Below are 47043 nucleotides of genomic sequence, written 5' to 3' on the forward strand. Positions count from 1 at the left end.
GATTTGGCACGGGCGGCGGCGGTTGCCGAACGTTTCGCGCTCGGCGCCCTGATCGCCTTTCCGGCCGCCCTTTTCTTCGCCCGACCGGCCGCGCGCGGCGGCGGCCGGTTTCGGCGCTTCTTGATTTTCCTCCTGCTGCTCGGTTTCGCAACGCTTGGAGCAACGGGGCTCGTCTTCGCGCTTCAGTCCGTGCTGGATGCCGCCTCCTGGCACGGGCATTCCGTCCACCTAGTGGGAATCTGGCTGTTCTACACGGTCCTGGTGGGGCTCTATGAGTTCGCCGTGATCGGTGTGCGGCTCTATTTTCCCTATGGCCTGGCCGCCCTTTTGGCCTTCAGCCTGTGGTTTGCCCTCCGCCCGCGTTGACTTGGGCGACCCGTCTGCTACCACCGCCAACGACTTTTCTTACAGGACAGGCAGACGATGATCCCGCGCTATTCGCGGCCCGAGATGGCCGCCATCTGGTCGCCCGAAACGAAGTTCCGCATCTGGTTCGAGATCGAGGCACACGCCGCCGATGCAATGGCCGAGCTCGGCATCGTGCCCAAGGAAGCGGCGCGGACGATCTGGGAGAAAGGCGGCAAGGCCGACTTCGACATCGACCGCATCGACGAGATCGAGCGCGAGACCAAGCACGACGTCATCGCCTTTCTGACGCATCTGGCCGAAATTGTCGGCCCCGAGGCGCGCTTCGTGCACCAGGGCATGACCTCCTCCGACGTGCTCGACACCTGCTTCAACGTCCAACTCGTGCGCGCGGCCGACATCCTTCTGGCCGACATGGACGCTCTCCTCGCCGCGCTCGAGAAACGCGCCCATGAGCACAAGGACACCATCACCATCGGCCGCAGCCACGGCATCCATGCCGAGCCGACCACCTTCGGGCTGAAGCTGGCGCAGGCTTATGCGGAGTTCGACCGCTGCCGCGCGCGGCTCGTCAACGCGCGCGAGGAGGTCGCCACCTGCGCCATTTCCGGGGCCATCGGCACCTTCGCCAATATCGACCCGCGGGTCGAGGCGCATGTTGCCGAGAAGATGGGCCTGAAGCCGGAACCCGTCTCCACCCAGGTCATCCCGCGTGACCGGCACGCCATGTTCTTCGCCACGCTGGCCGTCATCGCTTCTTCGATCGAGCGGCTGGCCGTCGAGGTTCGCCACCTGCAGCGCACAGAGGTGCTGGAGGCGGAGGAATATTTCTCGCCGGGCCAGAAAGGCTCTTCCGCCATGCCGCACAAGCGCAATCCGGTGCTTTCGGAAAACCTTACCGGGCTTGCCCGCATGGTGCGCGCCTACGCCGTGCCGGCGCTGGAAAACGTGGCGCTGTGGCACGAGCGCGACATCTCCCATTCCTCCGTCGAGCGCATGATCGGACCGGATGCCACGGTGACCCTCGATTTCGCGCTCGCCCGCCTCACCGGCATGATGGAAAAGCTCCTCGTCTATCCGGACGCCATGGAGAAGAACCTCCACCGTTTTCGCGGACTCGTGCACTCGCAGCGCGTGCTTTTGGCGCTCACCCAGGCGGGGGTCAGCCGTGAGGACGCCTACCGGCTGGTGCAGCGCAACGCCATGAAGGTCTGGGAACAGGGCGCCGATTTCCTGGAAGAACTGCTCGCCGACAAGGACGTGCGCGCCGCACTTTCCGAGGACGAAATCCGCGAGAAGTTCGATCTCGGCTACCACACCAAGCACGTGGACACGATCTTCGCGCGGGTGTTCGGGGAGAGATAGCGGCGGCAGGTGCCGCCGCGTTTAATCAGCCATACGGAAAGGCTGGAGACTTGCGCGCGCCCTCATTCCCCGCGCGTCAGCGTGCGGCGCACGGCATCGCGCCAGCCCTTCAGCTTGCGTTCGCGCACCGCCTCGTCCATCCCAGGCGTGAATTGGCGGTCGAGCGCCCAGCGCTCCGCGAAAGCATCCATTCCCGGCCAAACACCCGCACGCGAGCCGGCGAGCCAGGCTGCCCCGAGCGCGGTGGTTTCCAGCACCGTCGGCCGGTCGACCGGCGCGTCGAGGATGTCGGCCAGGCACTGCATGGTCCAGTCGCTCGCGACCATGCCGCCGTCGACGCGCAGGACCTTGGTCTCCGCCCCGTCCGGCCAGTCCTTGCGCATGGCCTCGAGCAGATCGCGCGTCTGGAAGACCACCGATTCCAGCGCGGCGCGGGCGAATTCGGCGGGACCGGTGTTGCGGGTGAGGCCAAAGATCGCCCCGCGCGCCTCGGCGTCCCAGTGCGGCGCACCGAGACCGACGAAGGCCGGTACGAGATAGACGTCCTGGGTGGGATCGGCCGCGTCGGCCAGCGTGCCGGAATCGGCGGCCGTCTCGATGACCTTCAAGCCGTCGCGCAGCCATTGAACGGCCGCGCCGGCGACGAAGATCGAACCCTCCAGCGCGTAGGTCGTCTTGCCGTCGAGGCGATAGGCGATGGTCGTCAGCAGACGGTTTTTCGAGTGCACGAGCGTGTCGCCCGTGTTCAGCACGGCAAAGCAGCCGGTGCCGTAAGTTGATTTCAGCATGCCCGGCTCAAAGCAGGCCTGGCCGATGGTCGCCGCCTGCTGGTCGCCGGCAACGCCCAGAATGGGAATTTCGGCGCCGAAGAGCGCCCTGTCGGTCACGCCGAAATCGTCGGCCGTGTCCTTGACCTCGGGCAGGAGCGCGCGCGGCACGCCGAGGATCGAAAGCAGTTCATCGTCCCATGCGTTCTTGCCGATATCGTAAAGCAGCGTACGCGAGGCGTTCGTCGCATCGGTCACATGTGCGCGCCCGCCGGTCAGCCGCCAGATGAGAAAGGTGTCGATCGTCCCGGCCAGGAGTTCGCCACGCTCCGCGCGCTGGCGCGCGCCGTCCACGTTTTCCAGAAGCCAGGCGAATTTCGTCCCGGAGAAATAGGGGTCGAGCAGAAGGCCGGTTCTGGCCGTGAAGGTCTCTTCCAGCCCCTCTCCCTTCAGCTTCTCGCACAGCGCGGCGGTTCGCCGGTCCTGCCAGACGATGGCGTTGTGCACGGGCTTGCCGGTTTCGCGGTCCCAGATCACCACCGTCTCGCGCTGGTTGGTGATGCCGATGGCGGCGATATCGCTTGCCTCGAGCCCCGTGTCGGCCAGTGCGGCTTTCACCGTCGCCACGACGCTCGTCCAGATGTCCTCCGGGTCGTGCTCGACCCAACCCGAGGCCGGATAGTGCTGCGGGAACTCCTGCTGGCCCGTACCCACGGCTTGCATCTTGTCATCGAAGACAATGGCCCGGCTCGACGTCGTTCCCTGGTCGATGGCCAAGACGAACCCGCTCATGCCTTCCTCCAAACTCTTCATCGCGAAGTGAAGGCGGCCGTCGCCGCCTTCACGGATCGTTGCATGGTATCAAGGCAGCAATGGCTACTGCCAGCGCTTGACGATCTCCTCATAGGCGATGGTTTCGCCCTGAGGCTTTTCGTTTTCGAGCTTCGGCTTCGGCGCGCCGGGCTGGGAAAGCCAGTGTTCGGCGTCCTGCGGCTCGTTGAGGCGCGGGCCACAGCCGCCATAGATGTCGGCCTGCTCGTCGGCCTGCTGCATGCGCGCCATGGTCTGGTCCATCTCCAAGGCTAGGCGATCCATCGCCTCCTGCGGTGTGAAGGCACCGGAATTCACATCGCCGATCTGCTGCCACCAGATCTGCGCCAGCTTCGGATAATCCGGCACGTTGACGCCGGTCGGCGTCCACATCACACGGTCGGGCGAGCGGTAGAACTCGACCAGGCCGCCGAGCTTCGGCGCGCGCTCGGTGAAGGATTCGTGGTTGATGGTCGAATCCCGGATGATGGTGAGACCGACATGGCTCTTCTTGGTGTCCACCGTCTTGGAGGTGACGAACTGGGCATAGAGCCAGGCCGCCTTGCGCCGGTCGACGGGCGTGGAGTTGAAGAGCGTCCAGGAGCCTGCATCCTGATAGCCGATCTTCATGCCCTCTTCCCAATAGGGCCCGTGCGGGGACGGCGCCATGCGCCAGAGCGGATTGCCCTCCTCATCAACCGTGTTGTTGCCCTCGCTCTGCGGCTTCACCATGTCGGCGGTGAAGGCGGTGTACCAGAAGATCTGCTGGGCCACGTTGCCCTGGCTGAGCGCGGGCAGCGACTGATAGAAGTCGAGGCTGGCGGCACCCGGAGGTGCGTATTCGCGCAGCCATTCGTCCCACTTGGCAATCGCGTAGACCGCCGCCGGACCGTTCGCCGCACCGCCGCGTTCGACGGAAGCGCCGGCGGGGTTGCAGGAGCCTTCCTCCATGCGTATGCCCCACTCGTCGACCGGCCGGCCGTTCGGCAGGCCCTTGTCGCCGGTGCCGGCCATGGAGAGCCAAGCGTCGGTCATGCGCCAGCCGAGATCGGGCGCACGCTTGCCGTAGTCCATGTGGCCGTAGACACGCACACCGTCGATCTCCTTCACGTGCTCAGTGAAGAACTCGGCGATGTCCTCATAGGCCGACCAGTTGACCGGAACACCGAGATCGTAGCCGTAGATCTCCTTGAACTGCTCCTGCAGCTCCGGCCGGTCGAACCAGTCCTTGCGGTACCAGTAGAGGTTGGCGAACTGCTGGTCTGGCAGCTGCCAGACCTTGCCGTCCGGGCCGGTGGTGAACGAGATGCCGATGAAGTCCTCGATATCGAGGCCCGGATTGGTGACGTCGGCGCCCTCGCCTTCCATCCAGTCGGTCAGGTTGACCGCGCTCTGCAAACGCGAATGCGTGCCGATCAGGTCCGAATCGTTGACATAGGCATCATAGAGGTTGCGGTTGGTCTGCATCTGCGTCTGCACCGCCTGCACGACCTCGCCTTCGCCGAGGAGCTGGTGGTTGACCGTGATGCCGGTGATCTCCTCGAAAGCCTTCGTAAGGACCTCCGATTCATAGCTGTGCGTCGGGATCGTCTCCGACAGCACGTTGATCTCCATTCCCTGGAAGGGCTCCGCCGCCTGGATGAACCACTCCATCTCGGCGAGTTGCTCCTCCCGGCTCAAGACAGAAGGCTGGAACTCCTCGTCGATCCACCTCTCCGCGGCGGCCATGTCCGCCCAGGCCTGGCCCGAAAAGCCAAGCAGGGCAAAGGCTGCCACCGATACCTTCAAATGCGATCTCATTCTCATTCCTCCCAACAAAAAGTTCTCCTACGGACGTCGTATGTGGCAAGCGCCCCGCCCTCGCGCGGGAGGCGCGCGGTGCTCGCCGGTAGCGCCAGCGGCCACGGTCCGGATCGGTACCGGTTCTCCATATGCCGCAAGCGATTCATGGCCGTCCTCCTCACACCCAGCGGAAGACGGCGACTGCGAAGGCAATCGAAACGATCGTGGCGCCCCAGAGCGAAACGTCGGTAAGGGCCAGCCAGCCCAGATGGATGTAGGCGGTGGCGAGAAGCGAGATAAAAAGCCGATCGCCGCGCGTCGTCTCGAAGCGCAAGACCCCGACGCGCGGGGCCCCTCCAGGCGAGACATACTCCCAGACCATCATGCCGAGGAGCATGAGGGCGATCATGGCGAAGAAGATCGCCGTCTGCCAGGTCCAGGCCATCCATGTGAGATCCATTACCTTCCTCCCTGCCAGAGCAGATCGCTCCCGACTGTGTTCGGCCGAATGGAAAGACCGATGCGAAGGAGCACCATCATCTCAGTTTTCCAGCTCCACCAATCCAACTCCCTTCAGACACGCCCGAGGGCGAAGCCCTTGGCGATGTAGTTGCGCACGAAGTAGATCACGACCGCGCCCGGGATGATCGTGAGAACGCCGGCGGCCGCCAACAGTCCGAGTTCATATCCGGACGTGCTTGCCGTGCGCGTCATGACCGCTGCGATGGGCTTGGCGGCGACCGACGTCAGCGTCTTGGCCAGTAGCAGCTCAACCCAGGAGAACATGAAGCAGAAGAAAGCGGTGACACCGATCCCGGAGGCGATGAGCGGCATGAAGATCTTCACGAAGAAGCGCGGCCAGGAGTAACCGTCGATATAAGCCGTCTCGTCGATCTCCTTCGGCACGCCGGACATGAAGCCCTCCAGGATCCACACTGCCAGCGGGATGTTGAACAGGCAGTGCGCCAGCGCCACGGCCCAGGGCGTGTCGAACAGGCCGATCGCCGAATAGAGCTGATAGAATGGCAGCGCAAAGATCGCCGGCGGTGCCATGCGATTGGTGAGCAGCCAGAAGAACAGGTGCTTGTCGCCCAGGAAGCGGTAGCGCGAGAAGGCGTAAGCGGCCGGGAGCGCTGCCGTGACGGAGATGACCGTGTTTATGAGCACATAGCTGATGGAGCTTATGTAGCCATTGTACCAGACGGGATTGGTGAGGATCTCCTGATAGCTCGCCAGCGTGAAGTTCCGGGGCCACAGGCTGAAGCCGCCGAGGATCTCATTGGTCGTCTTGAACGACATGTTGAGAAGCCAGTAGATCGGCAGCATCAGGAAGATGATGTAGAGCGTGGGCACAACCCACCAGAACGCGCGCCGTCTCCCAGAACGGCGCCGGGCACTTGCCGCTGGCGCGTGGGTTTCAGCGCGATCGACGGACTTGTCTCCGGGGCGGGTTCGCAGAAGCATGGTGCGGTCGCGTGCCGTATCCTGCTTTGCCTGGGACATCTCAGCGCTCCGCGTCATAGTTGGTCATGGCGGTGTAGAAGACCCAGCAGACGAGCAGTGTCATCAGGAAGTAGATGATGCTCATGGCCGCGGCGATGCCCAGGTTGAACTCGCCAAGGGCCGCCTTCACCAGGTCGATGGACAAGAAGGTGGTCGCGTTGCCCGGTCCGCCGCCGGTCAGAACGAAGGGCTCGGTGTAGATCATGAAGGAGTCGATGAAGCGCAGCAGAACGGCGATGGTGAGCACCCGGTTCATCTTCGGAAGCTGTATATAGCGGAAGACGGCGAGCCGCGAGGCGCCGTCGATCTTGGCAGCCTGGTAGTAGGCGTCGGGGATTGAGCGCAGCCCGGCATAGGCGAGCAACACGACCAGCGACGTCCAATGCCAGACATCCATCAGAACGACGGTGATCCAGGCCGAGAGCGGCTGCTGGGTGAAATTATAGTCGATGCCAAGCGCATTGACGGAGTAACCGAGCAGCCCGATCTCAGGCAACGCGAAGATATTCCACATGGCGCCGACGACGTTCCACGGGATCAGGAGCGGCAGCGCCATGAACACAAGGCAGACCGACACCCAAGGGCCGGAACGCGGCATGGCGAGCGCGACGGCGACGCCCAGCGGAATCTCGATGGCGAGAATCAGGAACGTGAACAGGAACTGTCTGGAAAGGGCGGCGTGAAAGCGGGGAGAGGCCAGCACCTCCTCGTACCAGCGCACGCCCTCGAAGAAGAAGACGTTGTTGCCGAAGGTCTCCTGCACCGAGTAGTTGACGACCGTCATCAGCGGGATGACGGCGTTGAACGCCACCAGCGCCAGGACCGGCAGCACCATGAACCAGGCCCTGTTGTTCCAGGTCTTCATGGACGGCCCTCCAGTTCCACGCGCCAGGAATCGGCATAGAGATTAAGATGCGCCGGATCGAAGACGACATGCGGCTCGGCCGGGATCTCCATATCCTCCTTGACGATGGCGGCGATCGTCTCGCCCTCGAGGCTGGCATGAACGATCTTCCGGCGGCCGATGTCCTCCACCTTGGTGATGGATACCGGCATACCCTCGCGACCGAGCCGGACGAACTCGGGCCGGATGCCGAGTTCGATGCGTTCGCCCGACGGCCGCTGCGGGGTGCCGGGCAGCGCCACCGGCCGGCCGCCCACCCGGACCGTGGCGCCATCAAATTCGGCCGGAAGCAGGTTCATTCCCGGCGAGCCTATGAAATAGCCGACAAAGGTGTGGCGCGGATGTTCGAACAGTTCCTCCGGCGTGCCGATCTGGACGATTTCGCCCTCATACATGACCACGACCGTATCGGCGAAGGTAAGCGCCTCCGTCTGGTCATGCGTGACGTAGACCATGGTGCGCCCGAAGCGGCGATGCAGTTCCTTGAGCTGCGTGCGCAGCGTCCACTTCATGTGCGGATCGATGACGGTCAGAGGCTCGTCGAACAGGATGGCGTTGACATCAGGGCGCGCCAGGCCGCGACCCAGCGAGATCTTCTGCTTGTCGTCCGCCGTCAGCCCCTTGGCGCGGCGCTTTGCCCGCTCCTCCAGGCCGGTCATGGCCAGGATCTCGCGCACGCGGCGGTCCACCACGTCCTCCGGAACGCGCCTGTTGCGCAGCGGAAAGGCGAGATTGTCGTAGACGGTCATCGTGTCGTAGACGACCGGGAACTGGAAGACCTGGGCGATGTTGCGCTCTTCCGTCGGCAGATCGGTCACATCCAAGGTATCGAAGTGGATTTCGCCCTCGCTCGGCCTGAGAATGCCGGAAATGATGTTGAGCAGCGTGGTCTTGCCGCAGCCGGACGGGCCGAGCAGCGCATAGGCGCCGCCATCCTCGAAGACGTGGTCCACCCTTTTCAGCGCGTAGTCGGCATCGCTCGCCGGGTTGGGCGTGTAGGAATGACGGATGTCCTTCAGTGTCAGCCGTGCCATCCGATCCTCCTCATGCGGCCCTCGCGCGATGGGTCGCGGCGCTGCGCCCGGAGGCGTCGAAGACGAGCAGATGCCGCGTATCGAGATAGACCGTAAGTTTTTCACCACCGCTCACGCGGTGCACGCCTTCCTCCAGCATCACCCATGGATTGCCGGTGTAATCGAGGTGGACGAAGCTCTCCGAGCCGGTGATCTCCGTCACCGTCACGCGCGCATCGAGCGCTATGGCGCCCTGTCCGCGCGGTTCCAGCGAAAGGTGGTGTGGGCGAAAGCCCAGCGTGTAGACCGCGTCACGCAGGTCCGACAGCGCCGGCGGGACCGGCAGTCCACCGACGCCGTCGAGCAGGAACCGGCTCTGCTTCTTTTCCACCTCGATCGTGTTGAGCGGCGGATCCGAAAAGGTCCGCGCCGTCAGCAGATCGGCCGGGTTGCGGAACACCTCGATCGTGGGCCCGAACTGGGTTACGCGGCCCTCGCTCAAGGTCGCCGTCTTGCCGCCGAGCAGCAGGGCCTCGCTCGGCTCGGTGGTCGCGTAAACGAAGATGGCGCCGGACTCTGCGAAGATGCGCGGCAACTCGGCACGCAACTCCTCGCGCAGCTTGTAGTCGAGATTGGCGAGCGGCTCGTCGAGAAGCACGAGACGGGCGTTCTTGACGATGGCGCGGGCAAGTGCGGTGCGCTGCTGCTGGCCGCCGGAAAGCTCGAGCGGCTGCCGGTCGAGATAGGGCGTGAGCCGCAACATCTCCGCGGCTTCGCGGACCTTGCGGTCGAGCGTCGCGCGATCGGTGCCGGCGACGCGCAGCGGCGAGGCAATGTTCTCGTAGACCGTCATGGACGGGTAGTTGATGAACTGCTGGTAGACCATGGCCACGCTGCGCCTCTGCACCGGCACGCCGGTGACATCGGCGCCGTCCATGTGCACCGTTCCCGCTGTTGGCTGGTCGAGCCCCGCCATCAGCCGCATCAGGCTCGTCTTGCCGGCAAGCGTGGGACCGAGAAGCACGTTCAGCGAGCCCGCCTCCAGCGCGAGCGAGACATCGCTGATGTGCCGCTCGCCCGAGACGGTCTTGGAGACGTCACGAAGCTCCAGCACGACGTTTTCCTCCCCTGCTTGCGCGCCTTCGCGGGGCCGCCGCGCGCGTTTCCTCTGTTCGCACGGCACCGAGATCGCGCATGAAAGCGTCCACCGCCTTGGCCTCCTCGCGTGTTAGCCGCAGCCCGCGCTTGGTGCGCCGCCACAGCACATCTTCGCCGGTGCACGCCCATTCGCGCGCTGCGAGATAGCGCAATTCCGCCTCGAAGACATCCGCGCCGAAATGACGGCCGAGATCACCCGGCCCCGCCGCTTGCTCCAGAATATCACGCGCCAGCGTTCCGTACAGCCGGGCGAGACGGCGGGCGTGGCGACCCTCGAGGAAGGGATATGCACGCAGCAACTCCGCGACATGATCGTCGAACGCCGTCACGGCGAAACCGCCGCCGGGCAGCGGCGCATCGGCCGTCCACGGGCTGCCCCGCGCACCCAGAACCTCTGCGATCTCGTCAAGCGCCGACTCGGCGAGCCGCCGGAAGGTGGTGATCTTGCCGCCGAAGACATGCAGCACGGGGGCGCCCGCCGCGCTGTCGGTCTTCAGCACATAATCGCGCGTGGCCTCCTGAGCCTTGCTGGCGCCGTCATCGAACAGCGGCCGCACGCCGGCGAAGCTCCAGACGATGTCGGCGGGCGACACCTGCTCGGCGAAATATTCGCTGGCGGCCGCGCAGAGATAGTCGATCTCCGCCTTGCTTATTTCGGCGTCTGCGGGGTCGCCCTCGAAATCCTGGTCGGTGGTGCCGATCAGCGTGAACTCTTCCTCATAGGGAATGGCGAAGAAGATGCGCCCGTCGGCGTTCTGGAAGAAGAAGGCACGCGGGTCGTCGAACTTGCGGGGGATGACGACATGGCTGCCTTTCACCAGGCGCACATTGTGCGCCGTGTTGCGTCCGAGGGCGCCGGAAATCACCTCGTCGACCCAGGGGCCGGCCGCGTTGATCACCATCCTGGCGCGTACTTCCCCCTGCGCCCCATTCTCCAGGTCGCGCAAGGTGAGGCGCCATATCCCTTCTTCGGCACGCGCTCCGACAACCTTCGTGCGCGTGCGGATCTCCGCACCCTTCTCCTTTGCGTCCATGGCGTTCAGGACGACCAACCGCGCGTCGTTGACCCAGCAGTCGGAATATTCGAAGGCGCGCCGATAGTTCGCCCTGAGCGCCTTGCCGGCGGGGTCGCTGCGCAGGTCGAGCGTGCGTGTGGGCGGCAGGAGCTTTCGCCCGCCGATATGGTCATACAGGAAAAGGCCGAGGCGGATGAGCCAGCCGGGGCGCAGGCCCTTGTGCAGGGGCAGGATGAAGCGCATCGGCCAGATGATGTGCGGTGCGTTGCGCCACAGAACCTCGCGCTCCATTAGCGCCTCGCGCACAAGGCGGAACTCGTAATATTCCAGATAGCGCAGGCCGCCATGGATGAGCTTGGTGGAGGCGGACGAGGTGCCGCTGCCCAGATCCTTCATCTCGGCGAGCGCGACCGAATAGCCGCGTCCTGCGGCATCCCTGGCGATGCCACAGCCGTTTATGCCCCCGCCGATGACGAACAGGTCGTGGACCGGACTGTCGCCCAATGAATCCTCCCGAAACGAGCGTCATGCCTCCCGTAAAAGCGAAACTAAAACGAAAATATTGCGAATGTCAAAGGAATACAGCGGCCGTCAGGGGAAGGCCTCGAGGAGGCGCACGCCGGCATCGCGGCAGATCTCTCCGAAGGCCGTGCTTGGACAGCGGTCGGTGATGAAGGTGTGGACCTGCGAAACATGGCCGATGCGCACCGGCGCACTGCGTTCGAACTTGGTGGAATCGGAGACCAGGATGACATGGCGCGCGTTGGCGATGATGGCCTGGGCGACCTTCACCTCGCGGAAATCGAAATCGAAGAGCGCTCCATCCTCATCGATCGCCGAAACGCCGATCACCGCGTAGTCCACCTTGAACTGGCGAATGAAATCGACCGCCGCCTCGCCCACGATGCCACCGTCGGAACCGCGCACGACACCGCTGGCGATGATCACCTCAAAGGCGGGATAGACCCGCATCCTGTTGGCAACATTGATGTTATTGGTGATCACCATCAGGTCGCTGTGGTCGAGGAGCGCATCGCTGACAGCCTCGGTGGTGGTCCCGATATTGATGAAGAGGGATGCCTTGTCGGGGATGAGGCCGGCGGCGGCGCGGCCGATTGCACGCTTTTCTTCGGCCGCAAGCTCGCGCCGCGCCTCGTATTCCATGTTCTCGACGCCCGAGGGCAGGAGCGCCCCGCCGTGGATGCGCGTCAACAGCCTCTGTTCGCACAGGTCGTTGAGATCCTTGCGGATCGTCTGCGGCGTGACCCGGAAACGCTCGGCCAGATCGTCGACCACGACGCGCCCGTACTCCTTGGCGAGCTGAAGGATTTCCTCATGGCGTGGGGCGAGAAACATGTCTTCCCGGCTTTCGTTTTTCTTTTTTATAGCAGAAACGAAAATCGGGGAAAGGGGCGTGCAGCAGTGCTTCAGGTTTTACAAAGCCGGCAAATCGCCGCGCGCCCATTCATCCTGGATTTCTGCGGCGCGCTCGGACAGCCGCCCCGCTTCGATCGCCGCCCGTATATCGGCCATGAGGCTTTGATAATAGGCGAGATTGTTCCAGGTGAGCAGCATGGCACCGAGCGCCTCGCCGGACTTCACCAGGTGGTGAAGATAGGCACGGGAATAGTCGCGCGCTGCCGCGCAGTCGCTTTCCTCGTCCAGCGGGCGCGGGTCGTCGGCGTGGCGCGCATTCTTCAGATTGACCTTGCCGCGCCGCGTATAGGCGAGCCCATGGCGCCCTGCCCTGGTCGGCATCACGCAGTCGAACATGTCGATGCCGCGTGCCACCGATTTCAGGATATCGTCGGGCGTGCCCACGCCCATCAGATAGCGCGGCTTGTTCGCCGGCAGCGCCGGGCATGTCGCATCGAGAATCTCGAGCATCGTTTCCTGCGGCTCGCCGACCGCTAGTCCGCCCACCGCATAGCCTTTGATATCCATGGTGGAGAGTGCGGACGCCGAGCGTGCCCTGAGGCGCAGGTCGACGCCGCCCTGCACGATGCCGAACATCGCCTTGCCCGGCTGATCGCCGAAGGCCGCCTTGCAGCGCTCCGCCCAGCGCAGCGAAAGCTCCATGGCGCGCTCGACCTCGTCGCGCGCCGCGGGCAGGCGCACGCACTCGTCGAGCTGCATCTGGATGTCCGAATCGAGCAGACCCTGGATCTCGATGGAGCGTTCCGGCGACATTTCGAAGACCTGCCCGTCCACATGCGAGCGGAAGGTCACACCTTTCTCCCGCACCTTTCTGAGCGCGGCGAGCGACATGACCTGGAAGCCGCCGGAATCGGTCAGGATCGGATAGGGCCAGCGGGCGAAGTCGTGCAGCCCGCCGAGCCGGGCGACCCGCTCCGCGCCGGGCCTCAGCATCAGGTGATAGGTGTTGCCCAGGATGATGTCGCTGCCAAGCGCCCGCACCTGGTCCATATACATGGCCTTGACCGTGCCGCCGGTGCCCACCGGCATGAAGGCCGGGGTGCGCACCGTGCCGCGCGGCATGGAAATCTCGCCACGCCGGGCCGCGCCGTCCTCGGCCAGCACGCGGAATGTGAATGTCTCGCTCACCTGTCGTCCCTGAAAAGCAGGCTGGCATCGCCGTAGGAATAGAAGCGGTAGCCCTCATCGATGGCATGCCGGTAGGCCGCCTTCATCGTCTCCAGGCCGCTGAAGGCCGAAACCAGCATGAAAAGTGTCGAGCGGGGCAGATGGAAGTTCGTCATCAGGATATCGACCGCGCGGAATCGGTAGCCCGGCGTGATGAAGATGTCCGTCTCGCCGGACCAGCCGGCAAGCTCGCCCGTCTCCATGGCGGCGCTCTCAAGGAGGCGCAGCGATGTCGTGCCTACGGCGACGACGCGCGCGCCCCTCGCCCGCACGGCATTGAGCGCGGTTGCGGTCTCGCTGTCCACCTCTCCCCATTCCGCGTGCATCCTGTGCGCCTCGGTGTCTTCCGCCTTCACCGGCAGGAAGGTGCCGGCCCCCACATGAAGCGTCACGAAGTGGCGCTCGATGCCTGCGGCGTCCAGGGCGCCAAACAGTTCCCGCGTGAAGTGCAGCCCGGCGGTGGGTGCGGCGACAGCGCCCTCCTCGCGGGCATAAACGGTCTGATAGTCGGCGCGGTCCCGCTCGTCGTCAGAACGTTTCGAGGCGATATAGGGCGGCAGCGGCATATGGCCGGCCGCGGCGATCGCCTCGTCCAGCACGGGGCCGGAAAAATCGAAGACGAGCAGCGCCTCTCCGCCCTCGCCCTTTTCCGCGACCGTCGCCTCAAGCGTGCCAAGGAAACAGCTCTCTCCGTCATGGCCGAACTGGATGCGCTCACCGACCGCGACGCGCTTAGCCGGCTTCAGGAAAGCCTTCCAGCGATCCGGTCCGACGCGCATATGCAGCGTCGCCTCGATATGGGCGACCGCCTCGCCGCGCCGGCGGATGCCGGAAAGGCGAGCCGGAATGACCTTGGTATCGTTGAAGACCAGCGCATCGCCGGGCTGAAGCAGCCCAGGCAGGTCGCGCACGGTCGCGTCTTCCAGGGTTTCGCCGGGGCGCACCACCAGAAGCCGTGCAGAATCGCGCGGGCTGGCGGGCCTCAGCGCAATCCGCTCTTCGGGCAGATCGAAATCGAAAAGCTCGACACGCACGATACTCTCGCCCTATGGCCCGGTGCAGGTGAGCGCCCAGGCGCCCTCGCCTGTAATACGCAGCGTGCCGGCCATCGCCATGTCCCGTTCTTCTGCGGCCGAGAAGAGCCTGAGCTCGGCAACCACCCGCTCGACATTGGGATCGGTGAAGTCGACCCGCAACGCGCCCGCTTCGCGAAAAGCCTGGCCGACGGCGATTGCGGTTTCGCCGCCTCCATCGAGTGCCCACCGCGCGCCGTTCGCCTCGATTTCCGCACCGACCACCGCCAGCACCGGCAGGCTGCCGATTGTCAGTTTCACCGACACATCAGCATCCGGCGCCGTGCATTCAAGGCTGCCGGTCGCCGAAGCCGACCCTACCGCGGCGATGGAGATCGCAAGTGCGGCGGCAAGCCGTCTCATCGATCAAAGGTCCGCCGCCACGCGCATGGAGACGATGGTGTCGGGCTCGCGCACCGGCTCGCCGCGCTTGATCTTGTCGACATTGTCCATGCCCTCGATCACCTGGCCCCAGGCCGAGTACTGCCGGTCGAGCCACGGTGCCCGGTCGAAGCAGATGAAGAACTGCGAATTGGCAGAGTTCGGGTTCTGGGAGCGCGCCATCGAGCAGGTACCCCGCTCATGCGCGGTGTTGGAGAACTCGGCCTTGAGGTCCGGCTTGTCCGAGCCGCCCGTACCCGTGCCCGTCGGGTCGCCGGTCTGCGCCATGAAGCCGTCGATGACGCGGTGGAAGACCACCCCGTCGTAAAAGCCCTCGCGCGAAAGCGCCTTGATGCGCTCCACATGGGCTGGAGCCACGTCCGGGAGAAGCTGGATGACCACCTTTCCCTTTGTGGTTTCCATGACGATGGTGTTTTCGGGATCCTTGATATCGGCCATGAGACGCTTCTTTCCTCTTATTCGTCTGCCGCGATGTAGACGCGTTCCATCCGGTCGGGGTCTTCGACCGAACCGTTGCGGGCGGGATCGCCCTTCTTGAGTTGGTCGACATGCTCCATGCCGGTTTCCACCTGGCCCACCACGGTGTAGCTGCCGTTCAGGTGTTGCGCCGGCGCGAACATGATGAAGAACTGGGAATTGGCCGAGTTCGGGTCCTGAGCCCGTGCCATGCCGACCGTGCCGCGCTCGAAGGGCGCGTCGGAGAACTCCGCCGGCAGGTCGGGATGCGCCGAGCCGCCGGTGCCCGCCCTTTGCGGGTCGAAACCGTTCTCCATGTCGCCGAATTCCACGTCGCCGGTCTGGGCCATGAAACCGTCGATCACCCGGTGGAAGGCGACGTTGTCATATTCGCCGGCGCGCGCGAGCTGCTTGATGCGCTCCACATGCTGGGGCGCCAGGTCGGGGCGCAGCGCGATTTCCACCTCGCCGCTCTCCAATTCGATCACCAGCGTGTTCTCCGGCTCGGCGGCTTGCGCGGCCGACAGGGTCATGAAAAGGCCGGCGGCAAGGCAGAACGGGGCGGCGAAATTCAACGGGCGCATCGCGGTCTCTCCGGAAATATGGTCTTCAACGGGTGAATTTGGCCTTCAGCGCACCGGCGACAACCGCCGGAACGAAAGGCGTGATGTCCCCGCCCATGGATGCGATCTGCCGCACGAGCGTGGCGGTGATGGTGCGCACCGAGGGGCTTGCCGGCAGGAACACCGTCTGCAGGTCGGGCGACATGGTCTCGTTCATGCCGGCCATCTGCATTTCGTAGTCGAGGTCGGTTCCGTCGCGCAGGCCCCTTATGATGATGGAGGCACCGTTATTGCGGGCGGCATCGACGACGAGATTGTCGAAGGCCACCACCTTGATGCGGTCGGCATCGCCCCCGAGATCGCTCGCCGCCCACCGCTCGATGAGGTCGACGCGCTCCTCATAGGAAAAGAGCGGCTTTTTTCCGTGGTGGACGCCGATCCCGACGACGATCGTGTCCGCCACCGTAAGAGCCGCCTTCAGGACATCCAGGTGGCCATTGGTGAGCGGGTCGAAGGAGCCGGCATAGAAGGCTGTGCGCTTTGTCATGGCCGGAGCTTTAGCCCGCTTCGCCGGTCAAGGCAATTCACCGGCCCTTCAACGCCGCGACAGCGCCAGCCAGAGACCACCGCCGATCAGACAGCTTCCGGCGATGCGCTCGGCCAGTTTCACGCGCGCCCGGGTGAGGCGCGCCCCGGCCCCGCCGGCGGCGAAGGCATAGAGCGAATCGCACACGGTCGCCACGCCCATGAAGATCGCGCCCAAAAGCACCGTCTGCCAGACGGCCCCGCCCGCCGGATCGATGAACTGCGGAATGAAGGCGCCGAAGAAAAGGAGCGCCTTGGGGTTCGACCAGATGACAACGAACCCCTGCAGGACGAAGGACCGGCCGGCCGGCTGGGCCGCCGCCGGCTGGAGGGACGAACCCCCCGAGCGCCACATTCGGATGCCGAGCCATATGAGGTAGGCCGCTCCGACCAGCCGCAGGATCTCGAAAACACTGCCCATTGCGCCGACGATCGCCGCAAGGCCGAACGCCAGCACCGCGATCATCAGTGCAAGGCCGATCTGCGTGCCCAGAACATTGAGCAGGCCTGCGCGCGCGCCGTGGCGTATCGAATTCGCCACGATCACCGTGACCGACGGCCCCGGCACGACGACGATCGCCACGCAGGCGGCGATATAGGAGAGCATGGCGGCATATTCGGGCATCAGCGCGTTCCTCACGTCCATGCAGGGACAAAGCCACAGCCGCGGAGCGAAGACAAGATGGAGCGTATAAGCATGCGGTGATCCCGCATGAACACAGGATATATGGCCTGTTCAGTCGATGTTAGCACCGGCCTGTCATTATCGCGGTCGTGGGGGCGTGGCCATGAAACCAAAACGAGTCCTCGCCCGTTACTGCGCAAAAGGAGCCAGACCGATGCTGATCTTTACCCTCGCAGCCACGATGACCCTCACAATGCTGATCGCCACCGCCTTCGGCCTCCGCCATGAAGCGCAGCGCGACCCGTCAAAAGGCCGGATCGTCAGCGTCCCCGCCGATGACGGTCGAACCGAAACATACGGGCCCACCTGCTCAAGTCCGAGCCCTTTCACGCCCTAACACCCCCTAGGTGTTGCCCTCTTGTCCCTGCGGCGGACCGGCTTCCGGCGCGGGGGAAACGGCCTCGCCCGTCTCGTCCTCTCCGTTCTGCGGCTCGGAGATCCGCTCGACGGAGACGACACGCTCGCCCTGGGCCGTGTTGAAGATGGTCACGCCCTTGGTCGCGCGGCTGGCGATGCGGATCCCGGTGACCGGTACGCGAATCACCTGCCCCGCGTTCGAGACCAGCATGATCTGATCCTCCGGTGCCACCGGGAAGGCGGCGATCAGCGCACCGATTTCCTCACGCTTCGACACGTCGGTTGCCCGGATGCCCTTGCCGCCACGGCCGATGACACGGAAATCATAGGAAGACGAACGCTTGCCATAGCCCAGTTCGCTGACGGTGAGCACCAGTTGCTCGCGCGCCCTCAGTTCCTCGTAGCGCTCGGGCGACAGAACGGTCTCTTCGCCCACATCCTCGTTGGTGAGCGCAATTTCATCCTCCTCGCCGCCATTGGCGAGCCGGCGCTCGGCCGCGGCCTGCTTGAGATAGGCTGCACGTTCGGCCGGTGTCGCCTCGACATGGCCGAGGATCGCCATCGAAATGATCCGGTCGCCGTCGGGCAGGTTGATGCCGCGCACGCCGATGGAGTTGCGCCCGGCAAAGACGCGCACGTCGGTGACGGCAAACCGGATGCACTGGCCGGAAGCGGCAGTCAGCAGCACGTCGTCGTCTTCTGTGCAGGTATAGACGCCGAGGATTTCGTCGCTCTCCTCCTCCAGCTTCATGGCGATCTTGCCGTTGCGGTTCACCTGCGTGAAGTCGGACAGCTTGTTGCGCCGGACCGTTCCGCGCGTGGTGGCGAACATCACGTCCAGCGCGCCCCAGCTCTCTTCGTCCTCGGGGAGCGGCATGATGGAGGTGATGCGCTCGCCCTCCTGCAGCGGCAGCATGTTGCGCAGGAACTTGCCGACCGATTGCGGCGTGCCCACCGGCAGGCGCCAGACCTTCTCTTTGTAGACGATGCCGCGCGAGGAGAAGAAGAGGATCGGTGTGTGCGTGCTGGCGACGAACAGGCGGGTGACGAAATCCTCGTCCTTGGTCGACATGCCCGAGCGGCCCTTGCCGCCACGCGCCTGCGCCCGATAGATCGAGAGCGGCACGCGCTTGATGTAGCCCTTGTGGGTGACGGTAACGACCATGTCCTCGCGCTGGATCAGGTCCTCGTCTTCCATGTCGGCGCCGCCGTCGGTGATCTCGGTGCGCCGGGGCGTGCCGAACTCGTCGCGCACGGCGGTGAGTTCGTCCTTGACCATCTGCTGGATGCGCGCTCGCGAGGACAGGATTTCGAGGTAATCCTTGATCTGGGCGCCGATCTTGTTCAATTCGTCGGCGATTTCGTCGCGGCCGAGTGCTGTGAGGCGCTGCAGGCGCAGGTCCAGGATGGCGCGGGCCTGCTCCTCGGAAAGGTTGTAGGTCCCGTCCTCGTTCACCTTGTGGCGCGGATCGGCGATGAGCGTGATCAGCGCCTCCACCTCATGTGCCGGCCAGCGCCGCTCCATGAGCTGGTCGCGCGCCGTCTGCGGATCCGGTGCGCGGCGGATCAGATTGATGACCTCGTCGATATTGGCCACGGCGATGGCGAGGCCCACCAGCACATGCGCCCGATCGCGGACCTTGCGGAGGAGATATTTCGTGCGCCGGCTGACCACGTCTTCGCGGAAGGCGACGAAGGCACGCAGGACGTCGAGCAGCGTCATCTGCTCCGGCTTGCCGCCGTTGAGCGCCACCATGTTGGTGCCGAAGGAGGTCTGCAGCGGCGTGAACCGATAGAGCTGGTTGAGCACCACATCGGCGTTGGCGTCGCGCTTCAGTTCCACGACCACGCGATAGCCCTGCCGGTCGCTTTCGTCGCGGATATCGGAGATGCCCTCGATGCGCTTGTCGCGCACGAGCTCGGCCATCTTCTCGATCATCTGCGCCTTGTTGACCTGGTAAGGCACCTCGCTGACGATAATCGCTTCGCGCTCGCCGCGGATCTGCTCGATCTCGGCCTTGCCGCGCATGATGACGGAGCCGCGCCCGGTCGAATAGGCGCTGTGAATGCCCGAACGGCCGAGAATGATGCCGCCGGTCGGAAAGTCCGGCCCCGGGATGATTTCCATGAGGCGCGAAAGCTCGATCGCCGGATCGTCGATCAGCGCCACGCAGCCATCGATCACTTCTGCCAGATTGTGCGGCGGAATATTCGTCGCCATGCCGACGGCGATGCCGCCGGAGCCGTTCACCAGAAGATTGGGAAAGCGCGCCGGAAGCACATCCGGCTCCTGCGCCGCACCGTCATAGGTGTCGCGCCAGTCGACCGTTTCCTTGTCGATGTCTTCCAGAAGCTCGTGCGCGCCCTTGGTCAGCCGCGCCTCGGTGTAGCGCATGGCCGCCGGCGGATCGCCGTCGATCGAGCCGAAATTGCCCTGCCCGTCGATCAGCTGCAGGCGCATGGACCAGGGCTGCGCCATGCGCACCAGGGCGTCGTAGATCGCCGCGTCGCCGTGGGGATGGTACTTACCCATCACGTCGGCAACGGGGCGCGCCGACTTCACGTATTTGCGGTTCCAGTGATAGCCGCTCTCGTGGGAGGCGTAGAGAATGCGCCGGTGCACGGGCTTAAGCCCGTCACGCACATCCGGCAGTGCCCGGCTCACGATCACGCTCATGGCGTAATCGAGATAGGAGCGCTGCATTTCCTCGATGATCGAGATAGGTTCGATGTCGTCGGGCTCGTCCGGCCCGCGCGGCGTCGTCTGGTCAGTCAAAACGGATCACATCAGCTCTGAGAATCATGCATTCCTTATATAGGAAGTGAGGCGCAGACTCCAAACGCACGCAATCAATATTCACCGCAGAAATGATACGAAAATTCAACGAGATATGAGCTTCATTCGCACACGCAGCATCAGTTTCGCCGAAGCCGGTGCCGCACTGCGGCAAAATCACGCCGCAAAAAGGGGAAAAAGCCGCCGATGCCGCCTTTCGACGCCTTCCTGAACGCCTTCGTGACGCTCCTGGTCACGGTGGATCCGGCGGGGCTGGCGCCGCTCTTCCTTGCCGTCACGGCCGGCATGAACCGCGTTGAGCGCAATCAGGTGGCGGTGCGGGCGAGCGTCATCGGCCTCGGCGTGCTTCTCCTCTTCGCGCTTGCCGGCAGCGCGATCCTCTCTGTCCTGGGAATCACGCTTCCCGCCTTCCGCATCGCCGGTGGCCTGCTTCTCTTCTACATCGCCTTCGAAATGATCTTCGAGCGCCGCCAGGAACGGCATGAACGAAGCGCCGAACGGGCGATTACGCAAGACATGATCCGCAACGTCGCGGTCTTTCCCCTCGCCATCCCCCTGATCGCCGGGCCGGGCGCGATCTCGGCGGCGGTGCTGCTTTCGGGCGGCTTCAGCGGCCCCCTCGCCCAGGCCGCGCTTTCGCTCATCATCGCCGTGGTGATCGCCGTCACCTATCTCGTCTTCGTGCTGGCCGACCGCATCGATGCGGTTCTCGGCGAGACCGGCCGCTCCATCCTCACCCGCCTGCTCGGGCTCGTCCTGGCCGCGCTTGCCGTGCAGTTCGTCGCCGATGGGATCGAGGCGTTCGTTGCAGGTGCGGCCTGAGGCACCTAGCCGGGTTCTCCCGCCTCCGGCATGGCCACTTCATCCAGCGAAAAGCCGAAGCCGGAAATGAGCCGGCGCAGGGGTGGCAGCGCTTGCCCGGAGGTGAAGACAGCGATGTCCCGAACCGGCATTTTGCGCGGCGGCGGCAGGGTGACGGCGAGCGACAGGGCGCGGCGGGCGATCGCCTCGGATGTATCGATCCAGTCCACCGGCCACGGCGCGGTCTTGCGCATGCGGTTGACCAGGAAGGGATAGTGCGTGCAGGCCAGCACCACGATATCGGTGCGCCGCCCCTCATGTTCCACGAAACAGGGCGCGATCTCCGCACGCACCGCGTCCTCGTCGACGAACCCCTCGCGCATATATTGCTCGGCAAGCCGGGCGAGATTTTCGCTGCCCACCAGGCGCACGTGGCACTTCGCGGCATAGGCGCTGATGAGGTCGCGCGTATATTGCCGCCGCACCGTTCCCGGCGTGGCAAGCACCGAGACCAGCCCGGAGCGGGTGCGCTCGGCCGCCGGCTTGATCGCCGGCACCGTGCCGACGAAAGGTTGGTCGGGAAAGGCCGCGCGCAGGTCCGCAATCGCCAGCGTGGAGGCAGTGTTGCAGGCAATCACAACGAGCGCCGGGGAGAAGCGAGCAATCAGTTCCCCGAACAAGGCGACGAGCCGCGCCCTGAGCGCATCTTCCTCCCACGCGCCATACGGGAAGGCGGCGTCATCCGCCACATAGACATACGCGTGCTCGGGCAGGAGCACCCGCGCTTCCTTCACCACCGACAGGCCGCCGATGCCCGAATCGAAGAAAAGGATCGGGCCGTTCCTCGCCTGCTCCGGCATCATGACGCGCGAAACGGACGCAAAGACCGCACTCTACGTCGCGTGTCTGCCTCGCGTGTTTCGTCATCCCGGCCAAGGGAGCGCAAGCGCCCGCGAGCCGGGATCCATTCCGTGACGCGTCCAAGTTCCGGAATGGATCCCGGACAGCCTCCGCATCCGCTCCGGCTTCCGGGATGACGAGGCGAGACGGGGAAAGTGTCCGGCCATTCGACACGCTCAGAAATCATTCCCTCACCCCGCCCTTCGGCTTCCTTGGCGAGAACTTCTCCAGAGACGTCAGCACGCCGCGCAGCACGGCGAGTTCCTCCACCGTGAAGCCCGGCCGCGTGAAGAGCGCGCGCAGATTGTCCATCATCTTCGGCTTCTTGTCCTCGGTGCGGAAATAACCGCGCTCGGAAAGCACGTGGTCGAGATAGCCCATCAGGCTCTCCAGATGCTCTTTCGTCGCCGGCGTCTGTTCGGGCGGCTTCGGCAGCACCGCGCCCTGAGGGGCCGATTGCATCCATTCATACGACATGAGCAGCACGGCCTGGGCGATATTCAGCGAAGCAAAGGCCGGATTGACCGGGAAGGTGACGATCTCGTCGGCCATCGCCACCTCCTCGTTGGTCAGCCCCCAGCGCTCGCGGCCGAACAGGATCCCGGTCTTCTGGCCGCCTTCATGGCGCGCGCGCAGATCGGTCGCCGCCTCCACCGGCCCGCGCACCGGCTTGAAATTGTCGCGCGGCCGGGCGGTGGTCGCGTGCACGAAATTGAGGTCGGCGACCGCCTCGGCGAGATCGCCATAAACTTTCACGGCATCGATCACATGGTCGGCGCGGCTGGCAGCCGCGCGCGCCTTCTCGTTGGGCCAGCCGTCGCGCGGATTGACGAGGCGCAATTCCGCCAGGCCGAAATTGGCCATGGCGCGCGCCACCATGCCGATATTCTCGCCCAGTTGCGGCTCGACCAGGATGATCGCCGGGCCGTCCGCGAGCATTTCGCGCTGTTTGTCTGTCCCTGCCATGACGCTGCTGTTAGCCGCTTCCGCGCATCTGGTAAAGCGGCGTATCCGGCGCCTTTGCCAAGCAGCGCGGCGATGCTATAGGGGCGCCACTTCCTGAAATCAGGTCAGTCGGCGGCCATGCCCGCCCTTGTCGAGAGAGAGGTTTGAGAATGGCAAAGATCAAGGTGGACAATCCCGTCGTCGAGCTGGACGGCGACGAGATGACCCGCATCATCTGGCAGTTCATCAAGGAAAAGCTGATCCACCCCTATCTCGACATCGACCTGAAATATTACGACCTCGGCGTCGAATCGCGTGATGCCACGGACGACCAGATCACCGTCGACGCGGCCAACGCCATCAAGAAGTACGGTGTGGGCGTCAAGTGCGCCACCATCACCCCGGACGAGGGGCGCGTCGAGGAATTCGGGCTCAAGAAGATGTGGCGTTCCCCCAACGGCACGATCCGCAACATCCTGGGTGGCGTGATCTTCCGCGAGCCGATCATCGCCCGCAACGTGCCGCGCCTGGTGCCGGGCTGGACGCAGCCGATCATCGTCGGCCGCCATGCCTTCGGCGACCAGTACCGGGCGACCGACTTCAAATTCCCCGGCAAGGGCAAGCTGACCATCAAGTTCGTCGGCGAGGACGGCGAGACAATCGAGCACGAGGTCTTCGACGCGCCCGGCTCGGGCGTCGCCATGGCCATGTACAATCTCGACGAGTCGATCCGCGACTTCGCCCGCGCCTCCTTCAATTACGGCCTGCAGCGCGGCTATCCGGTCTATCTTTCCACCAAGAACACCATCCTGAAAGTCTATGACGGCCGCTTCAAGGACCTCTTCCAGGAGGTCTACGAGGCCGAGTTCGAGGAAAAGTTCAAGGAAAAGAAAATCTGGTACGAGCACCGCCTGATCGACGACATGGTTGCCTCGAGCCTGAAGTGGTCGGGAGGCTATGTCTGGGCATGCAAGAATTATGACGGCGACGTGCAGTCCGACACGGTGGCCCAGGGCTTCGGCTCGCTCGGCCTGATGACCTCGGTGCTCATGACGCCGGACGGCAAGACCGTGGAGGCCGAGGCCGCCCACGGCACCGTGACCCGCCACTACCGCCAGCACCAGCGCGGCGAGGAGACCTCCACCAACTCCATCGCCTCCATCTTCGCCTGGACGCGCGGCCTCGCCCACCGGGCCAAGCTGGACGACAACGACGCGCTGAGGAAATTCGCCGCCACGCTCGAGAAGGTCTGCGTGGATACGGTCGAGGCCGGCTTCATGACCAAGGACCTAGCCCTGCTCATCGGCCCGGACCAGCCGTGGCTGTCGACCACCGGATTCCTCGACAAGGTGGACGAGAACCTGCAGAAGGCGATGGCGAAGGCCTGACGAAGAAGGCGCGAATCCTGCAGCAAAAAGGCGGCCCTCGGCCGCCTTTTTCATGTCAACGATATCTGTCTGTCGCAATCGACATTATGCGCCTTGTATATTGGCCAAGCGCGGGGGCCGGTAAAGGAGAATGGAAATGCCTGACAAAGCGCTGCGCTACGCGATACCTGTACTCTGCCTCACATTCATTGCCGGCACTGCCTGGGCGCAGCAGCCATGGACGGAGATCGACGAACGTGTGGAGGTGCCGCCGCTCGGCGCCGCGGCCGACGACGTCGACGACTGGGATGTCTACACGGCCGATGGCATCAGGATCGGCGAGGTCGAGGAGGTCATAGGACCGGATGCCGCCACTCCGACGGCCCTCGTGGTGGATTTCGAGGATCGGGCCGGTTACGGCGACCGTGACGAGGTGATCGTTCCGCTCGATCATTTCAGCCTTGATGGCGAGCGCCTGTTGATCGACGCGGATCCGCAAGCCGTGGCGGATATGGAAATCTAAGACGATTAGCGGTCGGCGGGCGCTCAGCCCGCCATCGCCGCCTTCACCGCTTCGAGCGCGGCCGCCGCATTCTCCCCTTCCGGACCGCCGGCCTGCGCCATATCCGGGCGCCCGCCGCCGCCCTTGCCGCCAATGGCCGCGGAGGCGGCGCGCACCAGATCTACGGCGCTGAAGCGGCTCGTCAGGTCGTCGGTGACGCCGACGACGACGCTGGCCTTGCCCTCCTCGGATGTCCCGACGAAGACGACGACACCGGAGCCCAGCGAGCGCTTGCCCTCGTCGGCGAGCGGCCTCAGATCCTTCGGAGAAATCCCTTCGACGACACGCCCCATAAAGGCAACGCCGTTCACGTCCTGCTTCTCGTCGGCACCGTCCCCCTTTTGCGCACCGCCGCCGAGCGCCAGCTTGCGGCGGGCTTCAGAGAGTTCCCGCTCCAGCTTGCGGCGCTCTTCCACGAGCGTTTCGAGGCGGGGAAGCACGTCGGCCGGCGAGACCTTGAGGAGGGCCGCCGCGTCCTTCAGGCGGCGCTCCTGGTCGTCCAGGTGATGATGGGCGGCCGCACCCGTCAGCGCCTCGAGGCGACGCACGCCGGAAGCCACCGCCCCTTCGGAGACGATGTGCACCAGGCCGATATCGCCTGTGGCGGCCACATGGGTGCCGCCGCAAAGCTCCATCGAATAGGTCTTGCCCGCCTTTTCGCCGTCGGTCGCCGTGCCCATGGAGACCACGCGCACCTCCTCGCCGTATTTCTCGCCGAACAGGGCCATCGCGCCCTCGGCAATGGCGTCCTCGACGGTCATCAGCCGCGTGACGACCGGTGCGTTCTGCAGCACGATCTCGTTGGCAAGCTCCTCGATGCGGCCAAGCTCGTCCTCCGAAATCGGCTTCGGATGAGAGAAGTCGAAGCGCAGCCGATCGGGCGCCACCAGCGAGCCCTTCTGGGCGACGTGGGTGCCCAGCACCTCGCGCAGCGCCTCGTGGACGAGATGCGTGGCCGAGTGATTGGCCCGGATGCGGCTGCGGCGGTCATGATCGACGCGCAGCGCCACTTCCTCTCCGCTCTGCACCTTGCCCTTAATGACCTTGCCGAAATGGACCAGAAGACCCTCGCCCTTCTTCTGCGTGTCATCGACGGCGATCGTGAAGCCGTCGCCTTCGATCAGACCGGCATCACCCACCTGGCCGCCCGACTCGCCATAGAACGGCGTCTGGTTGGTGACGACCGCCACCACCTCGCCTTCCTCGGCGGTCTCGACGATCGCACCGTCCTTGACCAGCGCGGTGATCACGCCCTCGGCCTTCTCGGTTTCGTAGCCGAGGAAATCCGTGGCACCCACCTCGTCCTTGACCCTGAACCACACCGTCTCCGCAGCGGCCTCACCGGAACCCGCCCAGCTTGCGCGTGCCTCGGCCTTCTGGCGCTCCATGGCGGCGTTGAAACCGTCGAGATCGACGGAGATACCGCGCTGGCGCAGCGCGTCCTGGGTGAGATCGAGCGGAAAGCCGTAGGTGTCGTAGAGCTTGAAGGCGGTTTCGCCGTCGAGCCGGTCGCCCTCGCCCATTTTGTCGGTGGCATCGGAGAGCAGGTTGAGGCCGCGCGCCAGCGTCTTGCGGAAGCGCGTTTCCTCCAGTTTCAGCGTTTCCGTAATCAGCGCCTCGCCGCGCACGAGCTCCGGATAGGCCTGCCCCATCTCGCGCACCAGCGCCGGCACCAGCCGCCACATCAGCGGCTCCTCCGCTCCCAGAAGCTGCGCATGGCGCATGGCGCGGCGCATGATGCGGCGCAGCACGTAACCGCGCCCCTCATTGGACGGCAGGACACCGTCGGCGATGAGGAAGCTTGTCGCGCGCAGATGGTCGGCGATCACCTTGTGGCTCGCCTGGCGCGCGCCTTCTGCCCTGACACCGATCGCCTCCTCCGAAGCATGGATGAGCGCGCGGAAAAGATCGGTTTCGTAATTGTCGTGCACGCCCTGGAGCACGGCGGCGATGCGTTCCAGCCCCATGCCGGTGTCGATCGACGGGCGCGGAAGGTCGACGCGTTCTTCCGCGCTCAACTGCTCGTATTGCATGAAGACGAGATTCCAGATCTCGATGAACCGGTCGCCGTCCTCGTCCGGGCTTCCGGGCGGACCGCCGGGAATCCCCTCGCCGTGATCGTAGAAGATCTCGGAGCACGGCCCGCACGGGCCGGTATCGCCCATGGCCCAGAAATTATCGCTTGTCGGGATGCGGATGATGCGGTCCTCAGGCAAGCCGGCGATCTTCTTCCAGTGTCCGGCCGCCTCGTCGTCGGTATGGTAGACCGTCACCAGCAGGCGCTTCGGATCGAGGCCGAATTCCTTCGTCACCAGGTTCCAGGCAAGCTCGATGGCGACATCCTTGAAGTAGTCGCCGAAGGAGAAGTTGCCCAGCATCTCGAAGAAGGTGTGGTGGCGCGCGGTGTAGCCGACATTGTCGAGGTCGTTGTGCTTGCCCCCGGCGCGCACGCATTTCTGCGCGGTCACAGCTCTGTCGTAGGGGCGCTTCTCCAGGCCGGTGAAGACGTTCTTGAACTGCACCATGCCGGCGTTGGTGAACATGAGGGTGGGGTCGTTGCGCGGCACAAGCGGCCCCGAGGCCACGATCTCGTGTCCGTTCTTCTTGAAGTAGTCGAGAAATGTCGACCGGATGCCGTTGACGCCACTCATGTTTTGCCTTTTCAGAAAGCCCGCCTGCCTGTGCGGGAAAGGGATCGCCGCCTTTTAGCGCCCGCACCCGGGCCTGTCCAGAAATCACCGCCTTGGATATAGGTTTGCGAGCAAAGGTCGGCCAAGGGCGTGGCCGCCTTCCCGTCCCAGGCTCGCCGGGCTGCCGGCAACTTCCCACTTTTTTCCTCGTTGCGCAGAGTTTTTTCGCTTCGGAGCGGTGAATTCAGGCGCAAGGTAGGCTATGAGCCGAACCAGATCAGCGCCCCGAACCAGAACGCCCCCCATGAGCATTCCCAATACGATTCCGATCACCGACGACCTCGTTGCCGCCCACGGGCTGACGCCGGAGGAATACCGGCACATCACCGACCTCATCGGCCGCGAGCCGACTTTCACGGAGCTCGGCATCTTCTCGGCCATGTGGAACGAGCACTGCTCCTACAAGAGCTCGAAGAAGTGGCTCAGGACCCTGCCGACGTCGGGGCAGCGGGTGATCCAGGGGCCGGGCGAAAACGCCGGCGTGGTCGACATCGGCGACGGCCAGTGCGTCGTCTTCAAGATGGAGAGCCACAACCACCCTTCCTATATCGAGCCCTATCAGGGGGCTGCAACGGGCGTTGGCGGCATCCTGCGCGACGTCTTCACCATGGGCGCGCGGCCGATCGCGGCCATGAACGCGCTGCGCTTCGGCGCGCCGGATCATCCGAAGACGCGGCACCTGGTGGCGGGCGTGGTGGCCGGCATCGGCGGCTACGGCAACTCCTTCGGCGTGCCGACGGTGGGCGGTGAAGTGAATTTCGACCCGCGCTACAACGGCAATTGCCTGGTGAACGCCTTCGCCGCCGGCCTCGCCCGCACCGATGCGATCTTCTATTCCAAGGCCGAGGGCGTGGGCCTGCCGGTGGTTTATCTTGGCGCCAAGACGGGACGTGACGGCGTCGGCGGCGCCACCATGGCCTCGGCCGAATTCGACGCCGATATCGACGAGAAGCGCCCGACGGTCCAGGTCGGCGACCCTTTCACCGAAAAGTGCCTGCTGGAAGCCTGCCTGGAGCTGATGGACACTGGCGCCGTCATCGCCATCCAGGATATGGGCGCGGCGGGGCTCACCTGCTCGGCCGTCGAGATGGGCGCCAAGGGCGATCTCGGCATCGAGCTCGATCTCGACAAGGTGCCGGTGCGCGAAGAGCGCATGTCGGCCTACGAGATGATGCTGTCGGAAAGCCAGGAGCGCATGCTCATGGTGCTGCGCCCCGAAAAGGAGCCGGAGGCCGAGGCGATCTTCCGCAAATGGGGCCTCGACTTCGCCATCGTCGGCCACACCACGGACGACAAGCGCTTCCGCATCCTGCATCAGGGCGAGGAGGTCGCCAACCTGCCCATCAAGGAGCTGGGCGACGAGGCGCCGGAATACGACCGGCCCTGGGTGACGCCAAAAGCACCCCCTGCCCTCGTCCCGGCGAGCGTTCCACAAACGGATGTCGCCGAGGCGCTCCTGAAGCTCGTCGGCTCGCCCGATCTCTCCTCCCGCCGTTGGGTGTGGGAGCAGTACGATACGCTGATCCAGGGCAATTCGCTGCAGATCCCGGGCGGCGACGCGGGCGTGGTGCGGGTCGAAGACCATGCCACCAAGGCGCTCGCCTTTTCCTCCGACGTGACGCCGCGCTATTGCGAGGCCGACCCTTACGAGGGCGGCAAGCAGGCGGTGGCCGAATGCTGGCGCAACCTAACGGCAACCGGCGCCGAACCGCTGGCCGCCACAGACAACCTCAATTTCGGCAACCCGCAGCGCCCCGACATCATGGGCCAGTTCGTGCGCGCCGTCGAAGGCGTGGGCGAGGCCTGCCGCACGCTCAGCTTCCCGATCGTCTCCGGCAATGTCTCGCTCTACAACGAGACGCTGGGTGAGCCGATCCCGCCGACGCCCACCATCGCCGGCGTTGGGCTCATCCCCGATTGGACGACGATGGCGCGGATCGCCTTCGCCGGCGAAGGCGAGACGATCCTGCTCGCCGGCGCGCCGGCGGAGTGGGGCACGCATCTCGGCCAGTCCGTCTATCTGCGCGACATTCACGGGCGGGCCGAAGGCACCCCGCCGCCGGTGGACCTGGAGCACGAGAAGCGCGTCGGCGATTTCGTGCGTGGGCTGATTCGCTCCGGCCAGCTCACCACCGTCCATGACTGCTCCGATGGCGGGCTCGCAGTAGCGCTTGCCGAGATGGCCATGGCGTCAGGCATCGGCGCCCGGATTGAAGAGCCTGTTGGCGCCAACCCCACCCTCTCCTTCTTCGGCGAGGACCAGGGCCGTTACGTGATTACCGCTCCCGCGTCCCCGGGCGGTAAAGAGCTGAAATCTCTCCTCGAAGAGGCGAAGAGCGCCGGCGTATCCCTCGTCCCGATCGGCCGGACTGGCGGAGATAGCCTGAAGCTTGGCGAGGCGCGCGCGGTGGCGGTCTCGGCCCTGAAGGCGGTCCATGAGGGATGGTTTCCGCGCTTCATGGAGGCCGAAGTCATTCAATGAACAAATATGGGGCATAGCCGTCCGAAGCATTGAAACAACCAGAGAGTTTTTCGAATGCCGGCGATGCCCCTATTTATCTCCTATTTCACGCCTGACACTCCCTATGAAGATCGCGCGCGCAATCTTACCCGGTCACTATCCCGCCTCGACCTTGAGCACATCGTCGAGCCGCGTCCGGCCAAATCGAACTGGGTTGAGAATTGTGCCCAAAAAGCCTTGTTCATCCGCGAGATATGGAGCCGCGTTGAGAGGCCGGTCTGCTGGGTCGATGCCGATGCCATCCTCCTTCGCCGGCCACATGAACTCGAGGGCCTGACGTGCGACTTCGCCGTGGTCAGGCGCGAGGGGTGGAATTTCTTCGGCGGCCAGATCTATTTCGGGAAGTCGGAAGCTGCACGCCGGATGCTCGATCGCTGGTGCATGTACTGCCGGGACTTTCCGGCGATATGGGATCAGGTGAGTCTCGGATACGCCTGGTGGGACAGGGAGATCGAAGGCGGAGTCGACGCCCGCTGGCTTGATGAGGGCATTTTCGAGAAAGCGAACCGGAATCCGCTGCGGGCGCTGGCGCAGAAGCTCACCTCCAAGGCAGCATTCCTGCAACACCAAGAGAGCCGCCGCACGCGCCGCAAGCACAAGGCACTGAGGGAGAAGACGGTGCCCGAGTTCAAATCCGGGGATGTTCCGCAGTGGTGGCGCGAAGCCTGCGCGGCGGGCGTTCCCTTCGTCCTGACCGCCCGCCATATTGCCGAACTGGACCTTCTCTGAGGCTGCAGTCGCGTTTCAGTTCGCCGGCGCCGTCCGCGCCGTGTTTGCCGGTATTACAGCGTTGGTTGAGAATTGAAAGCGAGCGGCGCGCGTGCCATATCGGATTCGAAAAGGGACGCCGCACTCGAAACAGGCGTCCCGTGTGGCAGGGTACCGCCGGGGCGGGCCCCGGATGGGGAGAGTACATCATGGCAATGAGCGCCGGCGACATCGAGCGCCTGATCAAGCAAGCTATTCCTGACGCGAAGGTCACCATTCGCGACCTCGCCGGCGACGGTGACCATTACGCGGCTGAAGTCGTGGCCGAGAGTTTCCGCGGCAAGACCCGCGTTCAGCAGCACCAGATGGTCTATGACGCGCTCAAGGGCAACATGGGCGGGGTCCTGCACGCCCTGGCACTGCAGACAAGCGTGCCGGACTGAGCACCGTCCCATCCCTCACTTTCGTGCCGTGATGGTCAGTCCTAAGACGGCAACCTTGCACCATCATAGCCCGAACCCGCTATTTCACTGCACAATGCATGCCATTGGCATCCCTTGCAGGCAGCGCGGATCTGCCCGGCGGCAAACGCCGTGCGCATACGCTGACGATCGGCTTTTTCGAGTTTGAGAAGCACGCCCGGAACGATCGGTCGGCGCAATAGGGCAGCCACCGCTTCGGCCGCCAGACGGTCCCGTTTGCGCACGCTTTCGCGGTGGCAATGGGGCTGCGGACCGCCAAGCAGCGGGGCGCAAATATCATCGGGACCGGCGACGATGCGGATGTCTTCGCCGGCCGCGATCCGCTTCGCGATGACGTCGTAGTTGGCCGTGAAGGCGCGGCTATAGCCCTCGCCCACATAGGTCAGCAGGCAGAGCAGGTGATGGGCTCTGAGCCGGACGGTCACGCCGCCTGCTGCGTCTTGCCGGCCTGAAGCGCCTTGAGGGTCGCCGCGCCAAGCGCGGATTTCAGGACGGCACCGAGAAGGAACGGCGTCACGCCGTGGACGATCGCCTGCTCGACGCCAATGATGGTTGCCAGCCATGCCGCGCCGAGTGCCAGGCAAAGACCGTGGGCGAGCAGCATGGACACGAAGGCAAAGCCGACCCTGCGCCCGTTCCAGCCACGCTCGGCAAGCCATCCCGTCAGCACGGCCATCACGGGAAAGGCGAAGAGATAACCGGCCGTGGGACCGGCGAAATGGTGCAGCCCTGCGTGGCCGCCGGCGAGCACCGGTAGTCCGGAAGCGCCCTCGGCGAGCCACGCCAGCACGGTGATGCCGCCCAGCCGCCAGCCAAAGAGCGCGCCGACGAGAGCGACGGCGAAGGTCTGCATGGTCATCGGCACGGGGACCATCGGCACCTCGACATAGGAGGCGATGGTGAGAAGCACCGATCCCAGGACGACCGCCGCGACCTGCCAGCCCAGCGAGCGGTTCGGCAGGTCGAGCGGGCTGAAGGCGAGTCTCGGGGCGGTTTTCGACGCGTTCGACATGGAGCGACCTTTCGATTCGAACTAAGCTGCGGACAGCGTGCTGTTATGCCTTCGGGCGGACGCTTCCGCAATGGCCGCAGGCAGGTGCCGCCGTGGCGGCTTTGTCGGGAGAATCTTGGCCGCCGCATTGCACCCGGCGGAATCGTGCAATAAATAGGGGATCACAGCTTGCGAATGCCGGGCCTTGAACCCGGCAACGAAAGGACGGACGATGAGCGGTATCAACGAATTCATCGACAGCGAGGTGCGCGGCAACGACGTCGTGGTGTTCATGAAGGGCACGCCCGGGTTTCCGCAGTGCGGCTTTTCCGGACAGGTCGTGCAAATCCTGGATTACCTCGGGGTCGACTACAAGGGCGTCAACGTGCTCACCTCGGACGAATTGCGCCAGGGCATCAAGGAATACTCCAACTGGCCCACCATTCCACAGCTCTATGTAAAGGGCGAGTTCGTCGGCGGTTGCGACATCATCCGCGAGATGTTCCAGGCGGGCGAACTGCAGACGGTCCTCTCGGAAAAGGGTGTAGGCGTGCGCGGCGCCGCCTGACGCCGTTGCGCCCGGTGCCGCACGGCAGGGCGCCTCCATACCGGCGATACGGCATCGCCGCCTGAGACGTGTTCCGCGCCGGCTTTCAAGCCGGCGCGTTTATTTGTGCCGTGCCGATTCCTCGGCGCGCGATACTTTTTCGAAATTGCGATGCCCGTCCGCCGGGCACGTCACGGGGAATGGAAATGGACCACTCGGCTTTACGCGAAGAGCCCGTACGATCACGTCTTTCCATCGGCAAGGTCGAGTTCATCGCGCTGGCGGCAGCACTCATGGCACTCAACGCCATGGCAATCGACATCATGCTCCCCGCCCTGCAGCAGATCGGCGCCGCACTCGGCGTGTCCAACGAGAATCACCGTCAGTTCGTCATCACGGCCTATCTGGTCGGCTTCGGCGGCGCACAGCTCTTCTACGGCCCGATCTCGGATCGTTTCGGCCGGCGCGGTCCGCTTCTGTTCGGGCTGGTCGTCTATGTGAGCGCCGCCCTGGCATCAGCCTTCGCACCCAGTTTCGCGGCGCTGCTTGCCTTACGTTTCCTCCAGGGCATCGGCTCGGCCGCCACGCGCGTCATCGCCGTCTCGGCCATACGCGACGTGTTCGAGGGGCGGCAGATGGCGGAGGTCATGTCCATGGTGATGATGGTCTTCATGGTGGTCCCCGTGATGGCGCCCAGCCTCGGCCAGGGGGCGATGCTTCTGGGCAATTGGTCCCTGATCTTTCTCATGATGGCGACGCTGGCGCTCTTGATCACGCTGTGGGCCATGCTCCGGCTGCCCGAGACCATGGCGCCGGAGGACAGGCGCTCGCTCTCGCTCGCTTCGGTGACCGAAGGTTTCCGGCTGGTCGTCACCAGCCGCATCGCCCTTGGCTACGCATTCGCCACGACCGCAATCTTCGGAGCTCTCTTCGGCTTCATCAACTCCGCACAGCAGATCTATGTCGACATCTATGGCATGGGTGACCTGTTCCCCCTGCTCTTCGCCATCGGCGCGGGATTGATGGCACTTTCCTCCTTCACCAATTCGCGCCTCGTCGGCCGCTTCGGCATGCGGCGGCTTTCGCACGGGGCACTGGTCGGCTTTCTCCTGGTCAACGGTGTCTGGCTCGTGCTCTCCCTTCTCGGCCCGATCCCCTTCCCCGTATTCTTCCTGCTGTTCTCGCTGTCGATGTTCCAGTTCGGCTGGATCGGCCCCAACTTCAACGCCATCGCCATGGAGCCGCTGGGCCGGGTCGCGGGGACGGCCGCGGCCGTGCTGGGCTTCCTCACCACGCTCGGCGGCGGGATCATCGGTGCGCTGATCGGCCAGGCCTTCAACGACACGCTGACACCCCTTGCCGGCGGCTATTTCGCCGTCTCATTCGCCGCGATCGTTCTGGTGCTCATCGCCGAGCGCGGTCGGCTCTTCCGAACGGTCAATCCCGCGCTCTGACAGGCGCCGGGCAAGCGTACTTGCAAAGGGAGGGAACATGACGGTCTCCAGCGAACCGACCGAGGGCGCCGCAGGCAGCACGCAGGCGATCCTCGTCATGTGCGCGGGCGTTCTCTGTCTCGTGCTCAACGACTCGCTTGCCAAATGGCTGATGGACCATTACGCGCCGCTGCAGATCATCTTCCTGCGCAATCTGATCGCTCTTCCCCTCGTGACAATCATGGTCGTCAGCGTCGCCGGGCGCGCGGCGCTGCCCACCCGGCACCCGGGGCTGCATCTCATGCGTGGTGCATTTTCCGTCTTCGCGGCATTGTGCTTCTTTCTGAGCATTCGCGCCCTGCCGCTTGCCGAGGCGACCTCGCTGATCTTTGCCGCGCCCCTCTTCATCACCGCGCTTTCCGTGCCGCTCCTTCGCGAGCATGTCGGCCTGCGCCGCTGGACGGCCGTGATCGTCGGCTTCATCGGCGTCCTGATCATCGTGCGTCCCGGCGCGGCTACTTTCCAGACGGCTTCGCTGCTCGTGCTCTGCGCGGCGATGCTTTACGCGCTGATGATGATCAGCGCGCGCTGGATAGCCCGCGACGAGAGCGTGTGGACAACCATGTTCTACATCGTTCTCTTTCCCATGCTGATCAGCGGCGGCCTGTCGTGGACCGAGTGGCAGACGCCGTCGCTCGCTCATCTGCCCTTTTTCGTCGCCATAGCCATTGTCGGCAGCGCCGGCATCGTGCTGATCACACAGGCGTTCCGCCTGGCGCCGGCGGCAATCGTCGCGCCGTTCGACTACACGGCACTTTTGTGGGCGTCACTGATCGGCTGGCTCGTGTGGAGCGAGGTTCCCGACGGCTGGACCTACGCCGGCGCAGCGGTGATCATCGCCAGCGGCATCTACATCGTCTTTCGCGAGACGCGCCGGCCGGGTACGCCTGTGCGCCCAGAGCGTGTTTCCGCCCGCAGCGAATAACCTGGAGATCAAGCACCACCGGGTTTCACCGCGGCGAAGTCGAACAGCGCGCGGTCGAGCAGATGCGAGGGACGTGCGTTGGCGAGTGCACGGATCATGGTATCCTTGCGGCCCGGCATGCGGTTTTCGATGTCGGCCAGCATGGCCTTCATCGCGTTGCGCTGCAGCCCGTCCTGACTGCCGCACAAATCGCATGGGATGATCGGAAAACGCATGGCCGCGGCGAATTTCGCCAGATCCGCCTCGGCGCAGAAACTCAGCGGCCGCAGCACGACGATATCCCCCTCGTCGTTGACGAGCTTGGGCGGCATCGCCGCCAGGCGGCCGCCATGGAAAAGGTTCATGAAGAAAGTTTCGAGGATGTCCTCGCGGTGATGGCCGAGCACCAGGGCCGAACACCCCTCCTCGCGAGCGATCCGGTAGAGGTGGCCGCGGCGCAGCCGTGAGCAGAGCGAGCAATAGGTGCGGTTTTCGCCGATCTTCTCCGTCACCACCGAATAGGTGTCCTGATATTCGATGCGATGGGCGACGCCGATCCGCGCCAGGTAGTCGGGCAGCACATGCTTGGGAAAATTGGGCTGGCCCTGGTCGAGATTGCAGGCCAGCAGATCGACCGGCAGAAGGCCGCGCCACTTGAGGTCCAGCAAAACAGTAAGCAGGCCGTAGGAATCCTTGCCGCCCGACAGCGCCACCAGCCAGCGCTCGCCCGGCGTGACCATCGAGAAATCCTCGATCGCCTGGCGTGTGAGGCGCAGAAGGCGCTTGCGCAGCTTGTTGAACTCGACCGACGAGGGAGCATCCGAAAAGAGCGGATGGCTCGCCGCTGCTGCCGCCGTTTCGAGCTCGGGCTCCTGGCGGATCGTCATCATGCCTGCCCCTCCATGGAGCAAATTGCGTGAACAAAGCCAGACTGTTTCACCGTTTCCGCGAAACGGTGAAATGATCCATAATCCCCAACAATTTCTAACGCTGCCGGCGAAAAAGAAAAAGGCCGCACGCGGCGGCCTTTCCTGGCAACGGTATTCTTACCCGGTCAGCGTGAATAGTACTCGATGACCAGGCTCGGCTCCATCTGCACCGCGTAAGGCACATCGGAGAGCGCCGGGACGCGAACATACTTCGCGACCATCTTGTTGTGGTCGGCCTCAACATACTCCGGCACATCGCGCTCGGCGAGCTGGATCGCCTCGAGCACGGTGGTGAGCTGCTTCGACTTCTCACGCACCTCGATCACGTCGCCCGGCTTGCAGCGGTAGGACGGGATGTTCACCCGCCGACCGTTGACGTTGACATGGCCGTGATTGATGAACTGGCGTGCGGCGAAGATCGTCGGGACGAACTTGGCACGGTAGACGACGGCGTCGAGCCGCGATTCGAGCAGGCCGATCAGGTTCTCCGTCGTCTCGCCCTTGCGGCGGTTCGCCTCCTCATAGATGCGGCGGAACTGCTTCTCGGAGATGTCGCCGTAATGACCCTTCAGCTTCTGCTTGGCCCTCAGCTGCTGACCGAAGTCGGACAGCTTGCCCTTGCGGCGCTGACCGTGCTGGCCGGGACCGTATTCACGGCGGTTGACGGGGGATTTCGGCCGGCCCCAGATATTCTCGCCAAGACGGCGGTCGAGCTTGTATTTCGCGGATTGGCGTTTGCTCATCGCATTCCCTTTCAAACAAAGACACCCGGAACCGCATGTTCCAGGTGAAGGAAACGCGCCCTCCTCTGGCCTCCGTTTTCGAGACCTGACAGGAAAGCCGCCCACGCATGGCAGCATTTCCACGGGACACGTCAAAAAGCGCGACAGCAACCCGCCATCGCGCTTGGCGGCTCAATTAAGCGAGGAAAACGGCAAAGTCAACGTGTTTAAGCCATCTGCGGGGCGATCCGGCCCTGCGGCTTCGCCTTCTCCGGCCGGACTTGCGCAGAATTGCGCGCCTGCGGGACGTCAGCCCCGCCGGTCGCCCGCCACATAGCATGCCAAGTCAGGCGCTCCACCCGTCAAAACGGGATCTCGTCGTCCAGGTCACGCGAGTAGTCGCCACCGCCGCCGCCGGTGTTTTCGGCCGGGCCCGACTGGCCAAAATCGGAGCCGCGCCCGCCGCTGTAACCGACCTGTCCCTCGCCACCGCCCTGGCCGCGTGAATCCAGCATCTGCAGCTCGCCGCGGAACTTCTGCAGGACGACCTCGGTCGTATAGCGGTCCTGGCCGGACTGATCGGTCCATTTGCGGGTCTGGAGCTGCCCCTCGATGTAGACCTTCATACCCTTTTTCAGATACTGCTCCGCCACCTTGGCCAGGTTGTCATTGAAGATCACGACGTTGTGCCACTCGGTGCGCTCGCGCCGCTCGCCGGTGTTCCGGTCACGCCAGGTCTCGGAGGTGGCGATCCGCATGTTGACCACCGGATCGCCGGAATTGAGCCGCCGGATTTCCGGATCGGCGCCCAGATTGCCGACCAGGATGACCTTGTTAACACTGCCCGCCATCACATCACTCCACATAATCGAAACTGCAAGCGCCGCACCCGGCACCGCGCTGTACGGCGATGCGGCCCGACCGCCCACCCGTCAAGCCGCTGCGACCTTAGCCGATACCCGGCCACGATGCGCGCGCCCAAGGGACGAGACAAACCGCCGTCCACAGCTCATTTGCAGTCCGTCACCTTATAAGTTCCTGCTTTGTTCCGTAACATATCCGCGCAATCCCCACAAGCGCATTCCTTACCTTGCACGCCGAGAAAGATGGCGAACGCGCGAGCGCGGGACGACTTGCAGCCGAGGAAAACATCACCGGTTCCGCTCGCGGGTCCGAACACCGTCCTCCAGCGCATCGTGCGTTCCGAAAACCGATCTAGGCTTTCAGGCCCCGGTCCGCTAGCGCACGATGAAGACCGAAACGGTCGTGTGCGCGGCGAGATAGCCGGCGTTCGAAGAGAACACACGGTCCCAGAAGGTCGGCACGTGCGACGCCATCACCACGAGGTCGGCGCCGTGATCCTTGATCACCTTGCCCAGCACGTCATCCAGATCGCGCACGGGATCATGGCTTTCAGCAACCTTCGTCTCGACCGACAGCCCGTGCTTCGCGCCCTGCTCGGCGGCGAAGCGCTCCAGCTTCTGAGCGAACTCGGCCTCGGAATGGGCCACACCGCTCGGCAGCGCCGTCGTCACGCCGACATAGCAGATGGAGGCGCCATAGTGTTTCGCAAGATCGGAGGAAACATCCAGAGCCCTTTGAAGCTTGTCCGCGTGCGCCAGATCGACCGGAACCAGAATTTTCTTGTACATCGCCGCGATCCTCCTTGAACTCTTCATTGCAACGGACTTCACCGGCGAAAGCCATTACGGCCCGACACGGGAAGCAATCACGCGCGTAACGCTGAAATCATTGAGATAGGGCAAAATTCATCGGTTTCACCTTGCCACCGACAATCTGGGCGCTCGCTTCCAGCTTGCAGCGCCGCGCCTTCCGTTCACGTGTGGAAAGGCGCTGAACCGGTGAATTGACTTGGAACGGAAAAGCCCCGTCGCTGCCTGGTTCTCGAGCGCACGGGGCTATTATATTTTTGCCGGAAGGCATCGCCGGCAACTTTCAGGGCGGTGCGAGACACGTCCTGCACTTATCCAGTCAATTGTGTGTGGCAGCCGCGTGGCGCTGGCCATCTCAGCCTTCGAGGCCGGGGCTTCTCCCGCCCGGCCGTTGCCCCGCTGGGCCGTGCTTACCGGCGTCAGGACCGACGCGGCTGTGGCTCCGCGCTATCGGCGGAGCCGCTGGAACAGTCGGGTGGAGTCATTGCCTCCCTCCTCGTCCATTGCTTGTATCGCGCCGATCGGGCACTGCGTTCAAGACCATGTCGTCATGAACCGTCGACCAGCGGATATGGTCAATGTGCGCCTGCATGCGCTCCCCGTCAAGACGTGCCTCCGCTTCCCTTCAAAGCCGAGCGCGAGCGTGGGCATGCGAAGCGCTAGCAGGAGGATGTCAGGAGACCGTTCGTTCTTTGTTCTTTCCACTTGCCCTGTAGGGCAAAAAGCTGGAAAAGAGGTGCAGGCCTCCGGCACTGGATGGGCGCGGAATGCGGTGGCGCCATCGACATGTGCTGCGCATTTCCTACATGAGCCCTGGCCGGCACCAGCTGGCCACACCGAACCGATTGAGACAAGGCAGCGACGGGGCATGCCCGAAAACAAGCTGATTTCCATTCGCGGCGCGCGCGAGCACAATCTGAAGAACGTCGATCTGGACTTGCCGCGCGAGCGCCTGATCGTCATGACCGGGCTGTCGGGCTCGGGCAAATCGTCGCTCGCCTTCGACACGATCTATGCCGAGGGGCAGCGGCGTTATGTCGAAAGCCTGTCGGCCTATGCCCGGCAGTTCCTGGAGATGATGCAGAAGCCGGACGTCGACGAGATCGACGGGCTGTCGCCGGCGATCTCCATCGAGCAGAAGACGACATCGAAGAACCCGCGCTCGACCGTCGGCACGGTCACCGAGATCTACGACTACATGCGCCTTTTGTTCGCGCGCGTGGGCGTGCCCTATTCACCGGCAACGGGGCTTCCCATCGAAAGCCAGACGGTAAGCCAGATGGTCGACCGGGTGCTGACGCTCGAGGAAGGCACGCGGCTTTATATCCTCGCCCCCATCGTGCGCGGGCGGAAGGGCGAGTACCGCAAGGAACTCGCCGAGCTCCAGAAGAAGGGCTTTCAGCGCGTCAAGGTCGACGGCCAATTCTACGAGATCGCCGACGCACCGGCCCTCGACAAGAAATACAAGCACGATATCGACGTAGTGGTGGACCGCGTGGTGGTCCGACCGGACCTCGCCACGCGCCTGGCCGACTCGCTCGAGACCTGCCTCAAACTGTCGGACGGCCTTGCCGTGGCCGAGTTCGCGGACCGGCCGCTGCCTGAGGAAGAAACGGCGGAAGGCGGCGCGGCGAACAAATCAAAGAACGAAACGCACGAGCGGCTGCTCTTTTCGGAAAAGTTCGCCTGCCCCGTTTCCGGCTTCACCATTCCCGAGATCGAGCCACGTCTGTTCTCCTTCAACAATCCCGCCGGCGCGTGCCCCACCTGCGACGGGCTCGGCAGCCAGCGCGCCATCGATCCGGAACTGGTGGTTCCGAACGAGAACGCGGTGCTGCGTGAAGGCGCCATTCAGCCTTGGGCCAAGTCAACCTCTCCCTATTACCTGCAGACGCTGGAAGCGCTTGGCAAGGAATTCGGTTTCAAGGTCGGAAAGCGCTGGAAGGACCTGCCGGACGAAGCCAGGCAGGCTATCCTATACGGCACGGGCGAGCGCAAGATCGCCTTCGACTATGACGACGGCCTGCGCAGCTACCGCACGACGAAGCCCTTCGAAGGCGTGGTCAACAATCTCGAACGGCGCTGGCGAGAGACCGAGTCGGCGTGGATGCGCGAGGAGATCGAGCGCTACATGTCCGCCTATCCGTGCCCGGCCTGCGGCGGCCATCGGCTTCGGCCCGAAGCGCTGGCGGTCAAGATCGACCGCCTGCATATCGGCGAAGTGACAGAGATGTCGATCCGCAAGGCGGGCGCGTGGTTCAAGGCCCTGCCGGAACGCCTCAGCGACAAGCAGAACGAGATCGCCGCACGCATTCTCAAGGAGATTCGCGAGCGGCTCGATTTCCTCAATGAGGTCGGCCTCGAATATCTCACCCTGTCGCGCAATTCCGGCTCGCTCTCGGGCGGCGAGAGCCAGCGCATCCGGCTTGCCTCGCAGATCGGCTCGGGGCTGACGGGCGTGCTCTACGTGCTCGACGAACCCTCGATCGGGCTGCACCAGCGCGATAACGACCGGCTGCTCGCCACGCTGCGCCACCTGCGCGACCTCGGCAACACGGTGATCGTCGTCGAGCACGACGAGGACGCGATCCTGACAGCCGATTATGTGGTGGACATCGGCCCGGCCGCTGGCGTTCATGGCGGGCGCATCGTTGCCGAGGGCCGGCCTGGCGACATCATGGCGAGCCCCGCCTCCATCACCGGCAAATATCTCACCGGCGAACTTGCCATACCCATTCCGGAGCAGCGACGCGATATCCCGAAGAAGCGGCGCATCCGGGTGGTGGGCGCACGCGGCAACAATCTGAAGAACGTCACTGCCGACGTCCCGCTCGGCACCTTCACCTGCGTGACCGGCGTCTCGGGCGGCGGCAAGTCGACGTTTCTGGTCGAGACGCTCTACAAGGCCGCCTCGCGGCGCATCATGGGCGCGCGCGAGCACCCGGCCGAGCACGACCGCATCGAGGGGCTGGAGTTCCTCGACAAGGTGATCGACATCGACCAGTCGCCCATCGGCCGCACGCCGCGCTCCAACCCCGCCACCTATACCGGCGCCTTCACACCCATCCGCGACTGGTTTACCGGCCTGCCGGAAGCCAAGGCCCGCGGCTACCAGCCGGGACGCTTCTCCTTCAACGTCAAGGGCGGGCGCTGCGAGGCCTGCCAGGGCGACGGCGTCATCAAGATCGAGATGCACTTCCTGCCGGATGTCTACGTCACCTGCGACGTCTGCCACGGCAAACGCTACAACCGCGAGACGCTGGAGGTCACCTTCAAGGGCAAGTCCATCGCCGACGTCCTGGAGATGACCGTCGACGAGGGGGTGGAATTCTTCTCCGCCGTGCCGGCGGTCCGCGACAAGCTGTCCACCCTCGCCCGGGTCGGGCTCGGCTATGTGAAGATCGGCCAGCAGGCCACGACGCTGTCGGGCGGCGAAGCCCAGCGCATCAAGCTCGCCAAGGAATTGTCGAAGCGCGCCACCGGACGCACGCTCTACATTCTCGACGAGCCGACGACAGGCTTGCATTTCCACGATGTGGCCAAACTTCTTGAAGTGCTGCACGAACTTGTCGACCAGGGCAATACCGTGGTCGTCATCGAGCACAATCTGGAGGTCATCAAGACCGCCGACTGGGTGCTCGACCTCGGCCCCGAGGGCGGCGACGGCGGCGGCGAGCTGGTCGTGGCCGGCTCCATCGACGAGGTGATGGCCGAGGAGCGCAGCTATACGGGGCATTTCCTGAAGGAGCTCCTGGAGAGACGGCCCGCGCGGCGCAAACAGGCGGCGGAGTAGGCCCCGCTTTATGCAGTTCTCTGCCCGCGTTCACGTACTCAAGCCCCTGCCGTTGTTTGGCCGGCTTCCTTTTGAAAGCCACGCACGAATGACCGAATATTTCTCGTCAGCGAGACAGATTCGCTTTCGGGGCAGCGAATATCATGACGGTGAGTTCATTAGCGTACGCATCGTTGAACCCAAGCTATCTCCCGCACCCTCGCGACAGCTATGGGAAGAGCGGGTTGAGTATGATCTGCTTTTTGAAACGAGTTTGCAGTTTCCTGGCGCGAAGGCGATTACAGCTAGGAGCTCGGATGGCTTGGAAAGCCCTAAAAGTCCATCGGAGAAGCGTCACCTTTGGAGTAAGCACATAGCTCCAAGAAGCCTAAAGCTGTGCGTAAATACTTATTTACTTTCTCTCGAATTTTCCTATCCCTCGATATCCTTTGGTGCGTCAGAATACCGGGCTGGTCGTACACTTCTTTTTCATGACAAGACGCTGTTTTCAACGCTCGCGGAGAGCTTGAAGTACCTGCAGGGCAACAATATTGATCCCGTCGTCGACCTAACGCCCGATACCGTATGGAAATGGATGTCAACAAAAAACGGAGTGTTTAGCGGCTTCAGCGATACGCCTGCATCGCGTTCTCTTAGCTATTTTACGCGCTTGTACAACACCTCTTTTCGCAATGATGAGCTCTCTGACCTTGTATGGGCGCTTGCGTCTATTGAGGCACTATTAGTTGACTCTGGTCGTTCCTCCGTTGGGCAGCTCACTGCCAAATTAGGATGCCTTTTCAGTGGTCATAACAGTCGACAGTTCATGGTGGACCAAATAGAGAAGACGTATGGTTTTAGGTCAAAAATGATACATGGCAACCGACAGGTGCTGTCCGTCTTCCGGCGCGATGAGTTGGAGCCGGACAAGCGCTTTTCGGAAGAGTATGATAGTATCCGCTACGCGGTCGGAATCGCATTTATTTTGATCCAGAGGCTCATAAGAGACAATGGGAAGAATTTTTCATTTCGCCTGGTACTTGACCAGTAGAAATATAGCCACAGTCGGAAGCACCCCATGACCACATCCGGCATCATCCGCGCCGGCATCGGCGGTTGGACCTTCGCCCCTTGGGAGGGGACGTTCTATCCCGACGACCTGCCAAAGAAGCGGCAGCTCGAATATGCCAGCCGGCAGTTGCCGACGATCGAAGTCAACGGCACCTATTACTCGGCCTTCAAGCCGCCCACCTTCACCAAATGGGCAAGTGAGACGCCGGAAGGTTTTGTTTTTTCGCTGAAGGCAATCCGCTTCGCCACCAATCGCCGGGTGCTGGCCGAGGCCGGTGAATCGGTGCAGCGCTTCCTTGACTCCGGGATTTCGGAGCTCGGCGAAAAGCTCGGTCCCATCCTGTGGCAGTTCGCGCCCACCAAGAAATTCGACCCGGAGGATTTCGAGGGCTTTCTGAAGCTTCTGCCGGAGAAGCAGGACGGCATCCGCCTGCGCCACGTGCTGGAGGTGCGCCATCCCTCCTTCGTCGTTCCGGAATTCGCGGCGCTGGCACGCAAATACGGGACGGCGATCTGCTATGCGCACCATTTCACCTATCCCGAAATGGCCGACGTGACGGCCGATTTCGTCTATGCCCGGCTGCAGCGCGGCGAGGATTCCATTCCCACCGCCTACGCGCCGGCCGACCTCGACGCCTGGGCCGACCGGATCCGCACCTGGGCCGAAGGGGGCATGCCGGGCGATCTGCCGCTGGCGGATGAGACCGTGAAGCTCGAGGCGAAACCGCGCGACGTCTTCGTCTACTTCATCCACGAGGGCAAGGTGCGGGCGCCGCAGGCTGCGCAGGCGCTGATGGAGCGGGCGGTTTAGGCTCGCGACTCATTGATCAAACCGCAGCGGATGGCCTCCGGCGTGATTTGCCGTATCGCGACCATACGAGTTAGCGATGGCGCCCGTCGGCCGCCGCCGCCGCCCGAACCGACGCAGCCTCACCCCCGCGGCGGCGGGATCGGCGTGGAGTGGCGCGGTTTCGGCTCCTCGATCACCCGAAACCGCACCGGGGCGGATGTCCAGTCGAAGGGCATGGGCAGCGGCACCTCGCAGCGGGTCAGCATCACCTGCCCCTGCCCGTTCCGAACCTCGAAGACAAGGCCGGGGCGCTCCATGGCCGGGCATTCCGGCCAGCGGGAATAGTCGATCCACTCACCCATGATCTTTTCTCCTCCTCTCAGAGATAAAGGTTGGAGCTGTCGAGGATGTTCACATTCGGCATCTCGATCTGGAAATCGGCGATGCGGTCGCCATCGACGTCTCCGGAAAGAACGTGCTCGGAGAACCGCAACTGGCACGCGCCGCCGTTGAACGCCGCGTCGCCGATGAAGGAAAACGCCTGGTCTCCATCCGCCTTGACATCGGCATCGATGCCCCTCAGGTCGATCCGGTCCGCCCCGGGTGTGAAGTCCATGATGCAGTCGCGCATATCGCCCTCCACGTCATCCAGCCCGTCGAACACGAATGTGTCGGCGCCGGCGCCGCCGATGAACATGTCTCCACCCGCGCCGCCGTCAAGCAAATCGTCGCCGCCGCCGCCGATGAGGATGTCGTTGCCGTCCAGACCGTTAAGGTCGTTCCGGGCCGCATCGCCCACGAGCACGTCGTTGAAGCGGCTGCCGACAAGGCCCTCGATGCCGGAATAGCGGTCGCCGGCAGCTTCCCCGGTGTTGGACGACGCATCGTCGAGCCGAGCCACGACACCGGCTGCCGCATGGTCGTAGCGGGCGAAGTCGAAGCCTGCCCCGCCGTCGAGAAAATCCGCACCCGGGCCGCCGAGCAGGTTATCACCGCCCTCGCGGCCGCGCAGCGTGTCGTCGCCGCCGTTGCCCCACAGCGTGTTGGCGGCCGCATTACCGGTGATCGTGTCATTACCGGCCCCGCCCTTGGCGTTCTCGATCAGCGAGCGGGGATCATTGTTGTGAAGCAGAGCGTTGGCGATGTTGCCGACAGCCGGATGCGCGCCGTCCCAGCTCAGTTGCGCCAATTGGGCAACGGAAGTGGTGGTCCACGCGCCGGGCCTGAGGTCGACCTTCAGGTCGGTCCCGTAGTTCGAAAAATCATAGGTATCGGTGCCCCCGCCGTCCCATACGGTAAGGAAGATGCGGTTGCCCCCGGGTGCTCCCTGCGCCGCGCCGTCGATATACATCTCGCCGGTATTCGGGTTCCACGAATAGACGGTGTCACCGCTGTTGGTGTTGTAGTTCGCGCCATACATGTGCTGGAGCGCCGCGATGTCATACATCATGAGCGATTGCGGGTAGCCCCAGGTCTCGTTAACGTAGTGTTCCTCGCTCGCGCCAACATAGGAACGATAGCTCATGACGGAATATTCGAGGGAATGCCGGCCATACGGCATGGGATTGCCTTCATGGGGATGCTCCAGCCCCATCGCATGGCCCATCTCGTGTATGAATGTCTCGAAGGCGTAATCCCCCTTCATGGGTGCATCGTACGTGCGGCTGGAATTGTTGAACCACATGTCGCCCCCCGAGGCAGCGGTCGAGGGATAGGCTGCCCAGGCGGTGCTCGGCATGCCGGATTCGGCAAGGCGCAGATCCGCGTGCCTAGTGGCGGTCTCCGTCACCTCGCGAAAGGTGAGATTGGCGACCGAAGAATACATGTCGAAGCCGGCGCGCGCCGCCCCCTTCTGCGCCTCGTTCAACGGGCTGAAATTCAACAGCGGCTCACCGAAGCCATAGCCGAAACCGAGAAGGCCATAATAGGTGTTAGAGGTCGGGAAGCTGTAAGTGAGCGTGCGGGTGGCCCATTTCACACCACTCAGCAGACCATCGATGGGGGCAATCCCGGTATTGTTCACATACGATGTGGCAGGCATTTTCTACCTCAAAGACAATATGATGGAGAATAACAATGTATACTTGTCTATATTATAGAATTCAAAATACTTTATCGGCTTCTATACCGATTGAGCGGTATATGGTCAAGACATGGTGGTACACAATTGACGCAGGTGCAATGCTCAAACGCCGCCCACCACATCTGCTCCGCCAGCGCTACAGTATGTGCCGACGGAGGTGCGGATGCAGAGGGTCATGGCAGGAGGGGAATAGCGAGCGCCGAGGTCGTCCTGTGAGGCGGCGATCCCGGCGCGCCAAGGCGGGCGACATCCAGGGCAGTAAGGCCGCCCCCGCGGCGCTATTCCCTTACTGTCCTATGCCCTTTATCACGCCGGCCACGATTTCCGCCGCCATCTCGCCCGAGGGCTTCGGCGTCGTGAGCCGCTCGGTCACCTCTGAGAAACCGGCCCGCTGGGATTCGCGCAACGGGGTTGCACGCCACAATTGCCGTAACTGCCGGGCAAGATAGGCCGGGCGCACGAATTCGTTGAAATATTCCGGCACTACCGGCCAATCGGCGATCAGGTTGGGCAGGGATGCGGACCAGACCGTCACCAGCGACATGGCGAAGCGGGCGGCGAGGTCGGTCTTGTAGCAGCTGACGAAGGGCACGCGCGCCAGCGCCAGCTCAAGCGCCACCGTTCCCGAGCAGGCAAGTGCGGCATCCGCTCGCGCGAAGGCACGCCACTTGGCTTGCGTGTCGAGGATGATCTGCGGCCGCACCGCCCAGCCCCGCGTTGCCCCCTCGACCAGCGGCAGGACATGCGGGACGGTCGGCAGCAGGACGTCGAAGTCCTCCTTCATTCCCTTGAGCTCCGCGACCGTCTCGCCGAAGGGCCCGAGCAGCCGGCGCACCTCGCCGCGGCGCGAGCCGGGCAGGACGAGAAGCGTCTTGCGGCCGCCCCG

General features: G+C 64.1%; 42 protein-coding genes and 1 pseudogene. 14 read left to right on the plus strand and 29 right to left on the minus strand.

From position 1 onward, the window contains the following. Together ACFP9U_RS06670 and purB are read left to right on the plus strand one after the other, a co-directional pair. Positions 1–366, plus strand: a 366-nt coding sequence (locus tag ACFP9U_RS06670; RefSeq protein WP_378619974.1) for a hypothetical protein, incomplete at its 5' end; no start/stop codon positions are given. 57 nt (positions 367–423) lie between these two features. Next, positions 424–1731: an adenylosuccinate lyase gene (purB, locus tag ACFP9U_RS06675; protein ID WP_378619975.1), complete on the plus strand. Its 1308-nt coding sequence runs from the start codon at positions 424–426 to the stop codon at positions 1729–1731. Between the two features lie 62 nt (positions 1732–1793). Here the strand turns inward: purB and glpK are convergent, their stop codons facing one another. The 17 genes from glpK to gyrA form a co-directional block, all read right to left on the minus strand. After that, on the minus strand, positions 1794–3290 hold the full coding sequence (gene glpK, locus ACFP9U_RS06680) for a glycerol kinase GlpK (protein ID WP_378619976.1): 1497 nt from the start codon (positions 3288–3290) through the stop codon (positions 1794–1796). Positions 3291–3374: 84 nt separating this feature from the next. Further along, positions 3375–5108, minus strand: a complete 1734-nt coding sequence (locus ACFP9U_RS06685; RefSeq protein ID WP_378619978.1) for an ABC transporter substrate-binding protein — start codon at positions 5106–5108, stop codon at positions 3375–3377. A 160-nt stretch (positions 5109–5268) separates the two neighbouring features. Next, the gene (locus ACFP9U_RS06690; protein ID WP_378619980.1) at positions 5269–5550 is read right to left on the minus strand and encodes a DUF2160 domain-containing protein; all 282 of its coding nucleotides are present in this window, start codon (positions 5548–5550) and stop codon (positions 5269–5271) included. 113 nt (positions 5551–5663) lie between these two features. After that, positions 5664–6416, minus strand: a complete 753-nt coding sequence (locus ACFP9U_RS06695) for a carbohydrate ABC transporter permease (protein WP_322450523.1) — start codon at positions 6414–6416, stop codon at positions 5664–5666. 178 nt (positions 6417–6594) lie between these two features. Beyond that, positions 6595–7458, minus strand: coding sequence for a carbohydrate ABC transporter permease (locus ACFP9U_RS06700; protein WP_378619981.1), 864 nt, complete (start codon positions 7456–7458; stop codon positions 6595–6597). After that, complete coding sequence (locus ACFP9U_RS06705) at positions 7455–8531, minus strand: ABC transporter ATP-binding protein (RefSeq protein ID WP_378619983.1); 1077 nt, start codon at positions 8529–8531, stop codon at positions 7455–7457. Before ACFP9U_RS06705 ends, ACFP9U_RS06700 begins: the two co-directional genes overlap by 4 nt. Positions 8532–8541: 10 nt before the next feature. Then, positions 8542–9624, minus strand: coding sequence for an ABC transporter ATP-binding protein (locus ACFP9U_RS06710; protein ID WP_378619985.1), 1083 nt, complete (start codon positions 9622–9624; stop codon positions 8542–8544). Then, complete coding sequence (glpD, locus tag ACFP9U_RS06715; RefSeq protein ID WP_378619987.1) at positions 9608–11188, minus strand: glycerol-3-phosphate dehydrogenase; 1581 nt, start codon at positions 11186–11188, stop codon at positions 9608–9610. The genes ACFP9U_RS06710 and glpD overlap by 17 nt, the downstream gene beginning before the upstream one ends. Positions 11189–11275: 87 nt before the next feature. Next, complete coding sequence (locus ACFP9U_RS06720) at positions 11276–12040, minus strand: DeoR/GlpR family DNA-binding transcription regulator (protein WP_378619990.1); 765 nt, start codon at positions 12038–12040, stop codon at positions 11276–11278. 78 nt (positions 12041–12118) lie between these two features. Further along, positions 12119–13249: a tRNA guanosine(34) transglycosylase Tgt gene (gene tgt / locus ACFP9U_RS06725; RefSeq protein ID WP_378619991.1), complete on the minus strand. Its 1131-nt coding sequence runs from the start codon at positions 13247–13249 to the stop codon at positions 12119–12121. Next, a complete protein-coding gene (gene queA, locus ACFP9U_RS06730; protein ID WP_378619993.1) occupies positions 13246–14322 on the minus strand; it encodes a tRNA preQ1(34) S-adenosylmethionine ribosyltransferase-isomerase QueA in 1077 nt (358 codons plus the stop codon). The genes tgt and queA overlap by 4 nt, the downstream gene beginning before the upstream one ends. 12 nt (positions 14323–14334) lie before the next feature. Continuing rightward, positions 14335–14724, minus strand: coding sequence for a hypothetical protein (locus tag ACFP9U_RS06735; RefSeq protein WP_378619995.1), 390 nt, complete (start codon positions 14722–14724; stop codon positions 14335–14337). Positions 14725–14727: 3 nt separating this feature from the next. Next, a complete protein-coding gene (locus ACFP9U_RS06740; protein ID WP_378619996.1) occupies positions 14728–15201 on the minus strand; it encodes a peptidylprolyl isomerase in 474 nt (157 codons plus the stop codon). A 17-nt stretch (positions 15202–15218) separates the two neighbouring features. After that, positions 15219–15803, minus strand: coding sequence for a peptidylprolyl isomerase (locus tag ACFP9U_RS06745; protein ID WP_378619998.1), 585 nt, complete (start codon positions 15801–15803; stop codon positions 15219–15221). A 25-nt stretch (positions 15804–15828) separates the two neighbouring features. After that, on the minus strand, positions 15829–16329 hold the full coding sequence (coaD, locus tag ACFP9U_RS06750) for a pantetheine-phosphate adenylyltransferase (RefSeq protein ID WP_378619999.1): 501 nt from the start codon (positions 16327–16329) through the stop codon (positions 15829–15831). A 48-nt stretch (positions 16330–16377) separates the two neighbouring features. Next, complete coding sequence (locus ACFP9U_RS06755; protein ID WP_378620001.1) at positions 16378–16992, minus strand: LysE family translocator; 615 nt, start codon at positions 16990–16992, stop codon at positions 16378–16380. A gap of 403 nt (positions 16993–17395) precedes the next feature. After that, the gene (gene gyrA / locus ACFP9U_RS06760) at positions 17396–20185 is read right to left on the minus strand and encodes a DNA gyrase subunit A (RefSeq protein WP_378620004.1); all 2790 of its coding nucleotides are present in this window, start codon (positions 20183–20185) and stop codon (positions 17396–17398) included. 207 nt (positions 20186–20392) lie between these two features. On the opposite strand from gyrA, the gene ACFP9U_RS06765 reads away from it, so the two are divergent. Further along, positions 20393–21028 (plus strand): MarC family protein, encoded by a 636-nt coding sequence (locus ACFP9U_RS06765; protein ID WP_378620007.1) that lies wholly within the window; start codon positions 20393–20395, stop codon positions 21026–21028. 5 nt (positions 21029–21033) lie between these two features. Here the strand turns inward: ACFP9U_RS06765 and murI are convergent, their stop codons facing one another. Continuing rightward, positions 21034–21867, minus strand: coding sequence for a glutamate racemase (gene murI / locus ACFP9U_RS06770; protein WP_378620008.1), 834 nt, complete (start codon positions 21865–21867; stop codon positions 21034–21036). A gap of 223 nt (positions 21868–22090) precedes the next feature. Next, on the minus strand, positions 22091–22873 hold the full coding sequence (locus ACFP9U_RS06775) for an RNA methyltransferase (RefSeq protein ID WP_378620010.1): 783 nt from the start codon (positions 22871–22873) through the stop codon (positions 22091–22093). Positions 22874–23022: 149 nt separating this feature from the next. Between ACFP9U_RS06775 and ACFP9U_RS06780 the strand changes: the two genes are divergently transcribed. Both ACFP9U_RS06780 and ACFP9U_RS06785 read left to right on the plus strand, forming a co-directional pair. Continuing rightward, on the plus strand, positions 23023–24240 hold the full coding sequence (locus tag ACFP9U_RS06780; protein ID WP_322450248.1) for an NADP-dependent isocitrate dehydrogenase: 1218 nt from the start codon (positions 23023–23025) through the stop codon (positions 24238–24240). A gap of 136 nt (positions 24241–24376) precedes the next feature. Beyond that, positions 24377–24742 carry a PRC-barrel domain-containing protein gene (locus ACFP9U_RS06785; protein WP_378620012.1) on the plus strand — a complete coding sequence of 122 codons (366 nt, stop codon included), beginning with the start codon at positions 24377–24379 and terminating at the stop codon, positions 24740–24742. A gap of 23 nt (positions 24743–24765) precedes the next feature. Here ACFP9U_RS06785 and alaS read toward each other — a convergent pair whose 3' ends face one another. After that, positions 24766–27432: an alanine--tRNA ligase gene (gene alaS / locus ACFP9U_RS06790; protein WP_378620014.1), complete on the minus strand. Its 2667-nt coding sequence runs from the start codon at positions 27430–27432 to the stop codon at positions 24766–24768. A gap of 283 nt (positions 27433–27715) precedes the next feature. On the opposite strand from alaS, the gene purL reads away from it, so the two are divergent. The 3 genes from purL to ACFP9U_RS06805 all read left to right on the plus strand — a co-directional run bounded on the left by purL (position 27716) and on the right by ACFP9U_RS06805 (position 31143). Continuing rightward, a complete protein-coding gene (purL, locus tag ACFP9U_RS06795) occupies positions 27716–29953 on the plus strand; it encodes a phosphoribosylformylglycinamidine synthase subunit PurL (RefSeq protein ID WP_378620017.1) in 2238 nt (745 codons plus the stop codon). 54 nt (positions 29954–30007) lie between these two features. Continuing rightward, positions 30008–30721 carry a hypothetical protein gene (locus ACFP9U_RS06800; RefSeq protein WP_378620019.1) on the plus strand — a complete coding sequence of 238 codons (714 nt, stop codon included), beginning with the start codon at positions 30008–30010 and terminating at the stop codon, positions 30719–30721. A 188-nt stretch (positions 30722–30909) separates the two neighbouring features. Beyond that, the gene (locus ACFP9U_RS06805) at positions 30910–31143 is read left to right on the plus strand and encodes a BolA/IbaG family iron-sulfur metabolism protein (RefSeq protein ID WP_378620021.1); all 234 of its coding nucleotides are present in this window, start codon (positions 30910–30912) and stop codon (positions 31141–31143) included. 41 nt (positions 31144–31184) lie between these two features. Here ACFP9U_RS06805 and ACFP9U_RS06810 read toward each other — a convergent pair whose 3' ends face one another. Next, positions 31185–31607 (minus strand): DUF1284 domain-containing protein, encoded by a 423-nt coding sequence (locus ACFP9U_RS06810; RefSeq protein WP_378620023.1) that lies wholly within the window; start codon positions 31605–31607, stop codon positions 31185–31187. Next, positions 31604–32194 carry a biotin transporter BioY gene (locus ACFP9U_RS06815; RefSeq protein WP_378620025.1) on the minus strand — a complete coding sequence of 197 codons (591 nt, stop codon included), beginning with the start codon at positions 32192–32194 and terminating at the stop codon, positions 31604–31606. The genes ACFP9U_RS06810 and ACFP9U_RS06815 overlap by 4 nt, the downstream gene beginning before the upstream one ends. Before the next feature lie 211 nt (positions 32195–32405). On the opposite strand from ACFP9U_RS06815, the gene grxD reads away from it, so the two are divergent. From grxD to ACFP9U_RS06830, 3 genes are all read left to right on the plus strand, one after another. Continuing rightward, the gene (gene grxD, locus ACFP9U_RS06820; RefSeq protein WP_378620026.1) at positions 32406–32741 is read left to right on the plus strand and encodes a Grx4 family monothiol glutaredoxin; all 336 of its coding nucleotides are present in this window, start codon (positions 32406–32408) and stop codon (positions 32739–32741) included. A 185-nt stretch (positions 32742–32926) separates the two neighbouring features. Further along, positions 32927–34174: a multidrug effflux MFS transporter gene (locus tag ACFP9U_RS06825; protein WP_378620028.1), complete on the plus strand. Its 1248-nt coding sequence runs from the start codon at positions 32927–32929 to the stop codon at positions 34172–34174. Positions 34175–34211: 37 nt separating this feature from the next. After that, entirely contained in the window at positions 34212–35138 is a 927-nt protein-coding gene (locus ACFP9U_RS06830; RefSeq protein WP_378620030.1) for a DMT family transporter, read from the plus strand. Between the two features lie 8 nt (positions 35139–35146). On the opposite strand, the gene ttcA is transcribed toward ACFP9U_RS06830, so the two are convergent. The 4 genes from ttcA to ACFP9U_RS06850 form a co-directional block, all read right to left on the minus strand. After that, the gene (gene ttcA, locus ACFP9U_RS06835) at positions 35147–36004 is read right to left on the minus strand and encodes a tRNA 2-thiocytidine(32) synthetase TtcA (RefSeq protein WP_378620045.1); all 858 of its coding nucleotides are present in this window, start codon (positions 36002–36004) and stop codon (positions 35147–35149) included. Between the two features lie 167 nt (positions 36005–36171). After that, positions 36172–36789 carry a 30S ribosomal protein S4 gene (gene rpsD, locus ACFP9U_RS06840; RefSeq protein WP_378620031.1) on the minus strand — a complete coding sequence of 206 codons (618 nt, stop codon included), beginning with the start codon at positions 36787–36789 and terminating at the stop codon, positions 36172–36174. Between the two features lie 341 nt (positions 36790–37130). Beyond that, on the minus strand, positions 37131–37619 hold the full coding sequence (locus ACFP9U_RS06845; protein ID WP_378620033.1) for a single-stranded DNA-binding protein: 489 nt from the start codon (positions 37617–37619) through the stop codon (positions 37131–37133). Between the two features lie 387 nt (positions 37620–38006). Next, positions 38007–38420, minus strand: coding sequence for a universal stress protein (locus tag ACFP9U_RS06850; RefSeq protein ID WP_378620035.1), 414 nt, complete (start codon positions 38418–38420; stop codon positions 38007–38009). An 889-nt stretch (positions 38421–39309) separates the two neighbouring features. On the opposite strand from ACFP9U_RS06850, the gene uvrA reads away from it, so the two are divergent. Genes uvrA through ACFP9U_RS06865 form a run of 3 tightly spaced genes read left to right on the plus strand, consistent with a single transcriptional unit; the run spans position 39310 to position 44095 of the window. Beyond that, a complete protein-coding gene (gene uvrA, locus ACFP9U_RS06855; RefSeq protein ID WP_378620036.1) occupies positions 39310–42234 on the plus strand; it encodes an excinuclease ABC subunit UvrA in 2925 nt (974 codons plus the stop codon). Between the two features lie 10 nt (positions 42235–42244). Continuing rightward, entirely contained in the window at positions 42245–43264 is a 1020-nt protein-coding gene (locus ACFP9U_RS06860) for a hypothetical protein (RefSeq protein ID WP_378620038.1), read from the plus strand. Between the two features lie 27 nt (positions 43265–43291). Further along, on the plus strand, positions 43292–44095 hold the full coding sequence (locus tag ACFP9U_RS06865; protein WP_378620040.1) for a DUF72 domain-containing protein: 804 nt from the start codon (positions 43292–43294) through the stop codon (positions 44093–44095). A 119-nt stretch (positions 44096–44214) separates the two neighbouring features. On the opposite strand, the gene ACFP9U_RS06870 is transcribed toward ACFP9U_RS06865, so the two are convergent. From ACFP9U_RS06870 to ACFP9U_RS06880, 3 genes and pseudogenes are all read right to left on the minus strand, one after another. Continuing rightward, positions 44215–44436 (minus strand): hypothetical protein, encoded by a 222-nt coding sequence (locus tag ACFP9U_RS06870; protein WP_378620041.1) that lies wholly within the window; start codon positions 44434–44436, stop codon positions 44215–44217. 17 nt (positions 44437–44453) lie between these two features. Next, complete coding sequence (locus tag ACFP9U_RS06875; RefSeq protein ID WP_378620044.1) at positions 44454–46115, minus strand: M10 family metallopeptidase; 1662 nt, start codon at positions 46113–46115, stop codon at positions 44454–44456. Between the two features lie 328 nt (positions 46116–46443). After that, positions 46444–47043 (minus strand): annotated as a pseudogene (locus ACFP9U_RS06880) (lipid-A-disaccharide synthase); the annotation flags it as partial.

This window comes from Nitratireductor sp. GCM10026969 (assembly GCF_042660605.1).
Classification (GTDB): Bacteria; Pseudomonadota; Alphaproteobacteria; order Rhizobiales; family Rhizobiaceae; genus Chelativorans.

Coding starts and splice junctions, on each gene's coding strand:
- purB (WP_378619975.1), top strand. CDS start 424: ATGATCCCGCGCTATTCGCGGCCCGAGATGGCCGCCATCTGGTCGCCC.
- glpK (WP_378619976.1), bottom strand. CDS start 3,290: ATGAGCGGGTTCGTCTTGGCCATCGACCAGGGAACGACGTCGAGCCGG.
- ACFP9U_RS06685 (WP_378619978.1), bottom strand. CDS start 5,108: ATGAGATCGCATTTGAAGGTATCGGTGGCAGCCTTTGCCCTGCTTGGC.
- ACFP9U_RS06690 (WP_378619980.1), bottom strand. CDS start 5,550: ATGGATCTCACATGGATGGCCTGGACCTGGCAGACGGCGATCTTCTTC.
- ACFP9U_RS06695 (WP_322450523.1), bottom strand. CDS start 6,416: ATGCTGCCGATCTACTGGCTTCTCAACATGTCGTTCAAGACGACCAAT.
- ACFP9U_RS06700 (WP_378619981.1), bottom strand. CDS start 7,458: ATGAAGACCTGGAACAACAGGGCCTGGTTCATGGTGCTGCCGGTCCTG.
- ACFP9U_RS06705 (WP_378619983.1), bottom strand. CDS start 8,531: ATGGCACGGCTGACACTGAAGGACATCCGTCATTCCTACACGCCCAAC.
- ACFP9U_RS06720 (WP_378619990.1), bottom strand. CDS start 12,040: ATGTTTCTCGCCCCACGCCATGAGGAAATCCTTCAGCTCGCCAAGGAG.
- ACFP9U_RS06735 (WP_378619995.1), bottom strand. CDS start 14,724: ATGAGACGGCTTGCCGCCGCACTTGCGATCTCCATCGCCGCGGTAGGG.
- ACFP9U_RS06740 (WP_378619996.1), bottom strand. CDS start 15,201: ATGGCCGATATCAAGGATCCCGAAAACACCATCGTCATGGAAACCACA.
- ACFP9U_RS06745 (WP_378619998.1), bottom strand. CDS start 15,803: ATGCGCCCGTTGAATTTCGCCGCCCCGTTCTGCCTTGCCGCCGGCCTT.
- coaD (WP_378619999.1), bottom strand. CDS start 16,329: ATGACAAAGCGCACAGCCTTCTATGCCGGCTCCTTCGACCCGCTCACC.
- ACFP9U_RS06755 (WP_378620001.1), bottom strand. CDS start 16,992: ATGCCCGAATATGCCGCCATGCTCTCCTATATCGCCGCCTGCGTGGCG.
- ACFP9U_RS06765 (WP_378620007.1), top strand. CDS start 20,393: ATGCCGCCTTTCGACGCCTTCCTGAACGCCTTCGTGACGCTCCTGGTC.
- murI (WP_378620008.1), bottom strand. CDS start 21,867: ATGCCGGAGCAGGCGAGGAACGGCCCGATCCTTTTCTTCGATTCGGGC.
- ACFP9U_RS06775 (WP_378620010.1), bottom strand. CDS start 22,873: ATGGCAGGGACAGACAAACAGCGCGAAATGCTCGCGGACGGCCCGGCG.
- ACFP9U_RS06780 (WP_322450248.1), top strand. CDS start 23,023: ATGGCAAAGATCAAGGTGGACAATCCCGTCGTCGAGCTGGACGGCGAC.
- ACFP9U_RS06785 (WP_378620012.1), top strand. CDS start 24,377: ATGCCTGACAAAGCGCTGCGCTACGCGATACCTGTACTCTGCCTCACA.
- alaS (WP_378620014.1), bottom strand. CDS start 27,432: ATGAGTGGCGTCAACGGCATCCGGTCGACATTTCTCGACTACTTCAAG.
- purL (WP_378620017.1), top strand. CDS start 27,716: ATGAGCATTCCCAATACGATTCCGATCACCGACGACCTCGTTGCCGCC.
- ACFP9U_RS06800 (WP_378620019.1), top strand. CDS start 30,008: ATGCCGGCGATGCCCCTATTTATCTCCTATTTCACGCCTGACACTCCC.
- ACFP9U_RS06805 (WP_378620021.1), top strand. CDS start 30,910: ATGGCAATGAGCGCCGGCGACATCGAGCGCCTGATCAAGCAAGCTATT.
- ACFP9U_RS06815 (WP_378620025.1), bottom strand. CDS start 32,194: ATGTCGAACGCGTCGAAAACCGCCCCGAGACTCGCCTTCAGCCCGCTC.
- grxD (WP_378620026.1), top strand. CDS start 32,406: ATGAGCGGTATCAACGAATTCATCGACAGCGAGGTGCGCGGCAACGAC.
- ACFP9U_RS06825 (WP_378620028.1), top strand. CDS start 32,927: ATGGACCACTCGGCTTTACGCGAAGAGCCCGTACGATCACGTCTTTCC.
- ACFP9U_RS06830 (WP_378620030.1), top strand. CDS start 34,212: ATGACGGTCTCCAGCGAACCGACCGAGGGCGCCGCAGGCAGCACGCAG.
- ttcA (WP_378620045.1), bottom strand. CDS start 36,004: ATGACGATCCGCCAGGAGCCCGAGCTCGAAACGGCGGCAGCAGCGGCG.
- rpsD (WP_378620031.1), bottom strand. CDS start 36,789: ATGAGCAAACGCCAATCCGCGAAATACAAGCTCGACCGCCGTCTTGGC.
- ACFP9U_RS06845 (WP_378620033.1), bottom strand. CDS start 37,619: ATGGCGGGCAGTGTTAACAAGGTCATCCTGGTCGGCAATCTGGGCGCC.
- ACFP9U_RS06850 (WP_378620035.1), bottom strand. CDS start 38,420: ATGTACAAGAAAATTCTGGTTCCGGTCGATCTGGCGCACGCGGACAAG.
- uvrA (WP_378620036.1), top strand. CDS start 39,310: ATGCCCGAAAACAAGCTGATTTCCATTCGCGGCGCGCGCGAGCACAAT.
- ACFP9U_RS06860 (WP_378620038.1), top strand. CDS start 42,245: ATGCAGTTCTCTGCCCGCGTTCACGTACTCAAGCCCCTGCCGTTGTTT.
- ACFP9U_RS06865 (WP_378620040.1), top strand. CDS start 43,292: ATGACCACATCCGGCATCATCCGCGCCGGCATCGGCGGTTGGACCTTC.
- ACFP9U_RS06870 (WP_378620041.1), bottom strand. CDS start 44,436: ATGGGTGAGTGGATCGACTATTCCCGCTGGCCGGAATGCCCGGCCATG.
- ACFP9U_RS06875 (WP_378620044.1), bottom strand. CDS start 46,115: ATGCCTGCCACATCGTATGTGAACAATACCGGGATTGCCCCCATCGAT.